We start from the raw sequence: 53228 nt of genomic DNA, 5'->3' as shown, positions 1-53228 counted from the left end.
GAGGCCGTCCTGCGCGAACTGATCCGCGACGCCCTCAAACTCGCCCTGAAGGACACCCTGCGCGGCATGATCGTCGGCGTCGCCCGCGACGTCGTCGTCGACACCGCCAAGACCACCTGGACCACCGCCACCCGCCCGGCCACCGTCCAACCGGTCACCGTGCCCGTTCCGGAACCTGTCACGGGGACCGTGGTGATCCAGGCGACCGTGGAACCTCCCGTGGAACCTCCCACGGACGTGTGGGCCGCCGCCACGGGGGACATCAGTGGAGACACCAGTAAGGACACCGCCGGGGACGGCGGGCCCTCCTGACACCGGGGCGGGCCGTCCCCTCACCGACACCGAGGGAGAACCGATGGCCGACACGCTCGACGACGCCGCCGTCACCGACCGGCTGCGTGACCTGCCCGCCTGGAGCCGCGACGGCGACCAGATCCGGCGGGAGGTGACCGCGCCGTCGTTCCTCGCCGGGATCGACGTGGTCACCGACGTCGCCCGCGCCGCCGAGGACGCCGACCACCACCCCGACATCGACATCCGCTGGCGCACCCTGGTGTTCACGCTCACCACCCACAGCGCCGGCGGCCTCACCGGCAAGGACTTCGACCTCGCCGCCACCATCGACCAGATCACCGCCCGCCACGACGCCGAATAGGGGACGGACGGTTCCGGCGCGGGGTCAGTGGGCGGAGAAACCGCCGTCCACGAAGATCGCCTGCCCGGTGACGTAGGCGGCCGACGCCGACGCCAGGAACACCGCCGCGCCCGCGAAGTCCGCGGCCAGACCGTTGCGGCCCGTCAGCGTCCGCTGCGCCAACGCCCGCACCATCGCCGGGTCCGAGGACAGCCGCGCGTTCAGCGGCGTCATCACGAACCCCGGCACCAGCGCGTTCGCGGTCACCCCACGACCCGACCACGCCTCGGCCTGCGACCGGGCCAACGCCACCAGCCCCGCCTTGGACACCCCGTAGGCGCCGCTGGTCACCGACGCGCGGAACGCCTGCTGGGACGCGATGTGGATCAGCCGCCCGAACCCCCGCGCCGCCATCGCCGGACCGAACCGCTGCCCGAGCAGGAACGGGGCGTCCAGGTTCACCGCCATCGTGGTGTCCCACACGTCCTCGCCGAGCTCGTCCATCGGCGGCCGCAGGTTCACCCCGGCCGCGTTCACCACGATGTCCGGCTCCCCGAACGCGGCCGCCACGTCCTCGGCGGCGCGCGCGACCCCGTCCCGCGACCCCAGGTCGGCGGCGACCCACGCCGCCCGGCACCCGTGACCCTCCAACTCGGCGACGGTCGAGGCCAGCTCCGCCTCCCGCCGCGCGATCACCACCACCGACGCGCCCGCCCGGCCCAACGCCTCGGCGATCGCCCGGCCGATGCCCGAGCTGCCGCCCGTCACCACCGCGACCCTGCCCTCCAGCGAGAACAACTCGGCCAGATACGCGGTGGGTGACCGGTGATCGCTCATGGCCGCACAGTTTAGAGGGGCGTCACCGGCCGGGCTGGGGCCGTCCTTCGCCGGACGCGTCGCCCGGCGGGTCGCCCGTTGCGGTGTCGGGGTGGGTGTCGGTTTTGGTGGACGTCCTGCGGCGGCGCGTCTCGCGTGCGGCGACGACCACCGCGACCAGGATCGGGGGGAAACGGCCGGGCGGCCACGCCCGGTAGACCAAAGTCGACGCCCCCCGGGGACTCAGGCGAAGCGCCACCGGGTCGCGCCGAACGGCTCGGTGATCCCGACCGCGACGACGGTGTGGAAGGTGAAGCGGAACACGTGCCAGGGCGGCGGGCCCGCGCTCTGCGCGCTGAACGGCGCGGTGAGCGCGTCCCCGTCGACCTGCGCGGGCCAGCCGCCCTCGCGGTATCCGGCGGCGACCGGCTCCAGCACGGCCGGGTCGGTGACGCGCCGCGCGTCGCCCTCCAGGACCACGTCCGCGACCGGGGTCCGGATCGAGAACGTGCACGCCGGGTTGGCCGCCAGGTCACCGGACTTGCGGGTGCCGGGCCCGCTGGTGCAGTACAGGTCGCCCTCGTACCACTGCGCGCCGACGCCCGCGGCGTGCGGGCGGCCGTCGGGGCGGGCGGTGCCCAGGAACACCGGCGTCTCCATCTTCGGCAGCGCCGCGACCAGCGCGTCCCTGACGGTCTCCCACGCCAGTTCCCCGCCGCCGTAGATGTCGAGGTTACGGGCCTCCACGGGCTCACGGTCGGTCATCGTCCTCGCCTGCCTTCCTCGTCCGGGCCCTCCACGGGCGGGTGGGGCCGTCGCGAATGTAGACGGCGCTCGGCGCGTGAACTCATCGGCGCCGCCCTGCGCGGCGGTCCGGGTGACCGTCCGGCCGGTGGCGCGGGTGTAGGGGACGGTGAAGTCGGTCGCGCACGCGCCGGGCGCGGCGGCGTTGACCAGGATCCCCTCGGGGCGCAGCCGTTTGGCGTACTGGACGGTCAGCATGTTCAGCGCCGTCTTGGACGCCGGGTAGGCGACCGACGCCTCCATCCCGGCGAAGTAGTGGTCCGGGTCGGTCATCGCGGTCATAGAGGACGTGCCGCTGGAGATGTTCACGATCCGCGCCGACGACGACCGGCGCAGCAGCGGCAGCATCGCGTTGGTCACCCGGATCACCCCGAACAGGTTGGTGTCGAACACCTGCCGCACGACGTCCAGGTCGGCCTCGTCGGGCAGGTGGGGCGTCCCGCCGGAGATGCCCGCGTTGTTGACCAGCACGTCCAGGCGCCCGGCCGTCGTGGTGACGGTGTGGGCGGCGGCGGTGACCGTGGCGGGGGAGGTGACGTCCACGACGACGGCGCGGGCGTCATACCCGTCGGCGCGCAGCGCGGCGGCCGTGTCCTCGCCCTGGCGGGGGTCGCGGGCGCCGATCAGCACGGTCATGCCGCGCGCGGCGAGCCCTTCGGCGACGGCGCGGCCGATGCCCTTGTTCGCCCCCGTCACCAAGGCCACCGTGGGCGACGCCTGGGGTGCCGGGGCGGGTGCTGGGTCCGCCGGACCCGCCGCGCCGGACACGACGGCCCCGACGGGCCGCGCCTGGTGCTGGCGATGAAACCCGGCGGGGACGGCGGCGGGCTCCTCCCGGAGATCCTGGCCGCCTACGAACACGACCCCGCCGCGGTCCCGGTGGAGATGCTGTTCGGGTACGGGGCGGCGCAGGCGCTGCGCGACGGCCGCGCCGACGCCGCGTTGCTGTACACGCCCCGGCAGGACGTCACGGGCCTGGCCACCGAGCCGCTGCTGGAGGAGGACCAGATCGCGGTCCTGCCGCGCGGGCACCGGCTGGCGGGCCGCACCGAGTTGTCGACCCGCGACCTGGACGGTGAGCCCCGCCCCCGCCTCACCGGCGCGCGGCGCCCCGGGGACGGCCCGCGGATCCAGGACGCCGGGCACCTCATGCAGCTCATCGCGCTCGGCCGCGCGGTGGCGGTGCTGCCCGCGTCGTGGCGGGGGCTGCTGCGCGACGACCTGACGGCGATCCCGGTCCGCGACGCCGACCCGACGACGCTGGTGCTGGCGTGGCCCGAGACGTCCCGGTCCCGTCCGCTGGCGGCGTTCGTGCGGGCCGCGACCACCGCCGCGGCCGAGTTCACCCCGCCGCGACACCCCTCCTGAAAAATTCTTCTGGAGAGATGTCGATCCGGGGCGGGGCCGTGCGACGCACCGGTGAAAGAGCCGATGAGACACCGCACGGAAGGACCCCAGCCATGACCACCCTGAACACCCACCCCACCACCGCCCCCGCCACGTCCGCCGCGGGTGGCGGCGGTTCCCTGCGCCGGGTGCTGTGGGCCGCGCAGATCCTGCTGGCGGCGTTCCTGCTGATCGGCTCGGCGCTGCCGAAGTTCGCCGGACAGTCCGACGCCGTGCGGACCTTCACCGATATCGGCTGGGGCCAGTGGCTGCGGTACGTGACCGGGACCGTCGAGGCCGCCGGGGCGATCGGCCTGGTCGTGCCCCGGCTGGCCGGGCTGGCCGCGACCGGGCTGATCGGCCTGATGGGCGGCGCCGTCCTCACCCAGCTGCTGGTCCTGGAGCCGGTGTGGAGCCTGCTGCCCGCCGTGTTCGCGGTCGTGTTCGCGGCGGTCGCGTGGGACCGGCGCGCCGAGTCCCGCCAGGTGCTGCGCTCGCTGCGCCGCGCCCCGTCCCGCACCCCCTGACCCCGGGCCGATGATCCGCCGGACGGTCCGCCGCCCGGTCCGTCCGGCGACATCCGCGCGACGACCCGGCGGATCGGTCGCCGGACGGACCGTCCTCACCCGTCCTGGCCCCGTGTTCACCCGGCGCGGGTCAGGACGGCGGCCAGGTGATGAGGGTGTGCCCCCAGGTGAGGCCCGCGCCGAAACCGGCGATCAGGACCAGGTCGCCGGGCGCGACCCGGCCCGCCCGCAGGGCCCGGTCCAGCGCGTAGGGGAGGCTGGCCGCGCCGATGTTCCCCACGTCGTACCCGGAGATCGCCAGCTGCGCCGGGTCGAGCCCCGCGTCGGGCGCCAGCGAGGCGACCAGTCGCGGGTTGGGCTGGTGCGGGACGACCAGCGCCAGGTCGGCGGGCTTGACCCCGGCGGCCTCGGTCGCCTCGGCCACCAGCCGGGGGAAGATCCCGGCGATGAAGTCGCGGGTGGCGCGGCCGTTCATGTGGATGGTGTGTCCCCGGTCGGCCAGGGTGTCGGCGCTGGCGGGACGGCGGCTGCCGCCCGCGGGGATCAGGACGTCCCCGGCCTGCGAACCGTCCGCGCCGAGCGTGACCGGGCCGAGCCCGTAGGGCGGGGCGGACGGGCCGAGGACGGCGGCGGCGGCGCCGTCCCCGAACAGCGCGGTGGTGCCCCTGTCGGCGGGGTCCAGGAACCGCGAGTACACCTCGACGCCGATAACCAGCGCGTGCGGCGCGGCCACCGGCTGGGCGGCCAGCCACCCGACCGCGGTCTGTAACCCGTAGACGAACCCGGCGCACGCGGCGGCGATGTCGAACGCGGCGGCGTCGCGGGCGCCCAGCAGCGCCTGGACGCGGCACGCGGTGGACGGGCCGAGCTCGTCGGGGGTGGAGGTGCCGAGCACGATCAGGCCGATGTCGGCGGCCTCCAGGCCCGCCGCCCGCAGGGCCCGTCCGGCGGCGGCCGCGGCCAGGTCGGAGGCGGCCTGCTCGGGCGCGGCGACGTGCCGGTGGCGGATGCCGGTGCGGCGCTCGATCCACGACGGGTCGAGGCCGAGGGAACGCGAAACGTCCTCGCTTCGCACGCGCCGGGACGGGAGATACGCGCCCGTACCCCGAATCGCCCACGACCTTTCCCCGTTGTCGAGCCGTCCGGAATTGGGTCGGTCATGCCGCGATCTGTGCTCGGGCCCGATCATTTCACGCTCCCCTCGTCCGGCGTTCCCGCCGGTGATAACGGTCGGCCCGTCGTCCGCGACCCCCGCGCGGTCCCGCCTCTCCACGGGCGCGCGTGACGTGCTCATACCACTGAGGGTTGCCAGGCCGATCCCTCGTGTGAATAATCCCATTTCACCGTTTATGTGCCATACCTGTGAGCTAAGTAGGCTTTATCCGAAAGGCAATGTGAGTCTTCCTTCCAGGTAAGGAGACCCCGGGTGTTCTCTGCTCCGCGTCCGGCCGAAACCCCCCATACCGACACCCCTGCGACCGACTTGCGGACCATCATCATCAATTCCGGACTGCTCCATTCCGGTGACTCCTGCGCCTTCCTTTTCGCCGGGACCGGCGCGACCGCCGTCCCCGACCTGCCCGCGCTGACCCGCAACGGGCGCTTCTCCGGAGGCGGGCATGGGCACGGCAACGGACACGGCGATTGGCACGGCAGTGGGCACGGCGCCGGGGACGGGGTCGCGCGGGCCGTCGCCGACGTGCTGGACGCCGTCCAGGAAGGGCTGCCCCGCACCCGGTGGCCGTCGCTGCGCGCCGTCCTGCTCGACGACCCCGCCTCCTACCGCGCCGCCGCCGCCCGCGTCCCCGGCGTCGCGCAGCTCGCCGGATACGCCGCGTCCCTCGCCGTCGACCGGGCCCTGCGCGCCAGCGGCGTCCACCCCGCCTACGCGGTCGGGCAGAGCTTCGGGGAGATCGCCGCGCTCGTCGCCGCGGGCGCGTTCACCATCGCCGACGGCGCCCGCATGGCCGTCAGCCTCGTCGACGTCCTGGGGCGGCGCGGCCGGGGCGGCGGGATGGGCCTGCTGGAGTCCGGTGAGGACGGCGCGCAGGCGTGCATCCGCGCCGCCGCCGCCCCGCAGGTCGTGGTGGCGTGCCTGAACGCGCCGTCGGCGACGGTCGTGTCCGGGCCGCAGGGGCCCCTGGAACGGGTGCTGGAGGTCGCGCGCGGCAGGGGAGTGCGGGCGGTGCGGCTCGCCGTCCCCTACCTGTCGCACCATCCGGCCATGGCCGGTGCCGACGACGAGTGGTACGCCCTCATCCGCCGGTTCCCGCAACGGCCCCTGGAGACGCCGGTGCACTCGCCGGTGCGGGGCCGCGCCTACCGGGACGGCGACGACCTGCACCGCGCCCTGGCCGACTGCATCGTCAGACCGGTGCGGCTGCCCGCCGCGCTGCGCGCCGTCCACGAGGCGGGCGCGACCGTGTTCGCCGAGGCGGGCGCCGGTGAGGCGCTGTGCCGGTGCGCGCGGCTGACCGTCCCCGGCGCGCGGACCCTGACCCCGCTGCGCACCCGCCCCTGACCTGACAGCCGCACGGAACCGTTCGGGGGAACGTTCCGAGGAATGGAGAGCCGTGGACACCGCCGTCAATCCCGCCGCCGCCGCCGATCGGGGGCTCGTCCGGTTCGTGCGCGGGGCGTTCCTGGACGCCGAGGTCCGGGCGCGTCTGGACGCCGCCGTCCCCGACGAGTACTTCACCTACCCCGACGGGCTCACCGTCCGGGAACGGCAGGCCCTCACCTACCAGCGGCTGCGCGCCGCTGGCCGTGCCGCGCCGCCCGCCGACCGGCTGCTGGACGACCCCCCGGCGCTGTGCGCGCTGCTGGCACGCGCCGCCGTCGCCGACCCCGCCCTGTTCCACGTGATGCTGCTGCACTACACCCTGGCGCTCGGCCCCATCCTGCGGTTCGGCGCCGCGCAGGACGGCCCCCGCGCCGCCCGCGACGCCCTGACCGGCATGGACTCGTTCGGGACGCTGCTGATGACCGAGGTCGGCCGCAGCAACAGCCACCTGTCGCCCCGCACCGTCGCCCGCCACGACCCCGCGTCCGGCGGGTTCGTGCTCAGCACCCCCGACGGGCCCGCCGCCAAGTTCCCCACCAGCACCGCCCACCCCGACCTCCCCAAGACCGCCGCCGTCTACGCCACCCTCGTCCACGACGGCGCCGAACGCGGCGTGTTCGTGTTCGTCGCGCCGCTGCGCGGCCCCGGCGGCACACCCGCGCCCGGCGTAAGGATTCTGGCGGCCCCCGAGACCAGCGGCCTGCCCGTCGACTACGCCGCCGTCCGGCTGGACGACCTGACCGTCCCCTACGAGGCGTGGCTGCGCGACGGCGCGTCCATCACCGCCGACGGCGCCTTCCGCGACCCGGCCGGGACGGCGGCCGCGCGGCTCACCCGCTCGATGGGCATCGCCCCGCCGGTGTGGCGGGGCGTCATCTGCGCGTCGGCCGCGATCGCCCGGGCGTCGGCCGGGATCCTGCTGGCGCACTCGGCGGGCCGCGGCACCCTCGGACGGCTCGCGCCCCGGCGGCCGCTGACCGACTACCGCAACCAGCGCGAGGCCGTCCTGGGCGCGGTGGCCGCCGGTTACGCGCTCACCGCCGTCGCCCACCACGTCGCCTCCGCGCCCGCCGCCGCCCCGGCCGGTGCCGGGCCCGACACCGCGTGGGCGCCGTGGTCGGCCGTCGACCGCGACCTGGCGCTGCTGAAGACCGCCGCGACCGTCCAGGCGGACCGCACCGTGACGGCGTGCCGCACGCACTGCGGCGCGCCCGGCTTCGCCGCCACCGAACGCCTCAACGCCTACCGTGGCCTCACCCACGCCTACGCCACCGCGGGCGGCGACAACGAACTGATCCTCTACGACACCGCCCGCGCCATGGCCGACCTGGACCGCTACACCCCACCCGACCCCGGCGCCGCGCCCGGGGGCGGGGATCTGGCGTCTCTGGACGGGTGTCTGGGCCTGGCCGCGGCCACGGAACGGCGGATGCGCGACCGGCTCGCCGCGCGGGTCGAGGCCGCCCGCCGGTCCGGCGACGACCCGTTCACCGCCTGGAACGACAACCTCGCCCTGGCCGCGCGGACCGCCACGGCCTGCGCCGACCGGATCGTCCTGGAGATCCTGCGCGCCGCCGCCGACACCGGGCCCGCCGCGCTGCGCCCCGTCCTGGGCCTGCACGCCCTCAACCTGCTCGGCCGCCGCGCCGCCGACCTGCTCAACGAGGGCGTCCTGCCGCCCGGGGGCCTGGACGGGCTGGGGGCCGCGCGGCGCCGCGTCTGCGACGACCTGGCGCCCCACGCCGCCGACCTGGCCGCCGCGTTCGACCTGCCCGCGCCGATCACCGCCCCGACCGCGTTCCTCGCCGACATCTGACCCGGCAAGCCTTGGCGTGGGCCCCCGGGTGAGGCTCGGGGGGAGGGGTAGGACGGGGAAAACCGCACGCCACGCCGCGAATTTGCCAAGGATGCGGGGGAACCAGTGTGAGATGGCTACCGTTCTCGTAAGACAGATGAACACGAGCGGGTGACAACCGGCCCGCAAAGGCCGATACGGGAGGTAGACACAGTGGGAGTCAGTCTGAGCAAGGGCGGCAACGTCTCGCTGACCAAGGAGGCTCCAGGACTGACCGCCGTCGTGGTCGGACTGGGTTGGGACGTGCGGACCACGACCGGCACCGACTTCGACCTGGACGCCAGCGCGCTGCTGTGCTCGGCGGAGAACAAGGTCCTGTCGGACCAGCACTTCGTGTTCTTCAACAACCTCAAGAGCCCCGACGGATCCGTCGAGCACACCGGCGACAACCTCACCGGTGAGGGCGAGGGCGACGACGAGCAGATCAAGGTGGGGTTGAGCACCGTCCCCGCCGAGATCACCAAGATCGTTTTCCCGGTGTCCATCTACGACGCCGACGGCCGCCAGCAGAACTTCGGTCAGGTCCGCAACGCCTTCATCCGCGTGGTGAACCAGGCCGACAACAGCGAACTCGCCCGTTACGACCTGTCGGAGGACGCCTCGACCGAGACCGCGATGGTGTTCGGCGAGCTGTACCGCAACGGCGAGGAGTGGAAGTTCCGCGCCGTGGGCCAGGGGTACGCCTCCGGCCTGGCCGGTATCGCGTCCGACTTCGGCGTCAACGTCTGACCTTCGGCGTCGCGGACCGGCGTGTCGGCGTGAGCGGCGGGGCGTCCCGGGCCCGTCCCCCGGGGGCGCCCCGCTCGCACGTCCGGCCGCGGCGTCCAGCAGCCCATCCACGCGTTCGGGCAGGCGGCCTTCGCGCGGGGCGGGCGGGGGACGGTCTTCCGCCTCCGGTGATCCTGCGACAATGAGGGCATGACCGAGCGCGGGCCCATCGACTACTGGCTGTCGGACATGGACGGGGTGCTGGTGCACGAGGGACGACCCGTCCCCGGCGCCGCGGAGTTCATCGGCCGCCTGTCGGCCTCGGGCAAACCGTTCCTCGTCCTCACCAACAACTCGATCTACACCCGCCGGGACCTGTCGGCGCGGCTCGCGACGGCGGGCCTGCGCGTCCCCGCCGAGTCGATCTGGACGTCCGCGCTTGCCACCGCCCGGTTCCTCGCCGACCAGCGCCCCGAAGGGTCGGCGTACGTGATCGGGGAGGCGGGCCTGACCACGGCGCTGCACGAGGCGGACTTCGTCCTCACCGACATCGACCCCGACTACGTCGTCCTCGGCGAGACCCGCACCTACAGCTTCTCCCAGATCACCCGCGCGATCCGGCTGATCGAGGGCGGCGCCCGGTTCGTCGCCACCAACCCCGACCCGGTCGGCCCGTCCCCGGAGGGCTCACTGCCCGCCTGCGGCGCGGTCGCCGCGCTGATCACCCGCGCGACGGGCGTGGAACCCTACTTCGTCGGGAAACCCAACCCGCTGATGATGCGGACCGCGCTGAACGTCGTCGGCGGGCACAGCGAACGCACCGCGATGGTCGGCGACCGGATGGACACCGACATCGTCGCGGGCGTCGAGGCCGGGCTGCGGACGTTCCTGGTGCTGACGGGCGTGACCCGCAAGGACCAGATCGCCCGGTTCCCGTTCCGCCCGCACAGCGTCGTCGCGTCCGTCGCCGACCTCGTCGACCTGGTCTGACCGGCCCGGGGAACCGCGTGCGCACGATCCGTCAGGCGGGCACCCGCGAGCTGGAGGTCCGCCGGTCCCGGTTCGTGTGCACCCTCACCCGCGCCGCCGGACCCGACGAGGCCGCCGAGTTCCTGGCCGGGCACCGCCGCGCCCACCGCGACGCCACCCACAACTGCACCGCCTACGTCGTCGGCGAGCACGGCGAGATCACCCGCAGCAGCGACGACGGCGAACCCGCCGGGACGGCGGGCGTCCCGATGCTGGAGGTGCTGCTGCGCCGCGGCCTGACCGGCACCGTCGCGGTCGTCACCCGCTACTTCGGCGGCGTGAAACTCGGCGCGGGCGGCCTGGCCCGCGCCTACGGGCACGCCGTCGCCACCACCGTCGACGCCGTCGGCGTGGTCGAACTGTGCCCGGTGGTGACGGTCACGGTCACCGTGGAGCACGCGTTGACGGGACGGTTCCTCGGCGACCTGCACGCCCGCGGTGTCCGGCCCGGCGAGGTCCACTACGGGCGGGACGTGGAGACCGACGTCGCCGTCCCGGCCGCGGAGCTGGAGGAGTTCGAGGCTTGGGCCGCGCAGGTCACCGCAGGCCGCGCGACCCTGCGCCGCGGCGCCCCCGGCTACATCGAGGTCCCCGTCACCCCCTGACCCCGGGCCACCCGCCCCCGCCGAACCCGACCCCCGGGCTCTGGGCGCCTGGGCGGGTGCTGGGCTAGCTGCCGAGGCTTTCCAGGGCGACGTCCAGGCGCTGCGCGAGGGTTTCGAGTTGTTCCTCGTTCGCGCCGGTGTCGAACTCGGCGATCACCGCGCTGCGGGTCGTGACGACCAGGGCGTCCTCGGGGTCGTCGCCGCGGCCGGGATCGTCGGGGACGACGGCGGCCCGTCCCGCGACCACCACCAGCGCCGCGTCGCGGTGCGCGGAGGCCAGCAGGGCGTGCAGGTGCTCGGCAGTGATCGTCGGCATGCGGTGACCTCCAGATGTCGTCCTCACCCGGTCGGCGGTGGCGCCCGGCCGGTCGCTGCGGTCAGGGTCGGCGGCCGACACCGGTGGCGAACTCCCGGGCGCGGCCCCGGCCACCGGCGCGCGGCGACAGCGGCGGCGTGCCGCGGCCCGCGCCGGTCCGCAGCCCCTCCAGGAACTCGGCGATCGCGTCCCGGGCAGTGTGCCGCGGCGTCCACCCGAGCACCTCACGGGCCCGCGACACGTCCATCAGCGGGACCCGCAACGCCAGGTCGAGCAGGCCGGGGGAGGCGGGCACCAGGTGCAGCGCCCACGCCGCCGCCAGCGCCGCCCGCACCCCGCCGACCGGGACCCGCACGGTGCGGGCGTCCAGGAGGTCGGCGAGTTCGGCGGCGTCCAGGACGGGGTCGGCGGCGATGTTGAACGCGCCGCGCGCCTCACCGACGGTCGCGAGCCGGAACGCTTCGCCCGCGTCCGCCGAATGCAGCGCCTGGAGCCGCAGCCCCGCCAGATCCGGGACGGCGGGGATGAGCCCCGGGCGCGCGAGACGGCCCGGTAGGAGGGGACCGGCGAACAGGCGGCGTTGCTGCGCCGCCGACCGCCGCTCGAAGATGAACCCCGGCCGGATCCGCACGACGCGGCACCCCGGGTGCGCGGCCTCGAACGCGTCCAGGAGCCGCTCCACGTAGGCCTTCTCGCGGCTGTAGGCGGCGCCGGGCCAGCCGTGCGTCGGCCACGTCTCGTCGACCGCCCGGTCCTTGGGGCCGGGCGAGTACGCGCCGATCGACGACGCGTACACCAGCGCCCCGACCCCGGCGCGGGCGGCGGCGTCGAACACGCGGGCGCTGCCGACGGCGTTGGTGTCCCAGGTCACCGCCGGACGGTGCGTGGGCTGGAACAGCCACGCCAGGTGCACCACGACGTCGGCGCCGCGCAGCAGCGGCACCAGGTCGGTGTCGGTGACGTCGGCCTCGGCCCACTCGACCTTTCCGTGGTCGTCCAGGCTGGTGTTCGGGTCCGGCGCGCGGCGCGCCAGGCCCGTGATGGCCGTGACGGCCGGGTCCGCGGCGAGCGCGCGGACCGTGTTGGTGCCGATGTTGCCGGTGGCGCCGGTGACGACGACGCGCATGCCGATCCCCCCTCGTCGGCCGTCCCGCGGGGCCGCCCCCCGCGCGAGGTGGACGGGATCGCCCCATTCCCGCCTCCCGCCGATCTATGCGCCCCCGGCCGGGAAGCGGGCCGGGGGAGGGGGCGTGGGGGCCTTCTCGGGGTCAGGCGGGTCAGGCGGGTTGGGTGCCGTCGGGGCGGCAGTGCAGGCACGGCCGGTATCCGGCGGCGCGCGCGGCGGCCAGGGTCCCGAACCCGCGCCGGTGCGCCGCCGTGATCCGCCGGGCGTCACCGCACGTCGGGTAGCACACGATGCCGGTGGTGTCGCTGCCGACCAGCCGGACGCCGCGCCGCGCCAGGTCCACCGCCTCGTCCACGTCGACGTCCTCGCCGCGCAGCAGCCGCTCCTTGGCCGGGCCGCCGAACACGTAGTCGCCGAGCGTCCCGTCCGAACGGGTCACGCGGTGGCAGGGGATCAGCAGCGGGACCGGGTTGCGGCCCAGCGCCGACCCCACCGCCCGGACCGCCTTCGGCCGACCCGCCTCCCGCGCCACCCACGCGTACGGGCGGGTCTGGCCGCGTGGGATCCGCGCCGCCGCCCGCAACACGGCCGCCTCGAACTCCGACAGGCCCCGCAGGTCCAGCGGCAGCGCACCCAGCCGCCCGGTCCGCAGCGCCGGAACCAGCCCGGCGGGTGGACGCGCGGCGGGCAGCAGCGGCCGCGCGAACCGGGCACGGAACGCCGCCGTGAACTCCGCGTCGTCCATCCCGGCGCGCAGGTAGGCGACACCGTGGTCGGTGAACGCGACCCGCACGCCGTCCAGCGGGCCAGCGACGTGGACGCGGCGGGCGGCGACACGGTCCAACAGGGTCGGGGGAGCGTCGGCGACCAGCCCGGCCAGCTCTCCGGTCAGATCATTGGTGAGGTCATTGGTGAGGTCGTGGGTCAGGGGGTCGGGTGCCCCGTGGGTGGGATCGGTGCGAGTCATCTGGTACCCCCTTCGAGGTGGTGCGGGCCGGACTCGGCCCGCACGGACGCGCCGCCCTCGGCATTCTGGTCGGTGCGGCCGTCCGTGCCGTGGTCTGCGCCGTGGTCTGCGCCGTGGTCTGCGCCGCGGGCGGCGCGGAGGGTGCGCAGGCGGGACAGGCCCCGGGAGATGTGCGATTTGACGGTGCCCTCCGGTATGCCCAAGACCACGGAGATCTCCGCGACGGGCAGGTCGGTGACGTGGCGCAGGACCACCGCCGCGCGTTGGGCGTCGGGGAGTTCGGCGAGCAGCCCGGCCAGTTCACGGCCCGTCTCGTGGCGGGCGGCGGTGTCCTCGACGTCCTCGCCCGGGTCCGGCGGGTCCGGGGCGTCGTCCAACGGGCCCGGCTGCGGGCGGCGCGCCGCCGACCGCAGGGTGTTGCGCCACACGTTCGCCAGGATCGTCAACAGCCACGCCCGGGGACGCAGCTCCGCGACCCGCTCCGGCCCGTACCCGCACAACGCCCGGTAGGCGCGCAGGAACGCCTCGGCCGACAGGTCCTCCGCCTCGGCCCACCGCCCGCACAACCGCAGCGCCGTGGAGAACACCGCGCCCCGGTACGCCTCGTACAGGGCCTCGAACCCGGCGTCCAGGTCCCGCGACAGCGCCGCGACGACCCGCGCGGCCGCCGCGTCACCCTCCCGACCACCGTCCGGGCCGGGCGGGGCGGGGGGCGCAGTCTCGTCCGTAACCGTCACATCCGTTCAACACCGGCACGACCGGCCGCGTTGCAGCCGCGCCACGATCGGCGGGCGCGGGCGGTCAGGCGAGCCATCCTGGACGGATCATGCCCGTCTCGTAGGCCAGCACCACCAGCTGCGCCCGGTCCCGCACCCCGACCTTGGCCAGGATCCGGCTCACATGCGTCTTGGCGGTCGCGGGGGACAGCACCAGCCGCCCCGCGATCTCCTCGTTCGACAGGCCCGCCGCGACCAGCTCCAGCACCTCCCGTTCCCGGCCCGTCAGCACGTCCAGCCGGCCGGTGGGGGGCGGTGGGGCGGTGATCCGGGACGCGAACTCGGCGATCAGCCTACGCGTCACCGTCGGCGCCAGCAGCGCGTCGCCCCGCGCCACCACCCGCACCCCGTGGATCAGCTCGGACGGCTCGGTGTCCTTCACCAGGAACCCGCTGGCGCCCGCCTTGATCGCCCCGTACACGTAGTCGTCCAGGTCGAACGTCGTCAGGATCACCACCCGGACGGCGGTCAGCCGCGGGTCGGACATGATCTGGCGGGTGGCCGCCAACCCGTCCAGGACCGGCATGCGCACGTCCATCAGCACCACGTCGGGCAGTGTCCGGGACGCCTCCCGCACGGCCTGTTCCCCGTCCCCGGCCTCGGCGACGATCTCGATGTCGTCCTCGCCCTCCAGGATCGACCGGAACCCCGCCCGGACCAGCGTCTGGTCGTCGGCCAGCATCACCCGGATCACACGTCCCCCTCCATCGCCACCGGTTCCCCGTCCCGTTCGCCACCGTGTTCGTGCGGATCGTGTTCGTGCGGGCTGTATTCGTGCGCGCTGTATTCGTCGGGGGCGTCCAGGGGGAGTCGTGCCCACACCCGGAATCCGCCCTCCGGGCCCGGCCCCGTGGCGAGTTCCCCGCCGACGGACGCGGCCCGTTCGCGCATGCCCCGCAGCCCGTTCCCGTCCGTTCCGTCCGTGTCGGTGGGGCCGTGTCCGTCGTCGTCGACCTGCACGATCACCGCGTCCGGTACTCGGCGGACCTCGACGGTCACGACCGTGGCGGCCGCGTGCCGGACGACGTTGGTCAACGCTTCCTGCACGATCCGGTATCCGGCCAGTCCGACCGGCGCGGGCAGTTCCGCAAGCTCCGCCGTGTCCGCGGCCTCACCGGCGCGGCGCACGCTCAGCCCGGACGCCGCGGTCTGCGCCAGAAGATCGTCCACCCGTGCCAGGGACGGTTGTGGCGCCGCCACTCCCGTCCCGTCCGGGCCGCCGGTGTCGGCGTCGACGTGGCGCAGGACGCCCAGCACGCCGCGCAGCTCCCGCAGGGTGTCCTTGCTGGCCGCCTTGATCGCCTCCAGTGCCGCGTACGCGCGGTCCGGGTCGTCGCGGCGGTGCAACGCCGCCCCGGCCTGCACGTTGATCAGCGAGATCTGGTGGGCCAGGACGTCGTGCAGCTCCCGGGCGATCCGCAGGCGTTCGGCGATCGCGCGGCGCCGCGCCTCCTCCTCGCGGCTCCGTTCGGCCTCCGCCGCGCGCCGCTCGGCGGCCTCGGCCCGGTCACGGCGGCTCCGCACGTACTGCCCGAGCCCGATCGTCAGCAGCAGCACCAGCGACAGCGCCACCACGCCCCGCGCGTCCACGACCGCCTGCGGGTCACCGCCGTCGCCGCCGCCGCGCGCCAGCGACACCGTCAGGAACCCCGCGTTCACGACGATCACGGCGCCCAGCGACACCGCCAACCGGCACTCCACCGCCGCCGTGAACAACGCCACCCACAACACCAGCCCGAGCGGGCCGTCCGGATACCCCAGCGGGTAGTACAGCGGCGGCGCCACCGTCGCCACCACCAGCACCAGCACCGGATACCGGCGCCGTACCGCCAGCGCCGCCGTCGCCACCACGATCACCGCGAACCCGCCCGGCCACAACGCGCGGTCCTCGGGCTTCTCGGCCACGGCGCTCATGACCAGCGTGCCCGCCAACATCGCCACCGCGAACACCACGTCCGCGACCCAACCGCGCGGCCACCACCTCGGCGCCCGCAACGCACCCGGCAGGCGGGGGCGGCGGCGCGGGGGCGTGGTCACGCGCCCCACCGTAGTTCAGCGAACCGGCCCACACCCCTGACTTTCGGCAGTAACACCGCAGTTCACCGGCTTGTAGCGTAGAACGGGTGAACGTCCCGGCGACCACCTCCCCGCGCACCGGTATGCCCGGCGCGCTGCGCCGCGCCGTCCGCCGACCCTCCCGGTCCGCGCTGATCAAAGACCTCGTCCTGTACGTGGTCCTGGCGTTTCCCGTCGCGAGCGGAACGATCTCACCGGCCGACCCCGGGCACCTGTCCTGGTGGTTGCCGTTGGGTGGTCTCGTCGTCCTGGGCGCCGCGATCGCGGTGTCACGGACGTGGCCCACCGCCGCGCTGCTCACGGCGATCGTCCTGATCAGCGTCCACGGCAACTTCACCTTCGCGATGCCCGTCCTGGCCTACCTGACGGGACGGCGCACCAACCGTGCGCAGCCGCTGTTGTGGGGGTTCGCGGCCGTGTCCCTCGGGGGCGCCGGCCTGGCCATCGTCCGGGGGATGGACGTCACGACCTGGTTCCCGTCCACCGTGTGGCTGGTCCTGCTCGGGGTCCTGCCCTGGCTCGTCGGCCGGTACTGGCGCCAGTACCAGGAACTGCTGCGCGCCGGGTGGGAGCGTGCCGAGCACCTCGAACACGAGCAGCGGATCACCGCCGAACGTGAACGGCTCCGCGAACGCGCCCGCATCGCCCAGGACATGCACGACTCCCTCGGCCACGAACTCGCCCTCATCGCCGTCCGCGCCGGGGCCCTCCAGGTCGCGGCCGGTCTCGACGACCCGCACCGCGCCGCCGCCGCGCAGCTCCGCGCGGGCGCCGCCGAGGCCACCGAGCAGCTCCGGGAGATCATCGGCGTTCTCCACGAGGACACCGGGCCCGCCCCGGACGGCCCGACCCTCCACGCGCTGGACCTCGACGGGACGTCCCCGGACGGGGTGTCGCCGGTGCGGCCCGCCCGCGAGAGCATTCCCGAACTCGTCGAACGCGCCCGGGCCTCGGGCGTTCCCGTCCGCCTCACCGACGATTCCGCGCCCTGCGACGGGTCCGGCGAGCCCGGCCCGTCGAGTGCGTCCGGCCTGTCCAATGCGTCCGGGTTGCCGAGTGCGTCCGGGTTGCCGGACGGTCTGGCGCCGATGGTCGCGTTGGCCGCGCACCGGATCGTCCAGGAAGCCGTCACCAACGCCGCCAAACACGCCCCGGGAGCCGCCATCACCGTCCACCTCGCCCACCGGGAACCCGCCCCCGACCAGCCCGGCATGATCACCGTGACGGTCACCAACGAACCGCCGTCCAGGGAACCCGCCCCGGCCACGTCCGGCGGGCACGGGCTCACCGGCCTCACCGAACGGGTCCGGCTCCTCGGCGGGACCCTGCGCGCGGGGCCGACCTCCGATGGCGGCTTCACCGTCACCGCCGACCTGCCCACCGCCACGCCCGCGCCCACCGCCCGGACCGCGCTGCGGACCGCCCTCGGCCTCACCACCCCCGCCCCGGGACACTGGCCGTCCGAGTCGGCGCGCCGACTCGACCACAAACGCCGCCAGGTCCGCCGCGGGCTCATCACCGCCATCGCCGTCCCGACCGGGCTCATGGCGGTTCTCGGCGCCATCATGGCGGGTTACTACATCTTCGCCACCCTCAACTCCGTCCTGCCACCCGGCGACTACGCCGCCCTGCGCGTCGGCGCCCCCCAGACGACCGTCGAGGACGCCCTGCCGCGCATGGAGGCCATGGGCGCCGACGTCGTCCGCACCTCCGTCACCGAACCCCCGCACGCCGACTGCCGCTACTACCGGCCCGACGCCAGCCTCATCGGCGTCAACCGCTACTACCGGCTCTGCTTCACCGACGGCCGCCTCACCCACAAAGACTCCTACGACACCAACCGGCTCAGCTCCGACCACCCCAACGACACCGACCAGCGGAGGAACGCCCAGTGATCCGGGTCCTGCTCGCCGACGACGAGGCCATGATCCGCGCGGGCGTCCGCGCGATCCTGACCGCCGACCCCGGCATCGACGTGGTCGCCGAGGCCGCCGACGGCCACCAGGCCATCGACCTCACCCTCCGGCACCGCCCCCAGGTCACCCTCCTCGACATCCGCATGCCGCGCCTGGACGGCCTGGCCGCCGCCGCGGAACTGCGCCGTGTCGCCCCGGACACCGCCGTCCTCATGCTCACCACGTTCGGGGAGGACGACTACATCGCCCGCGCCCTGTCCGGCGGCGCCAGCGGCTTCCTCCTCAAGTCCGGGGACCCCCACGAGCTCATCGCCGGTGTCCGCGCCGTCGCCGACGGGGCCGCCTACCTGTCGCCCAAGGTCGCCCACCGGGTCATCACCGAACTCGGCGGCGGCCGTCTCACCGGCGGCACCCGCGCCCGCCGCCGCACCTCCGGCCTCACGCCCCGCGAACGCGACGTCCTCGCCCTGCTCGGCGCCGGGCTGTCCAACGCCGAGATCGCCACGCGTCTCCACGTCGTCGAGGGCACCGTCAAGGCCTACGTCAGCACCATCCTCACCCGCCTGGACGTCCGCAACCGCGTCCAAGCCGCCGTCATCGCCTACGAGGCCGGACTCGTCGACGGCATCGACGACACCCACGGCCCGGCCTCACCGACACGCTAGGGGAGCGGACCGCGCCGTCCGGCCACACCGCCCATGACATCCGGCATCGTCACCTCCGCCGCCGTCACCTCCGCCCCCTGACCCGCCCCCGCCCGCGCCGCCACCCGCCGCTCGGGGTCAGGCGGGCCCGTCCCCGCGCCGAGGTTCGTCATTGGGATACCGCCGGTCGCCGGGCCCGCACCCAGCAGGGCCGCGCCCACCGCCGCGCCCCGCACCGCCACCACAAGTGGCCGTAGTACCACCGCGAGCAGCATCACCGCCAGGGGAGCGACCACCACCCCGACCAGGAACCCCGCCGCCACGTCATGCGGATAGTGGACGCCGACGAACACCCGCGAGAACGCCATCAGCGCCGCCAACGGCAACACCAGCCCCGCCAACGCCCGCCACGCCACCACGATCACCGCCGCCGACGCCGCCGCGATCGTCGCGTGATTACTCGGGAACGACCAGTCACCCGGCGACGGACACGCCGCGATGTGCACCGCCCCCGACACCGCCCGGCACGGCCGCTCCTCCTTGATCGCGTCCTTCGACACCTCACTCACCAGATACGCCGCCACCACCGCGAACGGCGCCGCCAACGCCAACCCCATCGCCCGCGCGTCCCGGCCCCGCGCCCGCCACCAGCCCGCCACGAACAACACGGCGAACAACAGCAACCCCGCGTTCGTACCGACGTCCGCCACCGAATGCACCCACGACGGCGTCCCGTCCGCGAACTCGGTGATGTCCCGGTACAGATCGACGCTGATCTCCGGCGCTCCCATGCTCTCCCTTGCTTCCCACGACGACCGAAGCGCCCCCCGCCCGACATCTCCCAGACATCGTGTGGACCGCTCCCGTTCACCCTAGAGGCACCAGAACGTCACCATCGCGGAACCCGGGCAATCACCGCCGCGACATCGAACCCACCCGATCGGCGTCCTCCTCGCCCTCGGCCGCCACCGCACGACCATTGCGGCGATGCCGGACGAACCGCATGCCCTCCACCGCCGCCGTCACCGCCAACGCCAACCCGATCCCGACCGCCACGCCCTTCAACGGATCGTCCTCGAACGCCACCCCACCCACATAACCCAGCAACCCCCCGTACAACCCCCACGACACCGCGGCCACCCCGGTGAACAACGAGAACGACCGCAGCCGGAACCCCACCGCGCCCATCGTCAACGTCACCGCCGTCCGCCCACCCGGCACATACCGCGCCACCACCAAGATCAGCCCACCGCGCGCCAGCATCTGACGCCGCGCCCACTCGAACGCCGTGTGACGCCGCGTCCCCGGACGCAACCTCCGCAGCACCCGGCCACCCGAGCCCCGCCCGATGAAATACGACACGTGATCACCGATGAACGCCCCGAGCGCGGCCAACACCACCACCAGCACCAGCTTCGGCTGCCCCGACGCCGCGTACACACCCCCCGTGATCACCATGCTCTCGCTCGGCACCACCGGGAAGAACCCGTCCAACGCCGCCACCGCGAACAACGCCAGGTAGAACCAGGGCGACGTCACCGCCGTGTCCAGCAAACCCATCAACTCGTCCATGGACACGACGTTAGAGAAAGACCACCCCCCAGCGGATCCGTCGAAAGTCCACCTTTCACCCCCGACTTCCGGCAGGGGCCCCACCACCGAGGCCCGCGCCACGCCGGGGGAGCGGACGGCCTCCAGGCCCTGCCCCACCACGGAACCGTCCGCGTCCCGGCACCAGCGTCCAGCACACTGCACACCCTGGGACACCTGCACATCTTCGACATGGACGGCACCTCCTCACCGGCACCACCGCCAACCTCGAAATCACCCGCCACCCATCTGCGGCCAGCCGGTGACCGCGTCATGATGGACACCCGCCGCTGAACGGGAGCCCAGATGACCTCCACCCCTCCGCTAACACCGCACGACCCACCCGCGCAGGCCCCAGCACCCGCGATCGACGGGACGCCCCAGCCGGTTCAGGGGCGCCCGCTGCCTTGGCTCACCGCGTGCGTCGTCCTCTACGTCCTCACCCACCACGTCGGGTTCGGCCTCGCCGGGCTCGGCACCGTCGACCGCACCCGGTGGGCCGACTGGGTCGACATCCTCACGCCCTACGCCGTCCTGCTCACCACCGCCGCCGCGCTCCACGCCGGGGGAGCGGGGCGCCGCACCTGGGCCCTCTACCTCATCGGCGCCATTACCTACGTCGAAGGCCACGGGATCCACCTCGCCGCCAACTCGGTCGGCAACGACGCTCCCGGCCACGTCGCCCACCTGTGGGACGAAGTCGTCGGCCACTACTTCTGGTATGCCGGGACCGCTCTCGTCGCCGCCGCCCTGGTCGCCGCACTCGCGCACCTGCCCGCCCCGCCGCTGCGTCTCGCTCTCATCCCGGCCCTCGGCGTCGCCTTCACCTGGACCAGCAACTCACTCGAAGGCGGAACCCCCATCATGGGGCTCGCCGTCGCCACCGCGTTCACCGCCTACGGCCTGCACACCCGCCGCACCCTCGGCCGCGTCCTCATCCCCGCGTTCGCGCCCGCCATCGTCATGCTCATCGGCTACGGCATCTGGCACCACGGCTTCCCCCAGCCCTCCGACCTCGGCTGGGTCTGACTCAGCCGCCCCGGCGGCCCTCCAACCCGCCCAGCAGCGGATGGACGCGCATCGCCGCCTCCAACTCACCCGGCAGCTCATCCCGGTAACGACCCAGCGTCGACAGGTCGGCGTGCCCGAGGACCCGGCGCACCGCGTCCATGTCCGTCGCCGCCGCGAGCAGATGCGTCGCCGTCGTGTGCCGCAACCCGTGCGGCGTCACACTCCGCCGCCGTCCCGGCTCCACCCGCGCCAACACCCGGTCGATCACCCCCTGCACATCACCCCGCGCCAACCGCCGTCCCCGCCACGACAACAGCAGCGCCTTCGCCTCCACACCTCGATCCAGCCGGGCGCGCCCCTCCGCCAAGTAGGCGTCCAGCACTTCCGCCACCGGGCCCGGCAACGGGACGTCCCGCGTCCGCCCGCCCTTACCGAAAATGCGCCAGTACCGCGTCCCACCGTTGACGAAGAAGTCCTCCGCGTTCGCCGCCGTCAACTCCGACACCCGCGGGCCCACCGCCGCCAGCAACAACACGATCAAACCGTCCCGCAACTCCGTCCGCTGATCCACACGCCCCCGCGGCACCGGACCCGCCGCCAAACCCCGCGCCGCGCCCAACAACCCCTCCGCCTGCTCCACCGTCAACGCCCGCCGCTCCGCCCGCAGCCCACCCCGCTGCACCGGACGCACCGTCACCGCCCGCATCGGATCCAACTGCACCCACCCCACCACCGCCGCGTACTTGAAGAACGCCGACACCGACCGCCGAAACCGCGCCTGCGACGCCGCACTCTGCACCGGACCCACCATCGGCCGCCCCGCCCCGGACACCGACCCCGGACGCCGCCGCGCATCCGGCTTACGCGCGAACGCCAACAGCACCTCGTCAACGTCGCGGCCCGCCAGATCGTCCAACACCCGGTCGCCACCCGCCAGGTCCGCGAACGTCAACACGTCCCGCACATACACCTCAGCAGTCCGCGGCGTCAGCGCACCCGTCGACGTCTTCGCACGCACCATCTCCGCGTAACGATCGGCAGACTCGGCAACGCTCAAACGCTGAACCTCGGGAGGACGCACCCCCCGACGCTACCCGCCACCCCTGACAGAACCCACCCGCCCAACCCACCCCGCCAGGACACGACCACCGACCGGGGGAGAGGCGATGCCGTAAGACCCATGCGACCAGTCGATGAGGTGTCATCCGGCCGCATCCCCGCCCCGGGAAGCTAAATTCCGTACACCATACAGAATTTGGCTTCTGTCCGGTTTCTCCTATTGAAACGGGGACCAGTGCGCAGGGGAGGGGCGGCGGGGACGGAGTCACTTCTTGTACGGCGCCAGCTTCTCGCGCAACTCCCGCATCGAGCCCTGGAGCAGCTGACGGAGGCGGTCACGGTCCGGGCCGTCGGCGTCCGCGTAGTCGTCGATGTCGATCAGCTGCTTCTTCGTCGCGGTGATCGAGTTGAGCTGATGGTCGAGCCTGATGTCACCGAACCACGGGCTGCGCAGCATGTTCGCCATGTCGGTGCGGAACATCGCGACCAGGTCGTCGGGGTCGGCGATGTGGTTCTTGACCTCGGCCACGAACATCAGCGTCGCCTTGCTGCCCAGCACCGCCTGCTGCAACACCCCGTCACCGGTCTTGCGGTCGCTCCAGGTCCAACAGCAAGGGGACCTGGACGTACACGTACCCGGTGGCGAGGTCGGCGTCGACGGTGAACACACCGGGCTCACCGACGTCCAGAAAACCGCTCTTCACCTCCGACTTCAGCGCCTGCCACACCGTCCGCGCGTCCTGGACATGCTCGCCGTAGGCCATCGTCACGGCCGCGTGCTGCCCCAGCGTCTTGGCCGCGGTGACGGTGCCCGCCAGGTGCGTCAGCTGGAACATCAGCCGGTACTTGCGCTCCCGGTGCTGGAACCGCAGGTAGTGGTGGTTGCTGTCGGAGTTCAGGTCGATGAGGGTGTTGCCCTGCGCGACCGCCGCGGTGATGACGGCGCCGACGAGCAGGTCGTCCATCTGGCTGGTGTGGAGCTCTTCGTTGAAACGCTGCCAGCTGCGGTTCACGAGCCGACCGAAGACCTGGTCGAGGTGTTCGCTCACGATCACCTTTCCGTTGAGCGGATCATGGAATGGGGTGAGACTCCCGCACCGCCATTTCGGTTTCACCCGATAATGGGTGCATGGATGAACTTGTTCCGCCGCCGCGACTGGTCGCCCCGACGACGTCGGTGCGCGCGTCGTTCCTGGCCGGGGAGCAGGCTGACCAGCTGGCGGACGGTCTCGACGCGGGACGGCTGGAGGAGGCGCACCGTGATTTCGGCGCGTTCATCGCGCAGCGGCGCGGGGTGCGGCGCCGGTGGGGTGTGCCGTGTACGACGTTCTGGTACGTGTCGGGGGAGAACTATCTGGGCACGTTGATCCTTCGGCACCGGCTAACCCCGGAGTTGACCGAAGTCGGTGGTCATGTCGGTTATCACGTGGTGACGCCGTGGCGGCGGCGGGGACACGCGACGCGGATGCTGGCGGCGGGCCTGGTGGAGTGCCGTCGGCTAGGTCTGCGGCGCGTTCTGCTGACGTGCGCGGCGGGTAATGAACCGTCACGCCGAGTGATCATCGCGAACGGCGGCGTCCACGACGGTCGGATTCGCGGTGAGGACCGTTACTGGATCACGCTGGACGAGGCGGGACGCGATCGCTGACGCTGCGCGCCGCGTCGCCGCGCAGCCTTGTGGTTCGTCGGAGTTTGCCTGCTTCCGGGCCCTCTGATTGTTGGTCGATAATGTACATTATGTTAAGTAACTTCAAATGAGGTGCCATCTGAGGCGAGTCCGGCGATCATCGACGTCACCAGTAGCCGATCTCGTTTGCCGGGTGGTGTGTCGTGATTCCTGAGCGTTTTGTTCGTGCGTTGGACGGGTTCGAGGCGGTGCTCGCCGCGACGCCTCCGGATCGGTGGTTGTCGCCGTCGCCGTGTGAGGGATGGTGCGCGGTGGACGTGGCCGGGCATGTGACGGCGGGGTTGTTGGTGGTGGAGCTGCGGGCCGTAGGGGCGCCACTCCCCCAGGACGATCCCGATTGGCGTCAGGTGGCGGGCCCGGATCCATTGGCGAGTTGGCAGGCGGTGCGGGCACGGATGACGGCGGCGTTGGGTCCGGAGGCGCTGGAGACGGCGCGGGGCTTCGTGCCGCGTGGGCGTGAGGTGGGCGTGGTGGGTCCGGAGCGTGTGGTGCGGGACGGGGCCGATGATCAAACGCGGTTGTTGGCGCTCTTCGGTCGCGTTCCGTTGGCTGGTTGATCTGAGCGGGCCGCTCCCCCATATTCCCTGGTCCCGATGGGTGTGCTGCGGTTAGGGTGCGGTGCATGACGTGGCGACATTGATCTTCACCTGAGGCGGGGCTGGCGCGCAGGGTCTATGCCTACGCGTTCTTCGAGGATTTCGTTCTTCTGTATCCGGTATATGCGGTGTTGTTCGCCGATGCCGGGTTGTCTGTCGCCGCAGTGTCGTCGCTGTTCGTGATCTGGTCGGTGACGACGGTCGCGCTTGAGGTGCCGTCCGGTGTGTGGGCGGACGTGTTTTCGCGCAAGTTGTTGTTGGTTGCCGCTCCCCTACTGACGGGTCGTTGGTGCTGGTGATGGTGGTGGAGGGAATGTTGTCGCTGGACGAGTACGTGCCGTTCCTGGTGCGGTCGACGGGTGTGGCGGTGGTGGCGGTGCCGTTGTTGGTGTTGGTGGTGACAGTGGGTGATGCGGCCGGTGGTTGGATGGCGGGCCGTGGGCTGCGCTGGTTGGTTCCGGTGCTGGCGGTGGGCGCAGGCGGTCGTACGGCCCAGGCGACGGAGGTTAGACGAGGCTGTGGAGGGCTTGGGCGATGGTGGCGATGCCGTCGGTGATGTCGGAGGTGGGTGCGGCGGCGTAGCCGAGGACGAGGCCGGGTGGGCGTGGCCGTTGGGTGTGCCAGGACAGGGGGTGGGTTTTGACGCCGTGGTGGAGGGCTGCGGCGGCGAGGTCGGTGTCGCGGAATCGTCCGGTGAAGGTGATGGTGAGGTGGAGTCCGGCGGCGGTGCCGTGGACGGCGGCGTTGGTCAGGTGCGCGCCGAGGGCGGTGATCATGGTGTCGCGGCGGCGCCGATGGCGGCGGCGTAGGAGGCGCAGGGTGCGTTCCATTTCGCCGGTGTTCATGAGTTCGGCGAGGACGAGTTGTGGGAGTGCGGCGTTGCCGAGGTCGGCGAAGCGTTTTTCGTTGATGATGGCGTCGAGGTAGCTGGGTGGTGGGAGGAGCCAGCCGGTGCGGAGGCTCGGGGCGAGGAGTTTGGAGACGCTGCCGGTGTAGAAGACGCGGTCGGTGAGCATGGCGCGGAGTGCGGGGACTGGGGGGCGGCCGTAGCGGTGTTCGGCGTCGTAGTCGTCTTCGATGAGGAACCTGCCGTCGGCGGCCCAGTGCATGAGGTCGCGGCGGCGGTGGGGTGCGAGGACGACGCCGGTCGGGAACTGGTGGGCGGGGGTGAGGAGGGCGGCGGGCGCGTTGGTGGTGTGGAGGGCGTCGACGCGGATGCCGTCGTCGTCGACGGGGACAGGCGGGGTCGTGATGCCCCAGTGCTGAAGGTGTTGGCGGACGCCGAGGGAGCCAGGGTCTTCGACGGCGATGGTGTGGATGCCGTCGTGGGTGAGGACGCGGGCGATGAGGGCGAGGGCCTGGGCGGTCCCGGCGACGATGACGATGGCGTCGGGGTCGGTACGGATGCCGCGGTTGCGGGCGAGCCAGTGGGCTGCGGCGGCGCGGAGGGCGGGGGCGCCACGGGGGTCGCCGTAGCCGAGGGCAGCGGCGGGGATGTCGCGCAGAACAGTGCGTTCGGCGCGTTGCCACGCGGCGCGCGGGAAGGCGGACAGATCAGGGAGGCCCGGGGTGAAGTCAATGCGAGCGGGGGCGACGCGGAGCGTGTCGAAGACGTCGTCCCCGGGCGCCCCGGCGAATGAGGCGGTCACCGCAGGGGCCCCAGCGTGGACGGTGGGCGGGGTGGCGAGCGGCGCGGCGACGACGATGGTGCCGGCGCGGCCGCGTCCGGCGAGGTGGCCGTCGTCGATGAGGCGTTGGTAGGCCTCGGTGATGACGCCGCGTGAGACGTGGAGGTCGGTGGCGAGGGTTCGGGTGGCGGGGAGGCGGCTGCCGATGGGGAGCCGTCCGTCGGCGATGGCGGTGCGGAGGTGGGCGGCGAGCCAGTCGGACAGCCCGCCGGGTGGCGCGTCGGCGGGGTCGAGTTGCAGAAAGTCCGCTCCCCTGGTTATGGCCTGGTCAGATTGGCTGGCATTGGACCTGTCCACAAGGCCATTGTGGGGCCACGCTGGGCCTCATGGATACGGTGAACTCGTCGACGACGGTGGCGCCGCCCGACGGCGGCTATGTGCATGGATACTCAGGACGCGAGACGCGGCGGCTGGGCGAGCAGGCGAACGCGTTGGTGGAGCTGTTGCACGAGGGGACGCGGTATGCGGCGGGGAGCCGGGTGTTGGAGGCGGGGTGCGGGGTGGGGGCGCAGACGGTGCATCTGGTGTCCCGCTCCCCCGGTGTGCGGTTGACGGCGTTGGACGTGTCGCGGGCGTCGTTGGGTCGGGCGCGGGCGCGGGTGGAGTCGGAGTGTCCGGGTGCGTCGGTGGAGTGGCGACACGGTGACCTGCGTGGCCTGCCGTTCCCGGACGGCGCGTTCGACCATGTGTTCGCGTGTTTCGTGTTGGAGCATCTCGTGGACCCACTCGGTGCGCTGGTGGAGCTGCGCCGCGTGCTGCGTCCAGGTGGGACGATCACGGTCATCGAGGGCGATCACGGTTCGGCGTTCTTCCACCCGGACAGCCCCCACGCCCGCGCGGTGATCGCGCATCAGATCACGTTGCAGGCGGCGACAGGCGGGGACGCGCTGGTCGGACGCCGAGTGGAGCCGCTGTTGTCAGCCGCCGGGTATGACCAGGTGCGGGTGGACCCACGGACGGTGTATGCCGACCGTTCCCGTCCGGGATTGGCGCGGCAGTTCACCATCGGAACGTTCACGGCGATGGTCGCGGGAGTCCGTGACGAGGCGGTCGCAGCGGGCCTGACGACACCCGCCGACTGGGACCGTGGCATCGCCGACCTACGTCGCGCCGCCGAGAAGGACGGCACGTTCCACTACACGTTCTTCAAGGGAACGGCAGTCAGCCCAACATTCTGAGCCGTTGCTCGGCTCAGGTAAGGTGGCGCTCGGTCGCGAACTGCCCTCACCGGTCCGTGAGTACGCCGACCCGTCCTACCCGCTGACGCTGGGGACGGTCGCGTCACCCTCGACGACGACACCCCCGCCGCATAGAAGGTGCGCGTCAACGCCGTTTCGCCCGGGGCCATGCACTCGTCGAAGGCGGTCGCCGCGCTGGGCGCAGACCTCGGCGAAACGGTGCCGATCGCCCGCACCGCCGACCGGCCGAGGTCGCCGAGGTGGTCGCCTTCGTGGCCAGTGACCGGGCCAGCTTCATGACCGGCGCGACCGTCGCCGCCGACGGAGGCCGGTCCGCCATCTGACCCCGTCCACCACCCTGGCTCGCCCCCGTCTTGGGGAACCCCAACCAGCGGCTTTCACGTGCTTTGGTGGTGACTTAGAGGGGTCATATGGTCACCGTCGGGTGTGAGGGTTGTCGTCTACCGGCAAGTACATCCTGGTCGTCGGTGGTGGCAGCATCATTTTGGACGCCGCTAACAAGGGCTGCTTGACCGCCTGCGACGACGCGGCGTGGCAGTTGGCCGGGGTGTCCGGAGGGGTGACGTTCGCATGAGTCGCGTGACGATCAACCGGGTCCATCTGACCGAGGACCCCGAACGTGCGGTCACCGCCTTGGGCGAGCGTAGGGGCGGCGGGTCGTGACGCTTGTGGGTGCGGCTGTCACGCCGGTGAGGGGGCAGGGGTGGGGCGACGCGATCGGGGCGTTCGAGTCGCTCACCGGGCGGGCGTTACCGGTGCGGCGGTGTTATGACGGCGCGCCGCCCGCGTCGGTGGGTGGGGGGCAGCTTCGGTACGACGTTGGTGCCCGCAAGAGCGTGTACAGCTTCAAGCCGACGATGCGGACGCCGATCGCGACGTTGGAGGGTCTCGCGGCGGACATCGTCGAGCGGGGCCACGACTGTGATGTGATCATTTTTCACGAGCCGGTCGACGACATGTCCGGGCAGGCGTTCGTCCGCCTGTACCGGCGCAGCGCGCCGCCGTTCCGGAGGGCCGGGGTGCCGGTCGGGGTGTGCTTCACCAACTGGTCGTGCAACCTGCCCTACTCCGATCCGCGGTCGGCGCTGCGGCACTACTGGCCGGGCGAAGGGCTGGTCGACTTCGTCGCGATCGACGAGTACCCGATCGGCGAGATCACCTCGAACGGGGACGCCACGCCGATGGACGTCCGGACGCGGCGGGTGTGCCAGTTCGCCGACGCGCGCGGGGTTCCGCTGGGGCTGGCCGAGTACGGCGTGGACGTCTCCTGGGACGTGCGCAAGTCGGAGCGGTGGCTTCGGTCGGTCACCGACTGGGGTCGTGCCCGCGCGGCGCACGGCAAGCCGCTGCGGTGGGTGTGCTATTTCCACTCCGATGTCGGCGGGCACTACCGGTTGTCCCACGCCGAGCACCTGGACGCCTATCGCGACACGGCGCGGGCCCTCGCAGTGCGCTGACGTCGTTCCAGGCCCGGTTCCTCACCGTGGACTCAGGTTGGTGGGAGGAGGGGGCCCAGGGGGCCGAGGTCGAGGTTGAGGTCGTCGTCGGCCAGGTCGAAGTGGTCTTTGAGGCGGGTCATGGCCTCGTCCAGGCGCATGAGGGCGAGGCCGAGGTCCTCGGTCTGCTCGGGGGTCAGGTCGCCGCCGTCGGCGCGGCGTAGCGCCTGCCGTTCCATGAGTTGGCGGACGAGTTCGACCAGGGTCAGGACGAGTTTCACCAGGTCTCGTTCGACTGTTTCGGGGTCGGTGTGCAGGCGTCGCATCGTCGGTGACTTGGTCGGCGACCGGGTCGATGACGGGGTCGGAGACGGGGTCGGAGACGGTGCGGGGTGTGGTGGGGTCATGGTGGCCCCTCCTGGAGTTCGTCGTGGATGGTGGTGATCAGTGCGCGGAGCGACACGCGTACGAGGTCGACGCCCGCGATGGAGATGACCAGGTCTCCGGTGATGACGACGCCGCCTGCCAGGAGCCGGTCGAGCAGGTCGACCAGCGCGATCCGTTGGACGGGGGCGTCGGTGGCGTGGTCGAGGGTGGCGGTCATCGGTCCTGGGGTTCGGTGGAGTCGACGGGGTCGATGAAGGAGTACGGGGGCCATGGGCCGGTGACTTCGAGGTCGACGCCGGGCAGCCGCTCCCCCGCCGTCCGGGTGACGGCGAGGAACCCGGCGGTCTGGTCGTCGTCCAGGAGGTAGGCGGCGTTGAGGATCTGGACGCCGGGTCGTCCGGACAGGCGCGGGTCCTGCGGCGAGTGGTGGCGGGACGCGACCGCGTGGTCGGCGAGTTCGGCGTGGACGTCGGCGGCGCGTTCGGCGTCGCGGCGTGCGGCGTCCTCGCGGGTGTCGCGTTCTCGTCGCCGTCGCCGCAGGTACGCCGCGCCCGCCCCCGGGGCGGGGTCGGGGGTGGGCGCGGGGTTGGGGCCGGTGGGGGGCTCGGCGTTCGGCGCGAGACCCCCACCGGTGTCTTCGGGGCCGGTACCGGGGCCGGGGGTGGTGTAGGCCTTGACGCCCCATTCGGTGCGGCCGGTGATGCGGTCCAGGACGTCGTCGAACCGTGTGCCCTGGGTCGTGAGGACTTCGGCGACCCGCGTGTCGTCGCGGTAGATCGTCGCGATGCGGACGGGTGCGGTCGGCGCGGTGTGCGCGGCGTGGGCCACGACGGCGTGGTGGGCGCGGGCGGTGCTCTCCAGCCAGGTGAGGTCTTCGAGGTTGGCGCGCAGGGCCCCCTCGCCGTATTCGTCGAGGCGGACGGTGCTGACCAGGGCGGTCAGTCGGGCGGCGGTGATGCCGCGGACGGGGGTGCCCGCGACGCCGGAGGCGCCGCGCAGGGCGGTGGGGTCCAGGTCGCGTGCGACGCCGTAGAGGTAGACGGCGGTGCCGTCGCGCCGGTCGTCGGCGAGCGGTGTGCCGGTCATGGTCCGCTGTCCTTCGTCTGTTTCCGCTGTGCTGTCTTTCGTTGCTTGTCCTGGTTGGTGGCCTCTTCTTGGGGTGGACCGGTTTCCAGGGCCTTTTCCAGGGCGGTCAGGCGTTCGCGGAGCCGCCGGTTCTCCTCGGCGAGATCGTGGTCGCCGTCCTCGGTGGGGCGGCCGGCGCGGGCCTTGGACGACAGGGACGGGTCGTGTTCCCACCAGTCGATGCCCATCTCCTTGGCGCGGTCCACCGACGCGACCAGCAGCCGCAGTTTGATCGTCAGCAGTTCGATGTCCAGGAGGTTCACCCGGATGTCACCGACGATCACGATGCCCTTGTCGAGGATGCGTTCCAGCAGGTCCGCCAAGTTGGCGGACTGCCCCGCGGGTTGCCGGTCACCGGCCATGGTCCGGGCCGGGGACCGGGCACCGGTCCAGGAGGTCTCGTTCACGCCGTTCAGTCCCTTTCCACTCGTCCGCGCGGGTAGCGGCGGGCGCGGCGGTAGGCGACCAGGTCGCCGTCCGCGTCGACCTCGGTGTCGTAGACCGCGAGGATGTCGGCCGAGTCGGGGATGCGGTGGGTCTCCACGACCTCGACCCGGACGCGCCAGCCGCCGTCGTCGGCGCGTTCCAGCCCGACGACGCTCTCGGCGGACCGGCCGGTCAGCGCGGTGACGTGGGCGACGGCCCGTTCGGCGGCCTGCGACGCCGACATCATCACGGTGCTCCCGGGGCCGTGCCGCCGCGGCGGGCGCGGCCCTCGTTGAGCCGCGCGATGAGGTCCTCCTCGCGGGCCGCGGCCTCCTGTTCGGTGAGCTGCCCGGCCGCGGCCTGGTCGGCGACGTCCTGGAGTTCGGCGGCGATCCGGCCCGGGTCGTACAGGTGCGCTTCGGCCTGCTCGGTGAGGACCTCCGCCAGCCAGGTCACGCCGCGGACAGGCGCCAGCGGGAGGGTGAGCAGCCCGGTGAACAGTCCCATCGTGCCTACGCCTCGGGGACGAAGTCGTAGGGCGGCAGCGGTCCGATCAGCCGGACCCTGATCCGGTCGGCGTGGGCGCGGCCGAGGGCGTCGACGGCGTCCTCGAACTCGGCGCGGCGGTCGACGGCGACCAGGAAGGAGGCGTCCAGCACGTCCTCCTCGCGGACCGGTGGTTTGGGTGCGACCGCTTCGGCGGCGGTGGCGGCGCCGTCGAGCAGGAGCTGCCCGTCGGTGTCGCGGCGCGCCTGGATGGCCTGGGCGATGAGTTCGCCGAGCCGGACGCGGTCGTAGTAGACGGCGTCGGCGATGTCGGGCGGCACCTCCCGGAGCCGCCGGGCGAGTTCGGCGATCTCGGGTTCGGCCTCCATGATCTCCCGTAGGACGGTGTCCTGGACGTAGGTGGCCTTCAGCCGCAGCTCGACCCGGTCCTGCAGCCGGTCCAGGACGGCGCCGAAGCGGGCGGCGTTGTCGGCCAGGAGTTCCTTGGCGACGGCGTCGCGGTCGGCGAGCGCGGCGCCGAACCGGAACGGCAGGACGGCGGTCCCGGCCTCCACCAGGGCGTTCAGGACCCGCTGGTGCGCGACCAGGTCGTCGCGTTCGCCGAGGGCGCGGTCGCGGGGCAGGTCACTGACGATCGCGGCGCAGGCGCCGCCGTTCTCCACGAGGGTGACCGGGTGCCCGTCCAGGCCGGTGACGTCGGCGGGCAGTGCCGCGCCGGGGCGTGTCACCCCGTAGATGTACTGGGGGCCGTGGCCGGGTCGCCCGGGGGTTTCGGGTCTGGGCGTGGGCCCTGACGAGGGCGTGGTCATCGTCACTCGTCCTCCTTCTTCCGGGACGAGCGGCGTCGCGTGCCCTGCTCGCCCTTGTCGGAGTCTCCGGAGTCTCCGGAGCCGCCGAAGGTTTCCTTGAGTCGTTCCCCCGCGCCTTCCAGGGCGCCGCGGGTCTTCTTCTTCGCGCCGGATTCCTGCATGCCCTCCACGAACTGCGGGAGTCCCTGCGAGGTGCCGTCGTGGGCGATGTCGAGGCGGTTGACGGCCTCGGCGAACCGCAGGTAGGTGTCGACGCTGGCGATGACGATCCGCACGTCGATGGTGAGGATCTCGATTCCGACCAGTGACACGCGGGCGTACAGGTCGATGACCAGTCCCTTTTCCAGGATGAGGTCGACAACGTCGGCGAGGCTGCTGCTCGATCCGCCGCGTTGAACGCTCGTACCGCCCGAGGTCTGCTGGGCGATCGGCCCAGTCATGTCATCCACTCCTTGTTTCCGGGGGCGTTCATTGGTTGTGCGGTGTACCCGCGTCGTTTTCGCTAAACGGGTTCCCGGTTTTTGGTCAGCGTCCGGTCAAGGCTCGGCGGGGTGCCGGGGGGTGGGTGGACGCGTGGTTCCCGCGCTGGTCAGGGGCGGTGCGCGGCCCGGGGCGCGGGTGGGGCGCGGTTGGAATCGTGTCGCCGGGCATGGCGGAGGTCATGTCCGCCGACCAATCCGTACGCCCCGAACTGTGGCGCCGTATCACCGAACCGTTGGCGTGGTGGACGGTGCTGCTGGCCGTGTATCTGGCGCTGGTGTCCGCTGTTTCCGTCCTTGAGATCGCCGTGGGGGCGGGGGCGGCCGCCGTGGGCGCGGCCGTGGCGGTCGCCGGGCGCCGCGCGCTGTTCTCCGGTGACACCGGGCGCGGCGGTGAACCCGCGTCCGGCGCCGTCCGGGTTCCCGGGCGGTCGCTGCCGTTGGTGTGGTTGCCGTCCCAGATCGTCGCCGACACCGCCCGCGTCGTGGTGCGCGGCGCGGGCGGCGGGTCCTGGGTGCCGTTGGGCGTCGCGGCCGGGACCGGCGCGCGTGCCGCCGCGACGCTGCTGGTGTCCACCTCCCCCGGCGCCTACGTCGGTGGCGTCGACCCCGAGCGGGGGGTGCTGCGCGTGCACCGGCTCGCGTCCGGCCCGTCGGCGTTCGAACGGCGCCTGGCCGATGCCGGGCTGGTCACCGAACCCGCGCGGGACGGGAGGACGTCGTGACCCCCGATGTGGCGGGAACGGCGCTGCCCGCGCTGGCCGTCATGGTGGGCGCGCTGGTCCCGGTGCTGCTGGCGATGTTGCGGGGACGTCCCGCCGGGCGGCTCGCCGGGCTGATCGCGACGGGACCGCTGGTCACCCTGGTCCTGGTGCTGCTGGCCGCCGCGTACGGGCGTCCCGCCTACCTGGACGTCGCGTTGCTGCTGGCGCTGCTGTCGTTCGCCGGGTCGCTGGTGTTCGCGCGGTTCCTCAGCCGGACGCTGTGAGCGGGCGCCGATGACCGCCGACCTGATCGCCGACGTGCTGATTTGGGCGGGCACCGCTGTGGCGGTGGCCGCCGCGCTGCGGTTGCCGTTCACCCGGGGCGCCGCCGCGCGCCTGCACACCGTCGCGCCCGTCACCGCGCTGGCGGCGCCGCTGCTCATCGCCGGGGTGGCGGTGCGGCCGTGGTCGTCGTGGCACGACGTCGCCAAACTCGCCGTCATCGCCGTGTTGCTGGCCGCGACCGGGCCCGCCACGGTCGTCACCGCCGGGCAGGCCGCCGAACGTTCCGAACGTTCCGAACGGGCCGACCGGACGGGAGCCGAACCCGGGACCGGGCACGAGGATCCCGAGACGCGCGTCACGCTGCGGACCCTCCCGTGGACGATGCTCGCCCCCGGCATCGGACTGCTCGCCGCGGGGCTGCTGGCCGGGCTGATGCCCGGCGGGCCCGTCGCCCGCGCCGCCGCGACGTTCGCCGACCGCGACCACTACGCCGCGCTGGTGCTGGGCGGGCACCTCGCGCATCCGCGGCCGACGCCCGCCGACCCGTGGACCCTGCCCGGCCTGGCCGGGGCCGCCCTCACGGTGCTGCTGGCCGTCGCCGTGGCGTTCCTCGCCGTCCACCGGCGTCCGGTTCGGCCGCCCCTGTCGGGTCTGGTGCCGGTCGCCCGGGCCGCCGCCGGACGCCTGCACGCCCTGCACTCGGGCCACATCGGCGACTACGCGGCCTGGCTGACCGTCGGCGTCGCCGTCCTGGCCGTCCTCACCACCCGGTTCTGACCCCTTGGCCGTCCCCTCGAGGTCACACGCTCCACAGGCGGCGTTTGCGGTAGGTGGGCTCCCACATCACCCGGTTCAGCTCCCGGACCGGCGCCGGAAGCGACGTCAGGAAACGGCTCCGCTCGATCGGCGCGATCCCGTCCACCACCCACGGGACGAACAGCGGCGTCCGCTCCTCGCACCGGCGACTCGCCTCGGCGGCGAACGCCTCCCACTCCTCGGCCGCCAGCACCGACTCCGCCAACGGCCACGCGCTGACCGCCTCGTGCCGCAGATGCACCTCCAGCGCGCCGCGCAGCTCCCGCACGACCGGCAGCAGGTCACCGCCGTCCCGCATGACGGCGTCGACCCGGCCGATCAGCGGCCCGATCCGGGCGTGGTCGGCGCGGACCTCGGCCAGCACCGCCCGCTCGGCGCGACGGCCACCGACCGCCCGTTCCACCCGGGGCCACAGCATCCGGTCCTTCAACTCGTGGTGCACGACGAACAGGTCCTTGAAGTTCTCCCAGCCCGCGCGGACGTGCACGTTCCGGCCCTTGCCCGCCGTCGCGGCCGCCACCAGCCGGTCCAGGTCCCGGCGGAAGGCGTCGTGCGCGGCGTGCAGAATGGTGTGGCAGGTCGTGTCGCGCGGCTGAATCGCGAAGGCTCCCATATAAGTAAGAGGCCCCGACACCCCTCCGATGTGACGTACCGGCATGGCGAGAGACACAACTCACACCGTTGTGACAGGCCGCCGTCCGGCCACCGGGTCACGCCACCGGGTCACGTCACCCGGTCAGGGCCGCAGGTCGGTCACCGCCTTGCCGGTCAGCACGTCGACCGGGACCGACACCTGGTCGTGCGCGATCAGCCAACCGCCGTCGCCGTCCCTGCGCGGACCGAACGTGACCCGGACCCACATGCCGTCGGTCGCCGTCCCGTCGCCCGACGTCCCGCTGAGACGACCGAAGCCGTGCCCGAACGCGACGTCGTCGCCCACCGTCACCGCCACGTCGCGAAGCTCGTAGCGCACGTCCCGGAAGAAGGCGAACACGTTCTTCCAGTTCGTCAGCTTCGCCTCCACCGGGGCCGGGGGCCGGGTCAGCGGCTCATGGTCGTCTCGTGTCCGGCGCGTGACAGCCTCTCGGGGTTGCGGACGTGGTAGATGCCCATCACCCGGCCGTTCTCGACCCGCGCCGTCAGGACACCGTCCAACTCCCCGTTCAACCACACCAGCAGCCCCGGGGAACCGTTCACCTGGATCAGCTCGAACGACCTGTCGACGCCGCGTCGCGTCCACCCCGACGTCAGCAGCCGGGCCACCACGGCCGCGCCCACGACCGGTCGCAGCAGCGCGTGCCGCACCCCGCCGCCGTCGCTCAGGGCCACCACGTCCGGCGCGAGGATGTCCAGGAGCGCTTGCAGATCGCCGGTCTCCACCGCCCGCTGGAACGCCTCGATCACCGCGCGGGTCTCGGCCGGAGACGTGACGCCACGGGGACGGCGCGCGGCGACGTGCCCCCGCGCCCGGTGCGCGATCTGCCGCACCGCCGCCGCCGACTTCCCGACCGCGGCGGCGATCTCTTCGTAGTCCAGGTCGAAGACCTCGCGCAGTACGAACACCGCGCGTTCGATCGGCGCCAGCGTCTCCGACACCAGCAGCATCGCCGTCGAGACGCTCTCGGCGAGCTCCACGTCCTCGGCCACGTCCGGCGCCGTCAGCAACGGCTCGGGCAGCCACGGCCCGACATAGGACTCCTTGCGGCGCCCCAGCACCCGCAGCCGGTCCAGCGCCTGCCGGGTGACGATCCGCACCAGGTAGGCGCGTTCCTCCCGCACGGTGGCCAGGTCGACGCCCGCCCACCGCAGTCACGTCTCCTGCAAGACGTCCTCGGCGTCGGCGGCCGAACCGAGCATCTCGTAGGCGACGGTGAACAGCAGGTTGCGGTGCGCGACGAACGCGGCCGTGGCCCTGTCTCCGGTGTGCCCTGGGGCATGTGCTCCGGCCGGGCCGGTCGTGTCCTCGTCCGGTTCGTGGCGGCCGTCCATTCCCGCTCCCCCCTGCGCGTCCCACCATGCTTCCTCACGCACAAGACGCAGGTCCCCACCGGTTTGTGACAACCCCGGCCGGTGGTTCACATCACAGGGCCGCGCTGTCACAGGGCACGTGTCGGAGGCGTCTCCTGTTCAGCGGCGTCGTGTTCACCCGGGACGCACACGGAAGGAAGACCGACACATGGTTGAGAAGACAGGGCCCGACACGGGCCCGCACAAGCCCGACGTCCCCCTGGCCGAGGGAGGCGCTCAGGCGTCCGACCCCCGGCGGTGGTGGGGGCTGGTGGTCATCGCCCTCGCCCAACTCGTCGTCGTGCTGGACATGACGATCGTCAACATCGCGCTGCCGTCCGCGCAACGCGACCTCGGCATGACCGACGGGAACCGGCAGTGGGCCATCACCGCCTACACCCTGGCCTTCGGCGGGCTGCTGCTGCTCGGCGGCCGCCTCGGCGACCTGTTCGGACGCAAACGCAGCTTCATCATCGGCCTGGTCGGGTTCGCCGCGGCGTCCGCGCTCGGCGGCGCCGCCACCAGCCCCGGCATGCTGTTCGGCGCCCGCGCCCTGCAAGGCGTGTTCGCCGCGCTGCTGGCCCCCGCCGCGCTGTCCCTGATGACCACGACGTTCACCGACCCCCGCGAACGCGGCAAGGCGTTCGGCGTGTTCGGCGCCATCGCCGGAGCGGGCAGCGCCATCGGCATGCTCGTCGGCGGATCCCTCACCGAATACCTCGACTGGCGCTGGTGCCTGTACGTCAACGCCCCCGTCGCCGTCATCGCGGTCATCGGAGCGGTCGTCACCCTGAAGGACACGGGCCGCAGGCCCGGCGCCCAGCTGGACATCGTCGGTGCCGTGCTCGGCACTGCGGGCGTCCTGTCGATCGTGTACGGGTTCAGCCAGGCCGAGTCCCGCGACTGGGGCGACGCGCGGGTGCTGACCCTGCTGGTCGGCGGCGTCGCGATCCTCGGACTGTTCGCGCTGTGGCAGTCCCGCGCCCGCACCCCGCTGCTGCCCCTGCACATCGTCAAGGACCGGCAGCGGGCGGGCGCGTTCCTGACGATGGCGCTGGTCACCATCGCGCTGTTCGGCGTCTTCCTGTTCCTGACGTACTACCTCCAGGGCATCAAGGGCTGGTCGCCGCTGAAGACCGGCGTCGCCTACCTCCCGATGACCGCCGCCATGATCATCGGGTCGACGCAGATCTCGGCGCGGCTGCTGCACCGGGTCTCGGCCCGGACCCTGATCATGCCGGGCGTCACGCTGGCGTCCGGTGGTCTGGCCGTCCTGGCGTCCATGGACGTCGACGCCTCCTACCTGGGCCGGGTCCTGCCCGGCATCTGCCTGATGGGCCTCGGGCTGGGCGTCACGTTCATGGCCGCGATCTCCACCGCCACCAGCCGCGTCGCCCCCCACGAACAGGGCGCCGCGTCGGCGACCCTCAACACCATGCAGCAGGTGGGCGGGTCGGTCGGGACCGCGCTGCTCAACACCATCGCGGCCGGCGCGACCACCGACTGGCTGGCGAACCACCGGGTGAACCCCGCCCAGCACACGCCGCAGGTGCGGGCGGCGCTGGCGGAGGCCACGGTGCACGGCTACTCGGTGGCGACGTGGATCTCCGCCGCCGTCATGCTGGCGGCCGCGGTGGTCGCGGGCGTCCTCATCAACGGCAAAACCCGCGCGCAGGACGCTCCAGGCGCCGAGACGACCGGGGACGCGGGTCGTGACCGTGACGCCGGGGCCGTCGAGACCCCGGCCCACGCGGGCTAGCCCGCCGCCCGTGGGGGACGTTGTGCGGGGCCCGGCGCTTGTTGGAGGCCGGGCCCCGGGTTCGGGGCCCTGGGGTTCGGGGCCCCGGCGGCCATTCGGGGCCCGGTTGTTAGTCGAGGGACGTGTCGCCCAGGGACTCCAGGAGGGTGCGCAGGGTGTCGGCGAGACGTTCCCGGTCGGCGGGGTCCAGCGCCGCGAGCATTCGGTCCTCGTTGGCGGCGTGCAGGCCGACCAGGTCGTCCACGACCCGCAGTCCCTCCGGCGTCAGCCGGATCCGCACCGACCGCCGGTCACCGCCGTCACGGACCCGCTCGACCAGCCCCTTGGCCTCCATCCGGTCGATCCGGTTGGTGATCGCGCCGGACGTCACCATCGCGGCGCGCAACAACTCGCCCGCCGTCAACTCGTGCGGGGCGCCGTGGCGGCGCAGCGTCGCCAGCACGTCGAACTCCCAGGTCTCCAGGCCATGCTCGTCGAAGAACTCCTTCAACCCCCGGCGCAGCAGCAGGTTCGCCCGTGAGATCCGCCCGACCACGCCCATCGGCGACACGTCCAGGTCGGGCCGCTCCCTCCCCCACTGCGCCAGGATCGCGTCCACCGCGTCGGCCATGGCCCCTCCTCCATCCACAATCTCAACGTTGAGATTATCAATGGAGACGCCCGCGTCCTCGTCGGTCGCCTCCTCCGGCGGCGGCCCGGCCGGTGGTCAGCGCACCAAGGGGAGGAGGACGGTGTCGACGATCTCTTCGAGGTTCTGGTCGGGCACGGGGGCGAAGGTCAGGAGGATCTCGTGGCGCAGCAGGTCGAAGGGGAGCGACTTGATGCGGTCGGTGAGACGTTCCGGGTCGACCTCGCCCCGCTCGACGGCACGGGCGAACATCACGTCGACGAGCTGCTTGCGTCCCGATGACAGGGGGTTGCGCAGCTCGCTCGGGCTGGTCCCGGTCTCCTGGTAGAAACCGGCCAGGTGCACGCTCATCACGGTGAGGAGCTCCACCCGGGTCTTGTTGATGTCCCGCATGAGGGTGAGGACGTCCTCCCGCAGGCTCCCGGTGTCGGGGAGGCCGAGGCGGTTCTCCCGCAGGACGTGCAGGAGGGTCGCCCGGACGAGCTCCTCACGGTTGGACCAGCGCCGGTAGAGCACCGGAGGGCTGGTGCCCGCGCGTTGCACGACGGCGTCCATCGTGAACTTGACGTAGCCGCCGTCGGCCAGTTCCTCCCAGGCCGCGTCCAGGAGTGCCTTCTCCAGTGCCGCCCCGCGGCGCCGCTCGGACATCCACACCTCCGTTGGATAGACTTGCCTATCTTAATCTCGGGCCCTACGCTGACCACCGTAAGATAGGACTCTATATCTTAGGTGGTCGTTCGTGAGCACTCCCCATCCCACCGCGCCCCCCGCGCCGGACCCCGACCGTGTCGACCCCGCCGTGTGGCGCACGGCGTTCACCATCATCGTCGGCACGCTCGCCGTCGTCTTCGACACCACGATCATCAGCGTCGCCATCGACGACCTGGCACACCAGCTCGACGCCCCGCTGTCCACGATCCAATGGGTCAGCACGGGCTACCTGCTGGCCATGTTCGTCACCATCCCGCTCGCCGGATGGGCCCAGTCCCGCCTCGGCGGCAAACACCTGTGGATCGCCTCGCTCGGCATGTTCCTGCTCGGCTCGGTCCTGTGCTCGGTGGCGTGGGACGTGACCAGCCTCATCGCCTTCCGCGTCGTCCAGGGCATCGGCGGCGGCATCATCATGCCGCTCACCATCACGCTGGTCATGCAGGCCGCCAAGGGCCGCAACATCGGCAAGGTCATGGCCACCATCACCCTGCCCGCCGCGCTCGGCCCGATCCTCGGCCCCGTGCTGGGCGGAATCATCCTGCACGTGGCCGACTGGCGCTGGCTGTTCCTGGTCAACATCCCCTTCTGCGTCATCGGAGGCTGGCTCGCCCAGCGCAACCTGGCCAGTGACCGGCCCGCGGCGGACGCCCCCCGCGCTCGGCTGGACGTCGTCGGCCTGCTCCTGCTGTCCCCCGGCGTCGCCGCCATCATCTACGGCCTCGCCCAGGTCGAGGGAAGCGCGGGCTTCACCAGCGGCGCCGTCCTCGTCCCGTTCCTCGGCGGCCTCGCCCTGGTCGGCGGCTTCGCCGCCTGGGCCCTGCCCCGCGCCGCCGGCGCCCTGGTCGACCTGCGGCTCCTGCGGCACCGCGCGCTGGCGTCCGGCACCGTCCTCGGCTTCCTGTCCGGCGTCACCCTGTACGGGGGGATGCTGCTGCTCCCGCTGTACTTCCAGCAGGCCCGCGGCGAGGACCCGCTCACCACCGGACTGCTGCTCATCCCCCAGGGCGTCGGGCTGCTGCTGTCCCGCCCCCTGGCCGGCCGGTACATCGACCTCGTCGGCTCCCGCCGGGTCGCCCTCATCGGCTTCACCGTCGTCGCCGCGGCCACCGTGCCGTTCGCCTTCGTCACCCCCGACACCACCGACGCGGCGCTCATGGTCGCGCTGCTCTTCCTCGGCGCGGGCCTCGGCACCGCCAGGATCGCCCTCACCAGCGCCGCCTACGTCGGCCTGGAACACCGGGAGATCCCCCACGCCAGCATCCTCACCCGCGTCGCCCAGCAGATCGGCGGCTCGGTGGGCACCGCCGTCCTCGCCGTGATCGTCCAGCACACCGCCTCCAGCGCCCGTACCCCGGCCGCCCTGGCCAACGGCTTCGGCGACGCCTTCTGGTGGTCGACGGCCTTCGCCGCCGCCGCCATTCCGCTGTGCCTCCTTCTGCCCGGCCGCCAGACTCCGCCGTCGCCCAGCGACACAGCACCGTCCAAAGCCACCATGAAGGCTTAGCGCTGACGCGCAACCTTCAGTTCGGACGCGGACCGAGCGAGACTGTGATGGAGGGACGGGAAGAGCACGCCCGGAACAACCCCACGTCATGCCAATGGGGAGCCCGAGGCGGCCTGGTGGACTTCACTCCTTATCCGTCGGCCGACAAGACCAAGGACAAAAGCCTCCAGAACCTCACTCGCAAGAAGATCTCCGGACACCGGGCCCTGCTCGGCACTCCCACGAAGCGTCCCAAAGGCACCTGCATCGCGTTCGTCTCCGCCGGTTCCGGTCAGTCGTTCCGGCTCATGGTCGTGCCCTTCTCGGAGGACGCCCCTGGGCCGTCCGCCCCCGTTCTGGCCACCAATTTCGCCGAGGCGATCCTAAAACATCTCATTTGACAGAGGTTTCTGAGGCGATCGAAACCGCGCCGCCGCGGGCCCGTGACTGGTCAGCCTTGGGAGCCATGTCCGCGCTGGTTGCTGGGGCGCCTGGAGATTTGGGTTTCAGGTCGGTGGCGGGGTGAGTTTGGCGGCGACGGCGTCCAGAACCCAGTCCAGGCCGGTCGCGAAGGACGTCTCGGCGTCCACCTCCGTGCCGTCGTACACGGCCTTGGCCAGCGCCGGGAAACGGCCCGTGGCCAGCATCTTCGTCACATGCGGACCGGAGGCGCGCTGCCACTCGCGCTTGGACAGGCCCGTGGCGCGTTCGGCCCGCAGGTTCGCGATCTCACGCCTGAGCGCGCCGGTGGTGTAGGCGCTGACGGTCTCCACGGCGCGCATGACGGTGTCGACGTCGGCGAGACCGTCGAGGGCGGCCAGCGCGGCCTCGGCCACGGCCAGGGCGTTCGGCCCCAGGTACGGGCGGCCGCCCAGCAGGTCGGCCAGCCACTCGTGACGGAGGGTCGCCTGCCTGGTGCGGTCGGCACGGACACGCAGCACCTCCCGCCAGTCGCCGGGCCGCTCGTCGGGGACGATCTCGGCGTGGACCTCGTCCACCATGAGGTCGAACAGCTCCTCCTTGGTGGAGATGTATCCGTAGAGCCGCATCGGGCCGACGTCCAGCCGGGCCGCGACCTTGCGCAGCGACACGGCCGCCAGCCCGCCCTCGTCGGCCAGCGCGACGGCGGCGGCGACGATCCGTTCCCGGTCGAGCGGCGCGGGGCGAGTCGGCGGGTCTGGCCGGTCCCACACAGTCATGGGTACATCGTACTGTTGCGATACACCGTATTAAGAAAATACAGTTTATCGTCATGAGACATCGTATCGCCGTGGTCGGGGGCGGTCCCGCCGGCCTTACCTTCGCCCGCGTCCTGCACCGTCATGGTCATCGCGTCACCGTTTTCGAACGCGATCCCGCTCCCGACTCCCGTCCTCCCGGTGGCACGTTGGACCTGCATCAACGACTGGGTCAGCTCGCGCTGGACAAGGCGGGGCTGCTGGAGGAGTTCCAGGCGCTGTCTCGTCCCGAGGGGCAGGCCATGCGGATTCTGGACACGGACGGGGCCGTCCTCCGCGACTGGCAAGCCCGTCCAGACGAACAAGCCAATCCCGAGATCGACCGTGGACAACTTCGTGACCTGCTGCTCGGCCCCCTCGACGTCCAGTGGGGGCGAGATGTGACGGAGGTCGTGCCAGGGACCCAGGACGGTGCTCTGGTCCGTTTCGCAGACGGGCGACAGGAGACGTTCGACCTCGTGGTCGGCGCGGATGGCGCCTGGTCCCGGGTTCGCGCGGCGGTCTCGTCCGCGACACCGCGCTACACCGGCGTCACCTATGTCGAGACCTCGGTGGACGACGTCGACACCCGCCACCCGGACCTGGCACGACTGATCGGGGACGGTTCCGTGGCGGTGTATGGCGTGAACCGCGCACTCGTCGCCCAGCGCAACAGTGGCGGCCACGTCAAGGTGTACGCCCAGTTCCGCGCGCCGCTGGACTGGCACACGAACCTGGAACTGCACCTGGGCCTGACCGGGTGTGGGCGCTTGGACCTGGCCGACGTTGAGGCCGTTCGGTCAAGCCTGCTGGCTCTGTTCGACGGCTGGGCTGCTCCCGTCCTCGACCTTCTCCGCCACGGCACTTCTTTCGTCCACCGCTCCCTCTACGTCCTGCCCGTGTCCCACACGTGGGAGCACGTGCCCGGGGTGACGCTCCTGGGCGACGCCGCACACCTGATGCCTCCGTTGGGGGTGGGCGCGAACCTCGCGATGCTGGAAGGCGCCGAACTCGCCGAGTCCGTCGCCGGTCCCGGTGATCTGGACGAAGGCGTCCGCGCCTTCGAGGAGCAGATGTGGGCCCGGGCCGGGCGGTGGGCGAAGATCACGGCGGCCGGTCTAGAACGACTCGTGAGCCCGGACCCCTCCGAAGCCCTCGCCCTCTTCGACGAAGTCCAGCCATCCTGACCGCCGGGCACGAGAGCATCGCCGCTGTCTCAGGTCGATCGGCCGTAGTTGAGAAGGTCGTCGCTGCTGGTGTGGGCGAGCCTGTGTTCAGGCCGTGCGCAAGCGATGCTTCGGGCGGGAGTGGGAGAGCGCCGATCAGTTGCCCGGTCTGAGCAGGACGCGGCCGAGGTTGCGGCGCTCGGCGACAAGGGCGACGGCCTCGCCTACGTGCTCGAAGGACAACTCGGTGTGGGCGGGATGCAGGTCGCCTGCGGCTAGGAGCCGCCACAGTTCGGCCCTCATCTGATCGACCAGCTCGGGCTGCTCGCGGCTGACCAGGCCGATCGAGAAACCGCTGACGGTCTTCAGCCCGCCGAGCAGGCTCCCCGTGTCGACGCTGCCGCCACCAGCGCTGAAGGCCACCAGCCGACCGTGGGGCCGGAGCGCGTCGACCCCGCGTTGGACGAGGTCGCCGCCGACTCCGTCGAGGACCACGTCCACCGGCTCGCCCCAGTCCTGGTCGTCTTCGACAAGGTCACCATCGCCGACGTGGCTGCGGCCGCGGGGGTGGCCAAGATGACGGTCACCAACCACTTCCCGCGCAAGGAAGACCTGGTCCTGGACATCGCCGACGAACTCATCGCCGGGCCCGCCCGCGTCGTCGCGGCCCGCGCCCCGGGTGAGTCCGTGCTCGCTGCCCTACGCGGTGACTTCCTCGCGGCGCTGGAGCGGTGCGATCCGACGCTGGGGTTCTCCGATCGAGAGTTCGCCGCGATGGTGCTCGGCAGTCCGGCGCTGCGTGCCCGGCTCCGGGAGATCCACGAGGAGCGCGAGGACGCACTTGCCTCAGCCCTCGCCCACGGGCTGCGGTGGGACGATCTGGCGTGTCGACTGGCGTCCGCCCAGATCGTCACGCTTCAGCGGGTTCTGATGCACGAGATCCTGGACCGCACGGCCAACGGCGAGCCGAAAAAGTCGATCCGCGATGACATCACCCCAACCGCCCAGCGCGCTTTCGACCAGCTGCATCGGATGCTGCCGTCCGCCGACGACCAAACGTCATCGTCCGAACGCCCCTCTGCGAACCGCCAGCGAATCCGCTAGCGCACCAGGCCAGATACGCCCTACTCGTCCACGCCGCCCGCGAGGCGCTTCAGTGTTTCGGATGACCGGCCTGGATCACGTGGGCCGGGTGCGGTCCGCGCCGATGGCGACGCCGACGATCGTGCAGGGCTCGGTGCCGTGGTTGTGCCAGGCGTGCCGGGTGCCGTTCTGGACGACCACGTCACCTGCCCGCAACACCGTCTGCTCGCCGTCGTCCAGCTCCAGTGTGGCCTCGCCCACGACCACCAGGACGTAGTCGATGCTGTCGGTGGTGTGCATCCCAGGGGCGTCAGGATCATTCGCCGCCATCGCGCCCGGCATCTGCCATTCCAGCTCTTCCAGAGCCGCGGCCGCGTCCAGATCCGGAGGCGGCAGCAACTCCCCCGGCGGAACCGTGTTGATCATGAAACGCGATCCGTCTCGGGGCGGATACCACGCCTCGACGTGGGGCGGCGAGCCGTCGTCGGGGAACGCGGGTCGATCGTCGCGGCCCCACAGCCGGAAGAACGCGCAGCCGGGCATCAGCTCGGACGTGATGGGCTCGACATCCCGATCGTCGACCACGCGGGCCTTGCCCTCGGCGTCGTGTCCGGTGACCACGCGGCGAACCTTCGTACGCTTCATGCGCTGCTCCTTGCCACCGAGACGTCGGATACGGATGCGTATTGATACGCTACCGTATCCTCGGTTTCGAGACCCGTCAATACGCTGGCGTATCCTGTGTGGCGTGGTGAACGAGTCGACCCGGTTGTCCGCCCAGGACTGGGCGCGGGCCGCCCTCAGAGCGATCGCGGACGGCGGGCTGGCGGCAGTCGCGGTCGAACCGCTGGCGCGGACGCTCGGCGTGACCAAGGGCAGTTTCTACGCGCACTACAGCAACCGGAACGAGCTGGTCACGGCGGCGCTCGCGGAGTGGGTCCGAGGTCACGGCGACGAAGGGCTCGCCGAATTCGCCGCGATCGCCGATCCGGCCCAACGGCTCCGCGATCTGCTCACCGTTGTTGTGCAGTCCGTCCAGCCACTGGCCCCGTCGGTGCACCTCAGCCTGCTCAGCGACCGCAACGACCCCAGGGTCCGGGACGCGGTCCGTCAGGTGGACCAGGCCCGGTTGGAACTCCTGACTCGCACCTACCGCGAGCTCGGCCTACCACCGGACCGCGCGGAGTCTCGGGCACGAGTCGCCTACGCGGCCATCCTCGGACTGATGCACCTGGCGCAAACCGACCCGGGCGCCCCGCACTCCGCCGTCCTCACCGACGAGGCGACCGCCATCTTTCTACCGTCATGACGGCGCACGCCAACTCAGGTCACCAACAGTCCCGGTGAGCAAAACCCCGGAACCTGGGCTGCGGGGATGCTTTCTCCCTTTCGTGGGGGCGTCTCGCGCTTGCCGCAATGTTGGTGTGCGCGGCCCCCTCGTCCGTGACACTCTGGGCGGGCATCGACCCTCTTGACGAGAGAGTACTCGCTAATGCAAAGTTATTTCCAGACGCGAGACTCTGGAGGAGCCATGGACCCACAATCACCCGGCGGGATGCTCGATGAAGTGGACAGACTGCGGCGGCTCACCCGCGCTCGGTCGCGCGGGGCGGCGGCCGTCCCACTGGCGATCTTCGGGTTACTGACGCTGGCCTCGATCCCGCTGTACTCCAACCCGTTCGACGCCATGCAGTGGCAGCCGGACGGCAGCGGCTTCAGCAAGCCGGGCTCGATCAGCGGCTACGCGGGGCTGAACGGAAACGACCGGTCGGGGGCCCTCTCGATCGCGTTCTGGCTGGTCACCGGGCCGCTGAGCTACCTGGCGTGCGCCTGGTGGTTCCGGCGGCGGGCCGCGCGGGTCGGCCTCACCATGCGATGGCAGCCCTGGGCGTACGTGGGCACGGCGCTGTTCGCCGTGTTCGTGTTCGCCGTGTTCGCCCAGGACCACGGCCTGGGCGATGCGCACCCGTCCGGCTTCACCGAAGGCTCCGTGATCAGCCCACTGCTGGCGATCGCGGTCGGGCTGCTGATCCTGGCCAGGGTCGAGCGTAGCCCTGGCGTCGCGGTCACCGCCGTCGCCTACGGCGGCCTCTGCGTCATCATGAACGGCTACGGCCTCGGCCAGATCCCCCCGTGGATCGTGCCGCCGTACGGTGGCATGATCGATGGGCTGTTCAACCCGGCGCTGAACCTGATCCCGCTGGCCTGCGTCCTGCTGTTCGGCGCGCTGGCCGTCCATCTTCGGGCACGGGCCCGGCCGCGTTTGGCCATGGCCGCGGCCCAGAACCCGGCATGACCGACACCGCCGGCGCGCCGGAGACCCCGCACCCCACCCAGGCTCTCAACGACACCGTCCACCACCGCACCAGGCTCGGCATCATGGCGGTGCTGCACGAGACCGACCGCGCCGAGTTCGGCTACCTGCGCGACGCCCTGAACCTCACGGACGGCAATCTCTCCCGCCACCTGCGCACGCTGGAACAGGCCGGCTACATCGAGATCCACAAGGGCTACCACGGACGCCGTCCCCGCACCTGGCTCAGCCTGACCACCGAGGGATCCCGCGCCCTCGCCGAGGAACTGGCCGCCCTGCGCGCCCTGGTCACCCGGCTTGACGACACCACAAAGAACAAATGAGCGCGGCCAAGCTCAAACAACACCCGTCGGCCATCTCCGGCCTCAGAGAACATGGGTACAGCGGTTGACCCTAAGCCGGTGATCATGGTCCGGCCGGTGTGAGCGCACTGGCGCGGTTCTCGTGTTCGCGGCGGGCCTTGCGCTGGGCCGAGACCGCCGGGACGCCCTGGCCGGTGTCGAACGACTGGCAGCGGGCGAGGAGCTGGCGGTGCACGGCTGGGACGGCGCTGACGCGCAAGGCGTAGCCCTGGCCGCTCCGAACAGTCACGCCCTCGTCGAGCGCGGCCCGCTCGGCGAGCTCCAGGTCGGCCGCGTGGAGCAAGTCCGCGACCTTGGCCGCCGTTGTGAAGCCCTGGTCCTCGCCGACGGCCCCGGGTTCACGCCTACCGGAGATACCACCGCCCTCCACTACTCGGTGATACCGTATAGTGGTATTCGGTAGCACGCAGTACCGACAGGGCTGAGGAGCATCGGCGATGGACGACCTGACGGAGATGTTGAAAGGCACGCTCGAAGGGTGCGTGCTCGAAATCATCGGCAGCGAGGAAACCTACGGGTACGCCATCACCCGCCAACTGAACGAGCTCGGCTTCGCCGATGTCATCGAGGGGACGGTGTACACCATTTTGCTGCGGCTGGAGAGGAACGGGCTCGTCCAGGTGACGAAACGGCCCTCCGGGGTTGGTCCCCCACGCAAGTTCTACGCGCTCAACGACACCGGACGCGAGGAACTCGCGAAGTTCTGGGCGAAATGGCAGTACCTCTCATCACGCATCGACAAGCTCAAGGAGGGCGTGAGATGAACTTCTGGGAGAAGGTCACAGGCAGCGATCTCACCAGGGAATGGAAGGCGTTCGAGGCCCGGGCCGAGGTCCTGCCGGACGACTACCGGGCGGCGTGGGGGCAGATCATCGCCCAGCTCTTCCCCTACGGGGACTTCACCGGCCGCAACCTGATGCCGATCCTCGACTCGGCCCTGGGGCTGCTCGAAGTGGCAGCGGCGGACGGCCAGAGCGTCCACGAGGTGCTCGGCGAGGACATCCAAGGCTTCTGCACCGCGCTGGCCGGCGGAGCAGGGGCCCGGACTTATCGCGACCGGTGGCGCGAGCAGCTGAACAGGAACGTCGCGAAGAAATTGAGCCGGCTGGGAGGCTGACGTGAGCATCCAGGACATCATCGAAGGCAAGAAACAATGGCGAGCGCACGTGGCTCGGGTCAAGGCACTCCCGCCGGACTACCAGATCGTCTACAACGAGATGCAGAAGTACCTGTTCAAGATCGGACCGATCAGCTTGCCTGACGGGCCCCTGCTCCCCGGGATCGTCGACTTCTTCGAAGAGGGCGTCGCCGCAGGCAAGGGAGTTGTGGAACTCATCGGCACCGACGTCGCCGCGTTCTGCGACGACCTGGTCAAGGACTCCCCTACCTACGCGGATGTCTACCAGGCATCCATCACCGCCGAAACCGACGCGGACGAGAAGTAACGCCCAACCCAACCGCGCCAGTGGGAGTCAGTGTGGTGCTCGTTGTGCGCTTGGTTCGCGGACGGCTGGTGGGGTGAGCGCCAATCTGGGCTCGGCCTGGCGGTGGCGGTCAGGTCGATCGCGATCGCCAAAGTACGGGCCGAGTACGCCACGGCGCGGGGCCAGCTCGATGGAGGCACCGATGGCTGAGCGCCGCCCCGACCGGTCGGTGCCGCCAATGGCCGGTACTGACGCGATCGGGGCGGTCGAGCATCTGCCGGAAGCCGTTATCGAGGAGAGCTGGGAAATCTCCTCGACAAGCGGCATCCTGGCCGACATTTCCTACTGCGTGTTGCTGGCCTGTCCGCCCGGCTCTACTTCAGGTGCCGGGTGAAGAAGCGGGCCGCAGGTTCCCCCTCGAATTGGGGGACGCCGGTGTGTCCGCCCATGTTGGCGTGCAGCGTCTTCTCCTTGGTGCTGAAGGCGTCGAACAGGTCCAGGGCCGCTTGCCGGTCGTTCCCCTCGTCGTCCCATTGCAATAGGACGTGCAGCGGGATGGTGACCTGACGAGCTTCCTCGAACGTTACGCGAGGGACGAAACTCCCGGCGAACAGAACGGCGGCCGACACGCGGGGCTCGACCACCGCCAGCCGGACGCCGATCGCGATCACTCCCCCCGAATACCCGACCGGGCCGCCGATCTCGGGCAGCGAAAGGAGAGCGTCCAGGGTGGCCCGCCATTCCGGGACCGCCTTTTCGACCAGCGGGAGGACGAGCCGGTCGACGATCTCCTCGGGCACCGGCTCACCGGCCTGCAGCACCCGGCGCAGGTCGGTGCGAGCCTGCTCAGCCACAGCCAAGCGAGGACGATCACCACTTCCGGGAAGCTCGATGGTGACCGCGGCGAAGCCGTCCGCGACGGAGTGCCGGGCACGGGCCGCCAGCCGGGGGTACATCCTGTCCACTCCGCCGGGGTGGCCGATCAGAATCAGCGGCACCGGTGCGGACGCGGCTGCGGGCGTCCACAGGATGCCGGGGACCTCGTCGACGGTGAATTTGCGTTCGAGGACGCCGTCGTCGAGGCGCTGCTCAGAAGTGAATTGCATGGTCGTGTCCTTCGGGAGTGCTCTTGAACGGCGCTCCCGGACGACCTACCGCCCGACCGTGGCCCCAGAAGGGAGCACCCATGTCGATACTTTGCTCACGGGTACCACCTCCTCGTTCTCTGGCACGGCTTCCAGAAAACTAGCAGTGGTCGCCGTGGTCCACCAACAGCTTTTTGCGGAGTTTCCGTGGACCGGACGCCCACGGGGTCACTCGTCCAGAGGGCCAGACCAAGCACCTCGAACACCAGCCCACGCAGCTCAGTGGCAAGGTCCCGTCAGAGGCCGGACGAGACGATCTGACCGTCGGGCCATCACACGGATCCCGCCAGGTCATCGTCGCAGAGCGCCCGCCGTCGCACCCGTGCGCTCACGCAAGAGGATCCGGAGCGTATTGGCATGCTCGTAGCCGACCTTCCGAGCGACGATCTCCAAGGGAAGATCTGTGGTTCTCAGCAGGTGCGAGGCGCGTTCGATGCGCAGGTCCTGGACGAAGCGGACGGGTGACGTGCCGAGCGTCCGGCGCATGGTTCGCTGGAGCGTGCGTTCGCTGACGCCGATGGCCCGCGCCGCGTCGGTGATCGAGATCGGTTGATCGAGGTGGATCCGAGCCCAGCGCTCGAAGGCCGCGAGCATCGGGTCGCTCTGCGCGAGTGCCGCGGCAATGGTGTACGACGCCTGGGACGGGCGCTCGTCGACGACCAGATATCGGGCGACCAGATCCGCGAGCGCCGGGCTGTTCAGCCGGACGATCGCGAGTGCGAGGTCGACGTGTGCGAAGGCCGCCCCGGCAGTGGTCACACCGTCCGACGTGGTGACCATGCGGGTCTCGTCGACTGTGACCTCCGGGTAGCGCGTGCGGAAGTACGGTGCGAGCCACCAACTCGTAGTGGCGCGCAGCCCTTCGAGGATTCCTGACTCGGCCAGCAGGAACGTCCCAGTGCAGGCGGACGCGATGGGTGTGCGGCGTTCGCGTGTGGTGACCACCAACTGCCGCAGGGGCGCGGCGTCCGACCCCGAAACGTGCGCGATCAGAGCATCGGGGCGCCGCTCGGCCACAGCGGGCACCAGTAGCAGGTGCGCGTTCTCGGCCGCACTGACGGGGGTGGTCTCGACCACGTGCCCGGCACCCGTCCGGACGCGTCGGCGGAAGCCGATCGTGGTGGCCTTCCAGGGCGGCGGCGGTTCCGGAAGCTCGCCCCGCATGTCGTTCGCCCCCGCCAGCACATCGAGAAGGGCCGCGAGCCCGGAGTCGAAAACGCCGTCGTATGCGAGAACAGCGACATGCATGACGGAAACGATATCGATCAGGTCGTTTCCGCCACTGGGTGGGGCGGCTCGGGCGGCCTAGATTCTTCGTTGTCCAGGCGAGATCCGGTGCCTTGTACCGGCACCGCCCGTTCCACGAAACCACATCACAGGAGTGCATCATGAGCAAACTCGGACTGCTGGCAAAGATCGAGGCCAAGCCCGAGTACGCCGACAAGGTCGAAGCCCTGCTGCACGACGCGCTGCAACTCGCGCTGCGGGAGGACAACACCGTCGCCTGGTTCGCGTTCCGGCTGAGCGCCACGACTTTCGGCGTCTTCGACACCTTCGACGACGAGCAGGGGCGCCAGAAGCACCTGGAGGGCAGGATCGCCGCCGCGCTGATGGACGCCGCGGAGACCATGCTCAGCGAAGCACCTGAGATCCGTCCCCTCGACGTCCTGGCGGTCAAGCTCCCCTGACCAGTCCGAACAGGACGCCGCGACCGGACGGGCCGGTAAGGATCTGGTCGGCCTCTGCCATGTCCCGGGCAAGCCGATCGAATTCGGTGACAATGAACTCCGACCCGTCCCAAACGGCGGCCAGAGCCTGCGTGAGGCCAGCGCGGCCGCGGCCCTCGGTGACCGATGACTTTTCTGCGCCGTTCTGGTCTGCATATGCGGAGGACCAACCTATGGGAAGGCTGACGCCGTGCGGAAACTGACCTTCGGGATGAACCTGAGCCTGGACGGCTACGTCGCCGCGCCAGGCGACGACCTCGGCTGGAGCGTGCCGAGCGACGAGCTGTTCCAGTGGTGGTCCGACCGGGTGGGGGCGACGGACCTGGCGCTGTACGGGCGCAGGCTGTGGGAGACGATGAGCTCCCACTGGCCGACCGCCGACCAGCAGCCTGGCGTCACACCGGCGGAGATCGAGTTCGCCCGCCGCTGGCGGGACATGCCGAAGGTGGTGTTCTCCTCGACGACCAGCACGGTCGACTGGAACACCCGCCTGGTCACCGGCGACGCGGTCACCGAGATCGCCCGGCTCAAGGCCGAGGACGGTGGCCCCATGGACATCGGCGGCGCCACACTCGCCGCGGCGGCCATGCGGGCCGGGCTGATCGACGAGTACGTGCTGGCCACCGCGCCGGTCTTGGTGGGCGGCGGCACGCCGTTCTTCACGGCCCTGGACAACTGGGTGAACCTGAACCTGGTGGAGACCCGGACGTTCCCCGACGGAGTACTCCTGACCAGGTACGAAACCAAGCGCTGAGCGCCCAACGCCGGGTTAAGGGGTTGGCGGGACGGGGCGGTGGTGTTCCTGGTCGGGTTCGGTTCCCCATCGTGCGCGGAGGACGCCGTCCTGGTCAGGGAGGACGGCGGCCAGCAGGGGAGGTTGTTCCCCTGCGACGCAGGAGATGGCCGTTGCCGCGCGGGCGCCATCGAGCACCCTGGGACTGGGCGCGTCGGTGATGGTCGCGCGGACATGGCCGTCCTGGTCTTCCCAGACCAGTTGGACGAGGTGATGGGCGGACAGCGAGGCGAGCACCGTCACAGGGTCGCCTGACAGGCTTGGCCAGACCGCGACCCGGGCACGGGGGGTCAGTCGTTCCCGGACCCGATCGATCCCGCCGTCATCGAGCCGGTGCCAACGGGACACGCCCTCTATCGGGTTCTCCTCCAGGAGTCCGGCGCGGCCGGTGGCGACGAGCGCGGTCACCTTTCCCCAGAACGTGTCGTCGGCGGGTGTGCGCTGGCCGGGCTCGTTGGTTTCGGCGCCGTAGGGCGATCGGTCAATTCGTTCCGGGAACAGGCCCAGCGCCCGGGTATGGGTCACCGCGCGTTCACACCGTTGGTCGCTACCGATGTAGAGGTACTGGTCGTAGCCGACGTGCACGGAGAAGCGGTGCTCGGCTTCCAGTCGGCACCAGGCGCCGTTGTCGCGCAGCATCGCGCGCACGAGCTCAAGCCAAACCTTCATCGGGACTTCTGCGCCGTCGTGATAGCCGGACAGGTCGTCCGGGAACAGTCCGGTCAAGCCGTGGCCGGGGACCGTCGGCTCCAATCCGAAGTTGATGACCGACAGCTCGGGCTCGCGAATGCACAGCCGCTGGACGCCGGTTTCGGCGGCGAAGGTGGCTACCGCCTCCAGGTAGGCGGCCTCGATCG

At 71.8% G+C, this 53228-nt stretch carries 72 protein-coding genes (2 of these 72 running past the window's edge); 35 read left to right on the top strand and 37 right to left on the bottom strand.

The genetic code is table 11. The features are described 5' to 3' along the window. Positions 1 to 312, top strand: the 3' portion of a protein-coding gene (locus ABD808_RS06175) for a hypothetical protein (protein WP_344891151.1). The gene continues 933 nt to the left of window position 1, outside the view; only the last 312 of its 1245 coding nucleotides appear in the window; its start codon lies off the left edge, out of view; it ends in the stop codon at positions 310 to 312. Between the two features lie 43 nt (positions 313 to 355). After that, on the top strand, positions 356 to 655 hold the full coding sequence (locus tag ABD808_RS06170; RefSeq protein WP_344891149.1) for a 4a-hydroxytetrahydrobiopterin dehydratase: 300 nt from the start codon (positions 356 to 358) through the stop codon (positions 653 to 655). Between the two features lie 24 nt (positions 656 to 679). Here the strand turns inward: ABD808_RS06170 and ABD808_RS06165 are convergent, their stop codons facing one another. The 3 genes from ABD808_RS06165 to ABD808_RS06155 are packed head-to-tail and all read right to left on the bottom strand — an operon-like array spanning position 680 to position 2950. Continuing rightward, entirely contained in the window at positions 680 to 1471 is a 792-nt protein-coding gene (locus ABD808_RS06165) for an SDR family NAD(P)-dependent oxidoreductase (RefSeq protein WP_344891146.1), read from the bottom strand. Positions 1472 to 1493: 22 nt separating this feature from the next. Beyond that, positions 1494 to 1673 (bottom strand): hypothetical protein, encoded by a 180-nt coding sequence (locus tag ABD808_RS06160; RefSeq protein WP_344891143.1) that lies wholly within the window; start codon positions 1671 to 1673, stop codon positions 1494 to 1496. A gap of 20 nt (positions 1674 to 1693) precedes the next feature. After that, positions 1694 to 2950 (bottom strand): SDR family NAD(P)-dependent oxidoreductase, encoded by a 1257-nt coding sequence (locus tag ABD808_RS06155; protein WP_344891140.1) that lies wholly within the window; start codon positions 2948 to 2950, stop codon positions 1694 to 1696. A 105-nt stretch (positions 2951 to 3055) separates the two neighbouring features. On the opposite strand from ABD808_RS06155, the gene ABD808_RS06150 reads away from it, so the two are divergent. Both ABD808_RS06150 and ABD808_RS06145 read left to right on the top strand, forming a co-directional pair. After that, complete coding sequence (locus tag ABD808_RS06150) at positions 3056 to 3622, top strand: LysR substrate-binding domain-containing protein (protein ID WP_344891137.1); 567 nt, start codon at positions 3056 to 3058, stop codon at positions 3620 to 3622. A gap of 92 nt (positions 3623 to 3714) precedes the next feature. Next, entirely contained in the window at positions 3715 to 4167 is a 453-nt protein-coding gene (locus tag ABD808_RS06145; RefSeq protein ID WP_344891134.1) for a DoxX family protein, read from the top strand. Positions 4168 to 4297: 130 nt separating this feature from the next. Here the strand turns inward: ABD808_RS06145 and ABD808_RS06140 are convergent, their stop codons facing one another. Further along, positions 4298 to 5278: a 3-oxoacyl-ACP synthase III family protein gene (locus ABD808_RS06140; RefSeq protein ID WP_344892850.1), complete on the bottom strand. Its 981-nt coding sequence runs from the start codon at positions 5276 to 5278 to the stop codon at positions 4298 to 4300. A gap of 315 nt (positions 5279 to 5593) precedes the next feature. Here ABD808_RS06140 and ABD808_RS06135 point away from each other — a divergent pair, with 315 nt between their 5' ends. The 5 genes from ABD808_RS06135 to ABD808_RS06115 all read left to right on the top strand — a co-directional run bounded on the left by ABD808_RS06135 (position 5594) and on the right by ABD808_RS06115 (position 10927). Next, on the top strand, positions 5594 to 6688 hold the full coding sequence (locus tag ABD808_RS06135; protein WP_344891131.1) for an ACP S-malonyltransferase: 1095 nt from the start codon (positions 5594 to 5596) through the stop codon (positions 6686 to 6688). Between the two features lie 52 nt (positions 6689 to 6740). After that, a complete protein-coding gene (locus ABD808_RS06130) occupies positions 6741 to 8546 on the top strand; it encodes an acyl-CoA dehydrogenase family protein (protein ID WP_344891128.1) in 1806 nt (601 codons plus the stop codon). Positions 8547 to 8738: 192 nt separating this feature from the next. Next, positions 8739 to 9314, top strand: coding sequence for a TerD family protein (locus ABD808_RS06125; RefSeq protein WP_344891126.1), 576 nt, complete (start codon positions 8739 to 8741; stop codon positions 9312 to 9314). Between the two features lie 189 nt (positions 9315 to 9503). Then, a complete protein-coding gene (locus tag ABD808_RS06120) occupies positions 9504 to 10283 on the top strand; it encodes an HAD-IIA family hydrolase (protein WP_344891123.1) in 780 nt (259 codons plus the stop codon). Positions 10284 to 10300: 17 nt separating this feature from the next. Continuing rightward, positions 10301 to 10927, top strand: coding sequence for an IMPACT family protein (locus ABD808_RS06115; protein WP_344891120.1), 627 nt, complete (start codon positions 10301 to 10303; stop codon positions 10925 to 10927). A gap of 64 nt (positions 10928 to 10991) precedes the next feature. Here the strand turns inward: ABD808_RS06115 and ABD808_RS06110 are convergent, their stop codons facing one another. The 6 genes from ABD808_RS06110 to ABD808_RS06085 all read right to left on the bottom strand — a co-directional run bounded on the left by ABD808_RS06110 (position 10992) and on the right by ABD808_RS06085 (position 16149). After that, positions 10992 to 11243, bottom strand: coding sequence for a hypothetical protein (locus ABD808_RS06110; protein WP_344891117.1), 252 nt, complete (start codon positions 11241 to 11243; stop codon positions 10992 to 10994). A 61-nt stretch (positions 11244 to 11304) separates the two neighbouring features. Next, positions 11305 to 12369 carry an NAD-dependent epimerase/dehydratase family protein gene (locus ABD808_RS06105; protein WP_344891114.1) on the bottom strand — a complete coding sequence of 355 codons (1065 nt, stop codon included), beginning with the start codon at positions 12367 to 12369 and terminating at the stop codon, positions 11305 to 11307. Between the two features lie 151 nt (positions 12370 to 12520). After that, positions 12521 to 13336 carry a methylated-DNA--[protein]-cysteine S-methyltransferase gene (locus tag ABD808_RS06100; RefSeq protein ID WP_344891111.1) on the bottom strand — a complete coding sequence of 272 codons (816 nt, stop codon included), beginning with the start codon at positions 13334 to 13336 and terminating at the stop codon, positions 12521 to 12523. Continuing rightward, complete coding sequence (locus ABD808_RS06095; RefSeq protein ID WP_344891108.1) at positions 13333 to 14073, bottom strand: RNA polymerase sigma factor; 741 nt, start codon at positions 14071 to 14073, stop codon at positions 13333 to 13335. The genes ABD808_RS06100 and ABD808_RS06095 overlap by 4 nt, the downstream gene beginning before the upstream one ends. Positions 14074 to 14137: 64 nt before the next feature. Further along, positions 14138 to 14806: a response regulator gene (locus ABD808_RS06090; RefSeq protein ID WP_344891105.1), complete on the bottom strand. Its 669-nt coding sequence runs from the start codon at positions 14804 to 14806 to the stop codon at positions 14138 to 14140. After that, positions 14803 to 16149 carry a sensor histidine kinase gene (locus ABD808_RS06085; RefSeq protein ID WP_344891102.1) on the bottom strand — a complete coding sequence of 449 codons (1347 nt, stop codon included), beginning with the start codon at positions 16147 to 16149 and terminating at the stop codon, positions 14803 to 14805. The genes ABD808_RS06090 and ABD808_RS06085 overlap by 4 nt, the downstream gene beginning before the upstream one ends. A gap of 86 nt (positions 16150 to 16235) precedes the next feature. Between ABD808_RS06085 and ABD808_RS06080 the strand changes: the two genes are divergently transcribed. Then, on the top strand, positions 16236 to 18083 hold the full coding sequence (locus tag ABD808_RS06080; protein ID WP_344891100.1) for a sensor histidine kinase: 1848 nt from the start codon (positions 16236 to 16238) through the stop codon (positions 18081 to 18083). Beyond that, on the top strand, positions 18080 to 18769 hold the full coding sequence (locus ABD808_RS06075) for a response regulator (protein WP_344891097.1): 690 nt from the start codon (positions 18080 to 18082) through the stop codon (positions 18767 to 18769). The genes ABD808_RS06080 and ABD808_RS06075 overlap by 4 nt, the downstream gene beginning before the upstream one ends. On the opposite strand, the gene ABD808_RS06070 is transcribed toward ABD808_RS06075, so the two are convergent. Beyond that, a complete protein-coding gene (locus ABD808_RS06070) occupies positions 18766 to 19539 on the bottom strand; it encodes a phosphatase PAP2 family protein (protein ID WP_344891094.1) in 774 nt (257 codons plus the stop codon). The two genes, ABD808_RS06075 and ABD808_RS06070, sit on opposite strands and share 4 nt — an antisense overlap. 121 nt (positions 19540 to 19660) lie before the next feature. After that, on the bottom strand, positions 19661 to 20320 hold the full coding sequence (locus tag ABD808_RS06065; protein WP_344891091.1) for a DedA family protein: 660 nt from the start codon (positions 20318 to 20320) through the stop codon (positions 19661 to 19663). Between the two features lie 324 nt (positions 20321 to 20644). On the opposite strand from ABD808_RS06065, the gene ABD808_RS06060 reads away from it, so the two are divergent. Next, a complete protein-coding gene (locus ABD808_RS06060; protein WP_344891088.1) occupies positions 20645 to 21367 on the top strand; it encodes a hypothetical protein in 723 nt (240 codons plus the stop codon). A 1-nt stretch (position 21368) separates the two neighbouring features. Here ABD808_RS06060 and ABD808_RS06055 read toward each other — a convergent pair whose 3' ends face one another. The 3 genes from ABD808_RS06055 to ABD808_RS06045 all read right to left on the bottom strand — a co-directional run bounded on the left by ABD808_RS06055 (position 21369) and on the right by ABD808_RS06045 (position 23457). Then, positions 21369 to 22304: a tyrosine-type recombinase/integrase gene (locus tag ABD808_RS06055; RefSeq protein WP_344891086.1), complete on the bottom strand. Its 936-nt coding sequence runs from the start codon at positions 22302 to 22304 to the stop codon at positions 21369 to 21371. 369 nt (positions 22305 to 22673) lie between these two features. Beyond that, positions 22674 to 22982: a hypothetical protein gene (locus ABD808_RS06050; RefSeq protein WP_344891083.1), complete on the bottom strand. Its 309-nt coding sequence runs from the start codon at positions 22980 to 22982 to the stop codon at positions 22674 to 22676. A gap of 4 nt (positions 22983 to 22986) precedes the next feature. Next, positions 22987 to 23457: a hypothetical protein gene (locus ABD808_RS06045; RefSeq protein WP_344891081.1), complete on the bottom strand. Its 471-nt coding sequence runs from the start codon at positions 23455 to 23457 to the stop codon at positions 22987 to 22989. A gap of 80 nt (positions 23458 to 23537) precedes the next feature. On the opposite strand from ABD808_RS06045, the gene ABD808_RS06040 reads away from it, so the two are divergent. The 3 genes from ABD808_RS06040 to ABD808_RS06030 all read left to right on the top strand — a co-directional run bounded on the left by ABD808_RS06040 (position 23538) and on the right by ABD808_RS06030 (position 24990). Then, on the top strand, positions 23538 to 24056 hold the full coding sequence (locus tag ABD808_RS06040) for a GNAT family N-acetyltransferase (protein WP_344891078.1): 519 nt from the start codon (positions 23538 to 23540) through the stop codon (positions 24054 to 24056). Between the two features lie 182 nt (positions 24057 to 24238). After that, positions 24239 to 24652 (top strand): DinB family protein, encoded by a 414-nt coding sequence (locus ABD808_RS06035; protein ID WP_344891075.1) that lies wholly within the window; start codon positions 24239 to 24241, stop codon positions 24650 to 24652. A 167-nt stretch (positions 24653 to 24819) separates the two neighbouring features. Continuing rightward, entirely contained in the window at positions 24820 to 24990 is a 171-nt protein-coding gene (locus tag ABD808_RS06030; protein WP_344891073.1) for a hypothetical protein, read from the top strand. A gap of 207 nt (positions 24991 to 25197) precedes the next feature. Here ABD808_RS06030 and pdxR read toward each other — a convergent pair whose 3' ends face one another. Then, positions 25198 to 26676, bottom strand: coding sequence for a MocR-like pyridoxine biosynthesis transcription factor PdxR (gene pdxR, locus ABD808_RS06025; RefSeq protein WP_344891070.1), 1479 nt, complete (start codon positions 26674 to 26676; stop codon positions 25198 to 25200). A 29-nt stretch (positions 26677 to 26705) separates the two neighbouring features. Between pdxR and ABD808_RS06020 the strand changes: the two genes are divergently transcribed. The 3 genes from ABD808_RS06020 (at position 26706) to ABD808_RS06010 (ending at position 29035) form a co-directional block, all read left to right on the top strand. Further along, a complete protein-coding gene (locus tag ABD808_RS06020; protein WP_344891067.1) occupies positions 26706 to 27557 on the top strand; it encodes a methyltransferase domain-containing protein in 852 nt (283 codons plus the stop codon). Between the two features lie 131 nt (positions 27558 to 27688). After that, entirely contained in the window at positions 27689 to 27901 is a 213-nt protein-coding gene (locus ABD808_RS06015) for an SDR family oxidoreductase (protein WP_344892847.1), read from the top strand. 336 nt (positions 27902 to 28237) lie between these two features. Next, entirely contained in the window at positions 28238 to 29035 is a 798-nt protein-coding gene (locus tag ABD808_RS06010; RefSeq protein WP_344891064.1) for a hypothetical protein, read from the top strand. 32 nt (positions 29036 to 29067) lie between these two features. Here ABD808_RS06010 and ABD808_RS06005 read toward each other — a convergent pair whose 3' ends face one another. The 8 genes from ABD808_RS06005 to gvpJ form a co-directional block, all read right to left on the bottom strand. Next, complete coding sequence (locus tag ABD808_RS06005) at positions 29068 to 29340, bottom strand: gas vesicle protein K (RefSeq protein WP_344891062.1); 273 nt, start codon at positions 29338 to 29340, stop codon at positions 29068 to 29070. A gap of 77 nt (positions 29341 to 29417) precedes the next feature. After that, positions 29418 to 29618 carry a gas vesicle protein gene (locus tag ABD808_RS06000; RefSeq protein WP_344891059.1) on the bottom strand — a complete coding sequence of 67 codons (201 nt, stop codon included), beginning with the start codon at positions 29616 to 29618 and terminating at the stop codon, positions 29418 to 29420. Beyond that, a complete protein-coding gene (locus ABD808_RS05995) occupies positions 29615 to 30487 on the bottom strand; it encodes a GvpL/GvpF family gas vesicle protein (RefSeq protein WP_344891056.1) in 873 nt (290 codons plus the stop codon). The genes ABD808_RS06000 and ABD808_RS05995 overlap by 4 nt, the downstream gene beginning before the upstream one ends. Further along, the gene (locus tag ABD808_RS05990; RefSeq protein ID WP_425548890.1) at positions 30484 to 30933 is read right to left on the bottom strand and encodes a gas vesicle protein; all 450 of its coding nucleotides are present in this window, start codon (positions 30931 to 30933) and stop codon (positions 30484 to 30486) included. Before ABD808_RS05990 ends, ABD808_RS05995 begins: the two co-directional genes overlap by 4 nt. Before the next feature lie 5 nt (positions 30934 to 30938). Beyond that, positions 30939 to 31199, bottom strand: a complete 261-nt coding sequence (gvpO, locus tag ABD808_RS05985) for a gas vesicle protein GvpO (protein WP_344891053.1) — start codon at positions 31197 to 31199, stop codon at positions 30939 to 30941. Next, positions 31199 to 31459, bottom strand: coding sequence for a gas vesicle protein GvpG (locus ABD808_RS05980; RefSeq protein ID WP_344891051.1), 261 nt, complete (start codon positions 31457 to 31459; stop codon positions 31199 to 31201). The genes gvpO and ABD808_RS05980 overlap by 1 nt, the downstream gene beginning before the upstream one ends. A 5-nt stretch (positions 31460 to 31464) precedes the next feature. Then, on the bottom strand, positions 31465 to 32268 hold the full coding sequence (locus tag ABD808_RS05975; protein ID WP_344891048.1) for a GvpL/GvpF family gas vesicle protein: 804 nt from the start codon (positions 32266 to 32268) through the stop codon (positions 31465 to 31467). A 2-nt stretch (positions 32269 to 32270) separates the two neighbouring features. Further along, positions 32271 to 32708 carry a gas vesicle protein GvpJ gene (gene gvpJ / locus ABD808_RS05970; protein WP_344891045.1) on the bottom strand — a complete coding sequence of 146 codons (438 nt, stop codon included), beginning with the start codon at positions 32706 to 32708 and terminating at the stop codon, positions 32271 to 32273. Positions 32709 to 32917: 209 nt separating this feature from the next. Here gvpJ and ABD808_RS05965 point away from each other — a divergent pair, with 209 nt between their 5' ends. From ABD808_RS05965 to ABD808_RS05955, 3 genes are read left to right on the top strand one after another with little or no spacing between them, the layout of a single operon-like run. Further along, the gene (locus ABD808_RS05965; protein WP_344891042.1) at positions 32918 to 33472 is read left to right on the top strand and encodes a hypothetical protein; all 555 of its coding nucleotides are present in this window, start codon (positions 32918 to 32920) and stop codon (positions 33470 to 33472) included. Then, positions 33469 to 33735, top strand: a complete 267-nt coding sequence (locus tag ABD808_RS05960; protein ID WP_344891040.1) for a monovalent cation/H+ antiporter complex subunit F — start codon at positions 33469 to 33471, stop codon at positions 33733 to 33735. The genes ABD808_RS05965 and ABD808_RS05960 overlap by 4 nt, the downstream gene beginning before the upstream one ends. Before the next feature lie 10 nt (positions 33736 to 33745). After that, positions 33746 to 34513, top strand: coding sequence for a monovalent cation/H(+) antiporter subunit G (locus ABD808_RS05955; RefSeq protein ID WP_344891037.1), 768 nt, complete (start codon positions 33746 to 33748; stop codon positions 34511 to 34513). Positions 34514 to 34535: 22 nt separating this feature from the next. Here the strand turns inward: ABD808_RS05955 and ABD808_RS05950 are convergent, their stop codons facing one another. From ABD808_RS05950 to ABD808_RS05935, 4 genes are all read right to left on the bottom strand, one after another. Continuing rightward, the gene (locus tag ABD808_RS05950; protein WP_344891034.1) at positions 34536 to 35165 is read right to left on the bottom strand and encodes a hemerythrin domain-containing protein; all 630 of its coding nucleotides are present in this window, start codon (positions 35163 to 35165) and stop codon (positions 34536 to 34538) included. Between the two features lie 123 nt (positions 35166 to 35288). After that, complete coding sequence (locus tag ABD808_RS05945; protein ID WP_344891031.1) at positions 35289 to 35576, bottom strand: YybH family protein; 288 nt, start codon at positions 35574 to 35576, stop codon at positions 35289 to 35291. Positions 35577 to 35593: 17 nt separating this feature from the next. After that, the gene (locus ABD808_RS05940) at positions 35594 to 36361 is read right to left on the bottom strand and encodes a sigma factor-like helix-turn-helix DNA-binding protein (RefSeq protein WP_425548900.1); all 768 of its coding nucleotides are present in this window, start codon (positions 36359 to 36361) and stop codon (positions 35594 to 35596) included. After that, positions 36362 to 36541 carry a sigma factor gene (locus ABD808_RS05935; protein ID WP_344891025.1) on the bottom strand — a complete coding sequence of 60 codons (180 nt, stop codon included), beginning with the start codon at positions 36539 to 36541 and terminating at the stop codon, positions 36362 to 36364. 187 nt (positions 36542 to 36728) lie between these two features. Here ABD808_RS05935 and ABD808_RS05930 point away from each other — a divergent pair, with 187 nt between their 5' ends. Next, positions 36729 to 38318 (top strand): MFS transporter, encoded by a 1590-nt coding sequence (locus ABD808_RS05930; protein WP_344891022.1) that lies wholly within the window; start codon positions 36729 to 36731, stop codon positions 38316 to 38318. Positions 38319 to 38427: 109 nt separating this feature from the next. Here the strand turns inward: ABD808_RS05930 and ABD808_RS05925 are convergent, their stop codons facing one another. Together ABD808_RS05925 and ABD808_RS05920 are read right to left on the bottom strand one after the other, a co-directional pair. After that, on the bottom strand, positions 38428 to 38928 hold the full coding sequence (locus tag ABD808_RS05925) for a MarR family winged helix-turn-helix transcriptional regulator (RefSeq protein ID WP_344891019.1): 501 nt from the start codon (positions 38926 to 38928) through the stop codon (positions 38428 to 38430). A gap of 96 nt (positions 38929 to 39024) precedes the next feature. Beyond that, positions 39025 to 39594, bottom strand: a complete 570-nt coding sequence (locus ABD808_RS05920) for a TetR/AcrR family transcriptional regulator (RefSeq protein WP_344891016.1) — start codon at positions 39592 to 39594, stop codon at positions 39025 to 39027. 91 nt (positions 39595 to 39685) lie between these two features. Between ABD808_RS05920 and ABD808_RS05915 the strand changes: the two genes are divergently transcribed. Beyond that, on the top strand, positions 39686 to 41161 hold the full coding sequence (locus tag ABD808_RS05915; protein ID WP_344891013.1) for an MDR family MFS transporter: 1476 nt from the start codon (positions 39686 to 39688) through the stop codon (positions 41159 to 41161). 116 nt (positions 41162 to 41277) lie between these two features. Next, positions 41278 to 41541: a DUF3558 domain-containing protein gene (locus tag ABD808_RS05910; RefSeq protein WP_344891011.1), complete on the top strand. Its 264-nt coding sequence runs from the start codon at positions 41278 to 41280 to the stop codon at positions 41539 to 41541. 105 nt (positions 41542 to 41646) lie between these two features. Here the strand turns inward: ABD808_RS05910 and ABD808_RS05905 are convergent, their stop codons facing one another. Continuing rightward, positions 41647 to 42339 carry a TetR/AcrR family transcriptional regulator gene (locus tag ABD808_RS05905; protein WP_344891008.1) on the bottom strand — a complete coding sequence of 231 codons (693 nt, stop codon included), beginning with the start codon at positions 42337 to 42339 and terminating at the stop codon, positions 41647 to 41649. On the opposite strand from ABD808_RS05905, the gene ABD808_RS05900 reads away from it, so the two are divergent. Then, positions 42318 to 43544, top strand: coding sequence for an FAD-dependent oxidoreductase (locus tag ABD808_RS05900; RefSeq protein ID WP_344892841.1), 1227 nt, complete (start codon positions 42318 to 42320; stop codon positions 43542 to 43544). The genes ABD808_RS05905 and ABD808_RS05900 overlap by 22 nt on opposite strands. Before the next feature lie 135 nt (positions 43545 to 43679). Here ABD808_RS05900 and ABD808_RS05895 read toward each other — a convergent pair whose 3' ends face one another. Further along, positions 43680 to 44018, bottom strand: a complete 339-nt coding sequence (locus ABD808_RS05895; protein WP_344891005.1) for a zinc-binding dehydrogenase — start codon at positions 44016 to 44018, stop codon at positions 43680 to 43682. On the opposite strand from ABD808_RS05895, the gene ABD808_RS05890 reads away from it, so the two are divergent. Beyond that, positions 43956 to 44627, top strand: coding sequence for a TetR/AcrR family transcriptional regulator (locus ABD808_RS05890; protein WP_344891002.1), 672 nt, complete (start codon positions 43956 to 43958; stop codon positions 44625 to 44627). The genes ABD808_RS05895 and ABD808_RS05890 overlap by 63 nt on opposite strands. A gap of 75 nt (positions 44628 to 44702) precedes the next feature. On the opposite strand, the gene ABD808_RS05885 is transcribed toward ABD808_RS05890, so the two are convergent. Continuing rightward, a complete protein-coding gene (locus ABD808_RS05885; protein WP_344890999.1) occupies positions 44703 to 45251 on the bottom strand; it encodes a cupin domain-containing protein in 549 nt (182 codons plus the stop codon). A 103-nt stretch (positions 45252 to 45354) separates the two neighbouring features. Here ABD808_RS05885 and ABD808_RS05880 point away from each other — a divergent pair, with 103 nt between their 5' ends. From ABD808_RS05880 to ABD808_RS05870, 3 genes are all read left to right on the top strand, one after another. After that, positions 45355 to 45915, top strand: a complete 561-nt coding sequence (locus tag ABD808_RS05880) for a TetR/AcrR family transcriptional regulator (RefSeq protein WP_344890997.1) — start codon at positions 45355 to 45357, stop codon at positions 45913 to 45915. Between the two features lie 222 nt (positions 45916 to 46137). Continuing rightward, positions 46138 to 46902: a hypothetical protein gene (locus ABD808_RS05875; protein WP_344890994.1), complete on the top strand. Its 765-nt coding sequence runs from the start codon at positions 46138 to 46140 to the stop codon at positions 46900 to 46902. Further along, on the top strand, positions 46899 to 47243 hold the full coding sequence (locus ABD808_RS05870) for a winged helix-turn-helix domain-containing protein (protein WP_344890991.1): 345 nt from the start codon (positions 46899 to 46901) through the stop codon (positions 47241 to 47243). Before ABD808_RS05875 ends, ABD808_RS05870 begins: the two co-directional genes overlap by 4 nt. An 82-nt stretch (positions 47244 to 47325) precedes the next feature. On the opposite strand, the gene ABD808_RS05865 is transcribed toward ABD808_RS05870, so the two are convergent. Then, a complete protein-coding gene (locus ABD808_RS05865; RefSeq protein ID WP_344890989.1) occupies positions 47326 to 47652 on the bottom strand; it encodes a hypothetical protein in 327 nt (108 codons plus the stop codon). A 67-nt stretch (positions 47653 to 47719) separates the two neighbouring features. Between ABD808_RS05865 and ABD808_RS05860 the strand changes: the two genes are divergently transcribed. The 4 genes from ABD808_RS05860 to ABD808_RS05845 all read left to right on the top strand — a co-directional run bounded on the left by ABD808_RS05860 (position 47720) and on the right by ABD808_RS05845 (position 49100). Then, the gene (locus ABD808_RS05860) at positions 47720 to 48046 is read left to right on the top strand and encodes a PadR family transcriptional regulator (RefSeq protein ID WP_344890985.1); all 327 of its coding nucleotides are present in this window, start codon (positions 47720 to 47722) and stop codon (positions 48044 to 48046) included. Continuing rightward, the gene (locus ABD808_RS05855; protein WP_344890982.1) at positions 48043 to 48399 is read left to right on the top strand and encodes a DUF1048 domain-containing protein; all 357 of its coding nucleotides are present in this window, start codon (positions 48043 to 48045) and stop codon (positions 48397 to 48399) included. The genes ABD808_RS05860 and ABD808_RS05855 overlap by 4 nt, the downstream gene beginning before the upstream one ends. Position 48400: 1 nt before the next feature. Continuing rightward, complete coding sequence (locus tag ABD808_RS05850; RefSeq protein WP_344890979.1) at positions 48401 to 48727, top strand: DUF1048 domain-containing protein; 327 nt, start codon at positions 48401 to 48403, stop codon at positions 48725 to 48727. Between the two features lie 181 nt (positions 48728 to 48908). After that, entirely contained in the window at positions 48909 to 49100 is a 192-nt protein-coding gene (locus tag ABD808_RS05845) for a hypothetical protein (RefSeq protein WP_344890976.1), read from the top strand. Here the strand turns inward: ABD808_RS05845 and ABD808_RS05840 are convergent. Next, positions 49081 to 49812, bottom strand: a complete 732-nt coding sequence (locus ABD808_RS05840) for a dienelactone hydrolase family protein (protein ID WP_344890974.1) — start codon at positions 49810 to 49812, stop codon at positions 49081 to 49083. The two genes, ABD808_RS05845 and ABD808_RS05840, sit on opposite strands and share 20 nt — an antisense overlap. Positions 49813 to 50142: 330 nt before the next feature. After that, positions 50143 to 51099: a GlxA family transcriptional regulator gene (locus ABD808_RS05835; protein WP_344890971.1), complete on the bottom strand. Its 957-nt coding sequence runs from the start codon at positions 51097 to 51099 to the stop codon at positions 50143 to 50145. Positions 51100 to 51239: 140 nt separating this feature from the next. On the opposite strand from ABD808_RS05835, the gene ABD808_RS05830 reads away from it, so the two are divergent. Further along, positions 51240 to 51539: a putative quinol monooxygenase gene (locus ABD808_RS05830; RefSeq protein ID WP_344890968.1), complete on the top strand. Its 300-nt coding sequence runs from the start codon at positions 51240 to 51242 to the stop codon at positions 51537 to 51539. Between the two features lie 229 nt (positions 51540 to 51768). Continuing rightward, the gene (locus ABD808_RS05825; RefSeq protein WP_344890966.1) at positions 51769 to 52332 is read left to right on the top strand and encodes a dihydrofolate reductase family protein; all 564 of its coding nucleotides are present in this window, start codon (positions 51769 to 51771) and stop codon (positions 52330 to 52332) included. Between the two features lie 15 nt (positions 52333 to 52347). On the opposite strand, the gene ABD808_RS05820 is transcribed toward ABD808_RS05825, so the two are convergent. After that, positions 52348 to 53228, bottom strand: partial view of an RNA-binding protein gene (locus ABD808_RS05820; protein ID WP_344890963.1) — the 3' portion only. Its footprint extends 142 nt past the window's final position; 881 of the gene's 1023 nt are visible here — the last part of the coding sequence; its start codon lies off the right edge, out of view; it ends in the stop codon at positions 52348 to 52350.

It is taken from the genome of Actinomadura meridiana, from assembly GCF_039537545.1.
Classification (GTDB): domain Bacteria; phylum Actinomycetota; class Actinomycetes; order Streptosporangiales; family Streptosporangiaceae; genus Spirillospora; species Spirillospora meridiana.
Note: the sequence above shows the minus strand (reverse complement) of the source record. Positions and strands in the feature narration are given on the sequence as shown.

Coding starts and splice junctions, on each gene's coding strand:
- ABD808_RS06170 (WP_344891149.1), top strand. CDS start 356: ATGGCCGACACGCTCGACGACGCCGCCGTCACCGACCGGCTGCGTGAC.
- ABD808_RS06165 (WP_344891146.1), bottom strand. CDS start 1,471: ATGAGCGATCACCGGTCACCCACCGCGTATCTGGCCGAGTTGTTCTCG.
- ABD808_RS06150 (WP_344891137.1), top strand. CDS start 3,056: ATGAAACCCGGCGGGGACGGCGGCGGGCTCCTCCCGGAGATCCTGGCC.
- ABD808_RS06145 (WP_344891134.1), top strand. CDS start 3,715: ATGACCACCCTGAACACCCACCCCACCACCGCCCCCGCCACGTCCGCC.
- ABD808_RS06120 (WP_344891123.1), top strand. CDS start 9,504: ATGACCGAGCGCGGGCCCATCGACTACTGGCTGTCGGACATGGACGGG.
- ABD808_RS06110 (WP_344891117.1), bottom strand. CDS start 11,243: ATGCCGACGATCACTGCCGAGCACCTGCACGCCCTGCTGGCCTCCGCG.
- ABD808_RS06105 (WP_344891114.1), bottom strand. CDS start 12,369: ATGCGCGTCGTCGTCACCGGCGCCACCGGCAACATCGGCACCAACACG.
- ABD808_RS06100 (WP_344891111.1), bottom strand. CDS start 13,336: ATGACTCGCACCGATCCCACCCACGGGGCACCCGACCCCCTGACCCAC.
- ABD808_RS06070 (WP_344891094.1), bottom strand. CDS start 19,539: ATGGGAGCGCCGGAGATCAGCGTCGATCTGTACCGGGACATCACCGAG.
- ABD808_RS06065 (WP_344891091.1), bottom strand. CDS start 20,320: ATGGACGAGTTGATGGGTTTGCTGGACACGGCGGTGACGTCGCCCTGG.
- ABD808_RS06060 (WP_344891088.1), top strand. CDS start 20,645: ATGACCTCCACCCCTCCGCTAACACCGCACGACCCACCCGCGCAGGCC.
- ABD808_RS06040 (WP_344891078.1), top strand. CDS start 23,538: ATGGATGAACTTGTTCCGCCGCCGCGACTGGTCGCCCCGACGACGTCG.
- ABD808_RS06020 (WP_344891067.1), top strand. CDS start 26,706: ATGGATACGGTGAACTCGTCGACGACGGTGGCGCCGCCCGACGGCGGC.
- ABD808_RS06005 (WP_344891062.1), bottom strand. CDS start 29,340: ATGCGACGCCTGCACACCGACCCCGAAACAGTCGAACGAGACCTGGTG.
- ABD808_RS06000 (WP_344891059.1), bottom strand. CDS start 29,618: ATGACCGCCACCCTCGACCACGCCACCGACGCCCCCGTCCAACGGATC.
- ABD808_RS05995 (WP_344891056.1), bottom strand. CDS start 30,487: ATGACCGGCACACCGCTCGCCGACGACCGGCGCGACGGCACCGCCGTC.
- gvpO (WP_344891053.1), bottom strand. CDS start 31,199: ATGATGTCGGCGTCGCAGGCCGCCGAACGGGCCGTCGCCCACGTCACC.
- ABD808_RS05980 (WP_344891051.1), bottom strand. CDS start 31,459: ATGGGACTGTTCACCGGGCTGCTCACCCTCCCGCTGGCGCCTGTCCGC.
- ABD808_RS05975 (WP_344891048.1), bottom strand. CDS start 32,268: ATGACCACGCCCTCGTCAGGGCCCACGCCCAGACCCGAAACCCCCGGG.
- gvpJ (WP_344891045.1), bottom strand. CDS start 32,708: ATGACTGGGCCGATCGCCCAGCAGACCTCGGGCGGTACGAGCGTTCAA.
- ABD808_RS05965 (WP_344891042.1), top strand. CDS start 32,918: ATGGCGGAGGTCATGTCCGCCGACCAATCCGTACGCCCCGAACTGTGG.
- ABD808_RS05955 (WP_344891037.1), top strand. CDS start 33,746: ATGACCGCCGACCTGATCGCCGACGTGCTGATTTGGGCGGGCACCGCT.
- ABD808_RS05950 (WP_344891034.1), bottom strand. CDS start 35,165: ATGGGAGCCTTCGCGATTCAGCCGCGCGACACGACCTGCCACACCATT.
- ABD808_RS05935 (WP_344891025.1), bottom strand. CDS start 36,541: ATGGACGGCCGCCACGAACCGGACGAGGACACGACCGGCCCGGCCGGA.
- ABD808_RS05930 (WP_344891022.1), top strand. CDS start 36,729: ATGGTTGAGAAGACAGGGCCCGACACGGGCCCGCACAAGCCCGACGTC.
- ABD808_RS05925 (WP_344891019.1), bottom strand. CDS start 38,928: ATGGCCGACGCGGTGGACGCGATCCTGGCGCAGTGGGGGAGGGAGCGG.
- ABD808_RS05920 (WP_344891016.1), bottom strand. CDS start 39,594: ATGTCCGAGCGGCGCCGCGGGGCGGCACTGGAGAAGGCACTCCTGGAC.
- ABD808_RS05905 (WP_344891008.1), bottom strand. CDS start 42,339: ATGACTGTGTGGGACCGGCCAGACCCGCCGACTCGCCCCGCGCCGCTC.
- ABD808_RS05885 (WP_344890999.1), bottom strand. CDS start 45,251: ATGAAGCGTACGAAGGTTCGCCGCGTGGTCACCGGACACGACGCCGAG.
- ABD808_RS05875 (WP_344890994.1), top strand. CDS start 46,138: ATGGACCCACAATCACCCGGCGGGATGCTCGATGAAGTGGACAGACTG.
- ABD808_RS05870 (WP_344890991.1), top strand. CDS start 46,899: ATGACCGACACCGCCGGCGCGCCGGAGACCCCGCACCCCACCCAGGCT.
- ABD808_RS05860 (WP_344890985.1), top strand. CDS start 47,720: ATGGACGACCTGACGGAGATGTTGAAAGGCACGCTCGAAGGGTGCGTG.
- ABD808_RS05855 (WP_344890982.1), top strand. CDS start 48,043: ATGAACTTCTGGGAGAAGGTCACAGGCAGCGATCTCACCAGGGAATGG.
- ABD808_RS05845 (WP_344890976.1), top strand. CDS start 48,909: ATGGCTGAGCGCCGCCCCGACCGGTCGGTGCCGCCAATGGCCGGTACT.
- ABD808_RS05840 (WP_344890974.1), bottom strand. CDS start 49,812: ATGCAATTCACTTCTGAGCAGCGCCTCGACGACGGCGTCCTCGAACGC.
- ABD808_RS05835 (WP_344890971.1), bottom strand. CDS start 51,099: ATGCATGTCGCTGTTCTCGCATACGACGGCGTTTTCGACTCCGGGCTC.
- ABD808_RS05830 (WP_344890968.1), top strand. CDS start 51,240: ATGAGCAAACTCGGACTGCTGGCAAAGATCGAGGCCAAGCCCGAGTAC.